Raw genomic sequence first — 56,738 nt, 5'->3', positions numbered from 1 at the left:
CCCCGGCGCGGGGGGTGACCGGCTCGGCCACGCCCTCGGGGACGCGGGTGTCCGGTGCCGGTGCGGAGCCGTCCGCGTCGGCGGTCGTGCCGCCGGCCGCGGCCGGCGCGGCGGACGCCGGCAGGGTGAGCGTCAGCGGCGCTCCCGCGGACGCCGTCCACCCGGACCGTTCGCCCGCGTACGCCTCGCCGAAGGCGGCGCCGGCCCGCGTGGTGCCGTCGGGCATCGTCGCCGGAACGGCCACGCCGTCCGGGCTCTCGACGGTCACGGTGTCGCCGACGCGGTAGGCGGTCACCCGGCCGTCCCGCACGGCGTCCCGCCACGCGGCGCGCCGCTGAAGCTCTCTCCCGATGTCCTTCATCCGCAGATTGACCACCGGGGTGTTCTCGGCGAACAGCGCGGCATAGCCGTCGAGCACACCGTCCAGGACCGGATAGGCGATACGGTCCTCGGCCAGGTTCGACTGGTGGATGAAGTGCGGCTTGGGGTCGTTGGCGAGGACGTGACCGAGCGCGATCTGCCGCTCCACGGGCACGATGTGCTCCTGGTAGCCGGTGGCCGGGTCGAGCGGGGCGGGCAGGCAGGTGGTGGTGGCCGGGTTGTCCTCGCAGATGCCGCTGCCGCCCTGCGCCCGGGCGGTGTAGATCCAGTTGTACTCGTCGACCTGGTCGGCTGCCCGTCCCGCGTTGTAGAAGACGTTCACCGGGTAGCGGGGCACCGACGTGGCGGGCCCGACCCGCCGCTGGTCGGGCTCGCGGGAGTTGTCGGACGCCAGCCAGGTGACGCCGTTGTCGGCCAGGGCGAGCGCCAGGTTGGGGTTGTCGGCGGTCTGCTGGGGCAGCACCCGCAGCCCGGAGTGCTCACCCGTGACCAACTCGCTGTCGTCCTGGGGGAGTCCGGCGCGCCGCCCCCACGCCCGGTTGGCGGCGATCTCGTCGGAGACGTCCTCCCGGCTGACCCACTTGGTGGTGCCGTCCGCGTTCGTGGCGCACCGCCACGGCACCACGGTGGTGTCCTGCTCGCAGCCGAGGAAGGCGTGTGTGTAGGTGTGGTTGATCCAGCGGAACTCGTCCCGTTCGGCGATCAGCCGGTCGGCCAGCGGGTCGGCGCCGTCGTTGTCCTGCCGGTGGTCGGCGCTGCCGGCGCCGTTGTAGGCGAAGTCGAGGGTGAAGTCCCGCTCGCGCTGCCAGGCGACGGCGTGGTCGACATCCCGCGGGGTCATGCGGATCGGGTCGGGGGTGGCGTTCGGGTCCGTGCAGTCCACGTCTCCGGGCGTGCAGTCGAGGGTGGAGTTCCAGCGGTCGTCCGCGGCGAAGACGTCATCGACGTGTACGGCGAAGTAGTTGCGGGAGGCGCCGAGCCGCACCCCGCCGGTCATCCACTCGACGATGCCGCGGGCCAGCAGCCGGAACTGCTGCTGGTGGCGGTTGTAGACGAAGGTGACGACGAGTTCGCGGCGCCCGTCGTGCCGGTACTCGCCCACCAGTGAGCCCCGCTTGGCCGTGCCCGGGATCGCCGCCTCGACGTACGGTGTGAAGTCGGCGCCTGCCGCGGGGGTCGACAGATACGCGTAACTCTCGCCCACGGTGGGGGAGTTGTCCTCGAACGGCACCGGCCCGTCGAGATAGCCGAACGGTCCCGAACGGCCGGCGTCGGTCACCCGGGCGCGCACCCCGTCGACGCTCCCGGAGTAGCCGCCGTGGATCGGATACTGGAGCCCGGCCTCGGGGCGGGCGTACGTGTAGGCATCGACCTGCGGGATGTCGTACGCCTTCTCGTAGGCCGCGAGGGCGGTCATCTCCGGGGAGTTCGCCGGGAACGGGTTGTCGTTGGGCAGGACGACGGCCTGGAACCGGGCCCGTTCCCGGCCGTCCACCGTGTCCGCGAGGTAGCCGGCGTCGATCACGGGGCGGTCGGAGCGCGTGAGGTCGATCTCGGTGTACGGCGTGCCGGCGGCGTCCAGTTCGGCCGCGATGGCGTCCGTGGCCGGGCCGCCGTCACTCACCACGAGCACCCGCAGATCGATCCGCGGCTCCGGGGCGTCGGCGTGCGCCGGCGTGGCCGGTACGCCGAGCGCGGCGATGAGCGCGCCCGTCGTGAGCAGGGTGGTGCGTAAGGTCCGCTTCATGCGGTGCTGTCCCCTCCCAGGGCAGGGGTGAGCACGGCTCCGCGGAGCGGACCCACCCCCTCGCGTGACGCCGGCTTCCCCCTCAGAGACCGGTCGTCGACGCATCCGTCGCGTCAAATAGTGAGGCGTGTGTGGAGCTTTTGTGCTCCCGCTGCGAAACCTGACGGAAAAACGCAGGTGCCCGGACGGCGGCCGTCCGGTGCGGGCCGCCGGTCCGGCGGCGCACCGTGGCCGCCGCCGGGCCGCCGTTCGCGGGCTGCCGTCCAGGTGGGAGCGGGAACGCGGGGCACCGGCGGGCCGCTGGGGCCCGCCGGCGAGGCGGTGGCCGGCGTGCGCCGTCCGCCGGGTGGCCGTGGACCGGTTTCAGGTCACCGGCCACCGGGGCGCCGGAGCCGTCAGGAGCACAGCACGCGCGTCTCGGGCGTGTAGACCGGTCCGCCGCTGGTGCTCGTGCCGTCGCTGAACTCGGCGTAGAAGTACGAGTAGAAGCCGATGTTGCCGTTGCAGCCGGAGTCGGGGGCGATCTGCAGCGTCAGCGTCACCGTCCGGGTCTGGCCGGGCGGGATGGGGGCGCCGTAGTTGGCGCCGAGGTCGGCGGGGCCGGTGCCGGAACAGGGGGTGCTGCCGGAGGCCGTGGCGAGGGCGCAGCCGGTGAAGGAGTACTTCAGGTCGGGGCGCTGGGTGGTCAGCCAGGTCGGGTCGATCGTCTGGTGGACGAACCAGATGTCGTACGTCTTGTTGTTCGTCAGCGTCATCGTCAGGTTCACCGTGCCGCCGGGCGTGGTGGTCGCGGCGTCGGTGGTGAACTTCAGCTCGGCGGGGCCCGGGTCGGCCGCGCTCGCCGACGGCGCCATGCCGAACACGGCGAGGAAGAGGGCGAGGGCGGCGGTGAGACCGAGGCGTCTCATCAAGGGTGATCGCATGGCCCGGGAGGCTAGGCGCGCGGCACACCCACCGTCTGCCCCTCACCGACGCCCCGGACCGACGTCGACCGAAAGTGTGCCTCCTGTGGGGGAGGTGTGGGCGAAGTGTGATGGCCGGTCGTGGGGTGCATACGCGCACGGTGCGGCCGGTGCGACGGCCGGCCCTCGGTGTGAGGCCGGTCCCGGCGGCTGGGCGCGCGGCGGTGGCCCTATTGGCGCGTACCGATCGAGTGCGGCGGTCGACCTGACTCCCGAGGCGGCGAGGAGCGAGACGGAGCGTACGATCGTACATTCTGGAGTGTACGATCGTACTCATGCCGACGGACTACTTCGCGGGCGACCCGCGCACGAACCTGGAGCGCATGCTCGCCGGGGACCTCTACATCGCCGACGATCCCGAGATCGCCCGCCGCCAGCAGCACGCGGCGCGCCTGGCCGCCCGCTACCAGGCCGCCTACGCCGAGGACGCCGACGCCGCCCGCCCGCTCCTCGCCGAACTGCTCGGCTCCCTGGGCGAGGAGGCGCACGTACGGCCGCCGCTCTACGTCGACTACGGCAGCAACATCACGATCGGCGCGCGCACCTTCGTCAACTACCACCTCACCGCGCTGGACGTCGCGACGATCACCATCGGCGAGGACTGCCAGATCGGCCCGAACGTCCAGCTGCTCACCCCCACCCACCCCCTGGAACCGCAGCCGCGCCGGGACAAGCTGGAGGCCGCCCGGCCGATCACCATCGGCGACAACGTCTGGCTCGGCGGGGGAGTGATCGTGTGCCCCGGCGTGACCATCGGCGACAACGCGGTCATCGGCGCCGGCGCCGTGGTCACGAAGGACGTGCCCGCGAACGTCCTCGCCCTCGGCAACCCCGCCCGCCCGGTCCGGGACCTGTGAGGGCGCCGCCATGGCCACCGGACACACCGACCCGCAGCGCCGCGCGCGGATCATCGCCGCCACCCTCGACCTCATCGCCGACGACGGCGTCGCCGGAGTCTCCCACCGCAAGATCGCCGCACGTGCCGGTGTGCCCCTGGGCTCGATGACCTACCACTTCAGCGGCATCGACGACCTGCTCCGCGAGGCGTTCCGGCACTTCACCGACCACATCGTGGCCCTGTTCGACGCGCACCTCGCCCCGCCGGCCGACCGCGACCAGGCCAGAGCGGCGGTGGCCGACCTCATCCACACGCTGTCCGAGGGAAGCCGACGCGACCTCGTCCTCACCCAGGAGCTGTACACCCTCGCCGCGCGCAGGCCGGCCTACCGGGAACTCACCCAGGAGTGGATGGCGCGCAGCCGGACCCACCTGGAGAAGCACTTCGACCCGGACACGGCCCGCCAACTCGACGCCCTCATCGAGGGCCTGACCCTGCACCGCGCCCTGTCCCCGGCACCCCACGACCGCGCCCTCACCCTGGAGGCGGTCACCCGCGTCACCACGACCGGCCGACGGGACGGATAGGCGGTCGTCCGTCTCCCCGCAACTCCCTTACGAGCAGGAGGGCTTGAGAGAGACCGAGGGGTGAGCGGGGCGACACGTCCGCCCGTGCCCCACCCGGTGTGCGGAGCGCACGCCCCCCTGAGCTAGGCTCTTGAGGCATGTCGCATCCTGACGATCTGCTTCTCGGCATCGCCGAGGAGGTCGAGTCGCAGCACAGCAGTCGGATGTCCCTGACCGTGGTGGTCCCCGGAGCCGTCATCACAGGACGACTGGCGCCCGAGGCCCTGTGGAAGCAGCGCGTGGCAGAGGTGCTGAGGGACTCGGCGGATCTGCACCACTTCGCCCGCCTGTTCGCCGTGCGCCCCGACAGCGACAGTGACGCCGCGCCGCCGCGCTCCGGCCGCCCCACGCACCTCCACTTCCACCTCGCCCGGATTCTCCAGGGGAGCGTCGGCATCCCGGACACGGGCGGCATGTACCGCGTCGCCCTGGAAGACGTCAGCGCCTGGACCATCGGGGACATCCGCTACTCCGATCAGTGAGGCGTGGCGCCGTGCGCCGTCTCCGTCGGACCTCGACAGGGACGGCGCACCGTCGCCTCTGGCTTCGAAAGTTTCGATCTGGGTGGCGAGTGTTGCGCGCAAAGTAGTCACCTAGGGTTCACTCGTCAACCGTTACGGCACTCCTGGCTGCCCTCAACCCTCTGAACTCCCCCTCGTGACGTCGAATTGTTTCGAGCGTCGGCCTGGATGATCACCTCCGAACTTTCGGTGGACTTTCGGAAACGAATGCATTGACCGCCGTTCCGAGACGGGCCCATACTCTCCAGCGATCGAGCCCTTCCCCCCACCGGTTCCACCGCGCCCACAGCGCGCGGTCCTTCCCTCACGCAGCCCTGGCCACGCCGTCCCCACCCGATCCCGCCGAGCCGCGCGGGACATGCGGACGTGGCCCGGCCTGCGCACGAGCCTCACCAGGAGGAAGCATGGACAACGCCCTCGACCGCTCGATGAGCCGCAGGGGCTTCATCGGCCGGGCCGGCGCCCTGACCGTGGCCGCCACCGCGTCCGGCCTGCTGCTGCCCGCCACCGCCCACGCGGACACGGTCATCACCACCAACCAGACCGGGACGCACAACGGGTACTTCTACTCGTTCTGGACCGACGGCGGCGGATCGGTCTCCATGACCCTGTCCTCCGGCGGCAGCTACCGCAGCAACTGGACCAACTGCGGCAACTGGGTCGGCGGCAAGGGCTGGAGCAACGGCGGCCGCAGGACCGTGCGCTACTCGGGCAGTTTCTACCCGTCCGGCAACGGCTACCTGACGCTCTACGGCTGGACCTCGAACCCGCTCGTCGAGTACTACATCGTCGACAACTGGGGCACCTACCGGCCCACGGGAACGTACAAGGGCACCGTCACCAGCGACGGCGGCACGTACGACATCTACCAGACCACCCGGTACAACGCCCCCTCCGTCGAAGGCACCAAGACCTTCAACCAGTACTGGAGCGTCCGGCAGCAGAAGCGGACCGGCGGGACCATCACCACCGGCAACCACTTCGACGCGTGGGCCCGCGCCGGAATGCGGCTCGGCAGCTTCAACTACTACATGATCCTCGCCACGGAGGGCTACCAGAGCAGCGGCAGCTCCAGCATCACGGTGAGCGGGTGAAGCGGGTGAAGAGGGTCGAGGTGGTGAAGCGGGTGAGCCGGAGGCGCGCCGCACCCCGGTCCCTGGCCCTGGGACTGGCCGTCGCCGCGACGGCCGCGGCGGGCACCGTCACCGTCGGCACCGGCGCCACCCCGGCGCACGCCGCCGCCTGCACCGGGTACGTCGCCCTCACCTTCGACGACGGCCCGTCCACCACCCACACCCCTGCCCTGCTGAACGCGCTCAGGCAGAACGGGCTGCGCGCCACGATGTTCAACCAGGGCCAGTACGCCGCCGCCTACCCGGCCCAGGTGCGGGCCCAGGTCGGCGCCGGCATGTGGGTGGGCAACCACAGCTACACCCACCCGCATCTGACCCAGCTCGGCCAGGCGCAGATCGACTCCGAGATCTCCCGGACCCAGCAGGCCATCGCGAACGCGGGCGGCGGTACACCGAACCTGTTCCGTCCGCCGTACGGGGAGACCAACACCACCGTACGGACCGTCGCCGCCAAGTACGGCCTGACCCAGGTCATCTGGGACGTCGACTCCCAGGACTGGAACGGCGCCAGTACCGACGCGATCGTGCAGGCGGCCGCCCGGCTGACCAACGGGCAGATCATGCTCATGCACGAATGGTCGGCGAACACCCTCGCCGCGATCCCGCGCATCGCGCAGACGCTGGCGAGCAAGGGCCTGTGCTCCGGCCGGATCTCCCCGCAGACCGGCCGCGCCGTGGCCCCCTGACGGGGCCGGCGGCCGGCCGGGCGGTACCGGGCGTCACCGGGGGACCCACGCGGCAACGGGTCCCCCGGTGACGCCTGCTCAGCGCCTCTCGGCCAGGTCGCGCTCGGCGGGCAGCGACACCGCGCTCCGTGCGGACGGCTCGGCGGAGCGGGCCGTCGGCGCGGCGGACGGCGTGGCCGCCGGCTTCTTCCCGCAGAACGCGGCCTCCAGGGTGCCGCCGAGCACCGTGTTGACCTCGCCGCGGTTGGAGGTGTTCGCCATCGCCGACAGGCTGCGGCTGCCGTCGCGGGTCGAGAAGGCGTACGTGTAGTACCCCTGCACCGTGCCGGTGTGGCCGTACACCTGCGTGCCGCACGACAGGTCGTACCGGCGCAGACCGAGGCCGTAGAAGCGGGTGTTGGTGGTGTCCGTCGGCGTCACCGTCGTCATGGCCTCCAGCGTGGCCGGGGACAGCAGCCGGCCGCGCATGAGCGCGCTGGTGAAGGTGTTCAGGTCGGCGGGGCTGGAGATGACCGCCCCGGCGGACTGCGCCCAGGACACGGTCTGCTCGGTGGAGTCCACGAGCGGCGCGCCCGCCTCGTCGGGGTGCAGGTAACCACGCGCGTGCGGACCCCGGATGCGGGTGTCGGGGTGCACGTACGAGGTGTGCCGCAGTCTCAGCGGCTCGATGATGCGGTCCCGGTAGGCGTCGGCGACCGGACGGCCCGTCAGCTTCTCGATGAGCATGCCGACGACGACGAAGTTGGTGTTCGAGTACTTGTACGCGACACCGGGCTCGGTGGTGCGGGGCTCCGCGAGGGACAGGCCGACGAGCTCCTGGTAGGTGAACACCCGGTTCCGGACGGCCTCGAAGCCGGGCACCGTCTGGTTGAACATGGCGTTCGTGTAGTCGGCCAGGCCGCTGCGGTGGGTGAGCAGGTGGCGGACCGTGATGCGGTCGTCGGGCAGCAGCCCGGGCAGGTACCGGTTGACCGGGCGGTCCAGTTCCAGCTTGCCCTCGTCCACCAGCTGAAGCAGCACGACGGAGGAGAACGTCTTGCTGACGCTGCCGATCCGGAACCGCGCGCCGATGTCCATGGGCGCCCCCGAGACCCGGTCGCGGACGCCGACCGTACGGCTCTGGGCCCCGTCCGGCCCGGCGAACCGCGCCATGGCGCCCGGCGCGCCCTTGGCCATCGCGGCGTTCAGCGCGGCGACCACCCCCTCCATGTCGGGCGCGGGAGCGGCGGGCGCGGCGGCCGGAGCGTTCGCGGGGACGGTGCGGGGCGCTGCGGGGGCGGCCGACGCGCTCGCGAGGGGTGCGAGTCCCCCGGTGAGTGCGGCGATCACGGTGACGCTCACAGTCATGCGTCGATGCGGCGACAGGGGCACGATGATTCCTCGATCTCTCGTCGACTGGTCCGGGCGCACGGCGGTGGTCGGCCACCGGCACCCAAGGAGCATGAGTGCCGGACACCGCCTTCGGTTCCAGACACGCGGGGCGAGTTGGGGCCGGTCCGGGGCACACGGGCGGTGGTGGCATGGATCTTGGCATGTGAAAAACCGCGCCGGGTGGGTCCCACGGGTGCCAGGGTGTGACGGCTCGCCGCGACCCGACCGAAGGGAACCCACGCATGGCCGTCATCCACCACACCGTGCTCAAGCCGACCAAGCTGGAACTGCTCACCTCCTGGCTGCCTTCCCGCGCCTGGTACCGCGGCGCCGCACCGCGGCCGGCCAAGGCCGGCGGATTCCGGCTGGACGACCCGCAGGGCGAGGTCGGGATCGAGTTCCTCGTCGTCACCGACACCGCGGACCCCGAGCCCGTGACCTACCTGGTGCCGCTCACCTATCGCGGTGCCCCGCTCGACGGGGCGGACCACGCCCTCGTCGGCACCATGGAGCACGGCGTGCTCGGCCGGCGCTGGGTCTACGACGGCTGCCACGACCCCGTCATGGTCGCCGAGTTGCTCGCCCTGATCGAGGGCCGGGCCCACGCCCAGGACCAGAACACCAGCGACCTCCCCGCCCGCGACGTCGTCGCCTCCTGCCACGGTGCGGGCCCCCTCTCCACCGACGTCACCGTCACCGACGACCGGGAAGGCACCGCACTGACCGCCCCGGACGGCACGACCCTGCGCCTGCACCGGGTCCTGCGGCCCGCCCCGGACGGCACGGTCTCCCTTCCGCAGGGCGCGATCGGCCATGTCTCCGCCTCCTGGCAGGCACCGGACGACACCCCCGTACGCGGAACGTTCGCCGTCCTGCACAGCGCCACCCCGGCGTAGCCACGCCACACGGCGCACGGCACGTCGTCGTGATCCGCCGCCGTCCTCGCCTGGCGGCCGGGCGGCGGCTCGCCCCGCCCCATCGTGTACGCCACCGGTTTCCTCGTCCTCGCCTCGGCGCAGGTCGTGCTCGGCATCGCGCACATGCCCTCGCTCCATGTCCCCCTCGGTGTCCTGGTGTTCGGCCTCAGCACCCTGGCCCTGGGGCAGATGGTCTCCGCGCGCCTGAGGGGCGGGTCCGGCCCCCGGTCGCCCCGACGGGATGTGAAAAGGCCGGGGTGAATGGCCGGAGTCCTCCCTGGGCGCGTGCGAGGGGGCTTCCTACGATGCGACCGCCCCGGCTTCTTCACGGTGGGTTCATCGCTTCTTCACGGAGTCACCGCCGTGGCGGCGGCCGGGCGCATCCACCCCCCACCGATCCGAACGAAGGGGAGAGACCATGGCAGGTGGGCTGCTCCTGGGCGGCGCTGTCGCCGCTCTCGTCACCACCGCGCTGCCCGCGCACAACCCGTCCACCGGGTTCGTCGACCCGCCCCCGGACAAGATCGTCATCGATGTCGCCACGGTCAACGGCTCCGGCTGCCCGGCGGGCACCGCCGCCGTCGCCGTCTCCGAGGACAACACCGCCTTCACGGTGACCTACAGCGCGTACCTCGCCCAGGCCGGCGGCAACTCCGACCCCACGGCGTTCCGCAAGAACTGCCAGCTCAACCTGATCGTCCACGTGCCGCAGGGCTTCACCTACGCCATCGCCAGCGCCGACTACCGGGGCTTCGCCTCGCTCCAGCCCGGCGCCACCGCCGTCCAGCGGGCCTCGTACTACTTCCAGGGCTCGTCGCAGACGGCGGCCAAGAACCACCCCCTGACGGGCGCCTACAACGACAACTGGCAGGCCACCGACGTCACCGACTGGGCACAGTTGGTGTGGGCACCCTGCGGCGTCCAGCGCAACTTCAACATCAACACCGAGATCCGCGTCGACGCGGGCACGGTCTCGCCCGGCAAGGTCAGCTTCATGACGATGGACTCGACCGACGGCGACATCAGCACCGTGTACCACATGGCCTGGAAGGAGTGCCCCCGCACCTGAGCGAAGGGACCGCCCGTCGCCGCCGCGCGGCGGCGGGCGCCAGGCACCCGGTGCTCAGTCGCGCCGCACGGTCACCGTCACCTCCGCGCCCGGCGCCGCCACGACCCACGCCCGGCCCGGCGCCGTGCGCGCCACGGCCGCGTCGGCGGTGAGGTGCCAGGTGCCCGGCGGCAGGGACAGCTCGGTGACCCGCGGACCGCGCTGCGCTGCCCGGTAGGCCAGCCGGTACACGCCCTCCGAAGGGTCGTACGACGCGGAACGGACCGTCCCCGCGACATGCGCCGCGTACGGCTCCACCGTCAGCTCCTTGTTGGTGCGGAAGGCGCCGGTGCCGTCGACCGCGCAGTACCCGCCGCCGTAGCACCACACATAACCCGCCCAGCCGGAGGTGTAACGGCCCAGGGAGGCCATGGCGTCACGGTGGAAACGGCCCATGTTCGGCAGGGAGTTGTTCAGCGGACCCCACTCGCCCACCACGACCGGCACCCGGTACCGGCGCGGATACTCCACGACGGCCCGCTCGTACGCCTCGATCCAGCCGGCGCCGGGGTCGTAGTCGGCGCCCGCCTCCATGGCGGTGTTGTAGAAGTGCGGCGCGTACACCACCTTCGGGTCGCGCACGCGCCCGAGGCCGGTCGGCACGCCCTCGCCCACGATGGGGGTGGGCTCGACGAAGAGCCAGGCGTCCCGGTCGACCGAGCGGACCGCGTCGGCGAGGCGGTTGTACATCGGGGTGAGCAGCTCGCGCTCGATCCGGCGGGCGGCCGTCGGCAGGTCCTCGCCCGCGCGGAGTTCGCCCATCGGCTCGTTGATCAGGTCGTAGCCGATGACGGCCGGGTGGTGGGCGAGGTGGCCGGCGAGGACCCGCCAGGCCCTGGCCTGCGCGCGTCGCAGGTCGGGGTCTTCGTAGAGGTGGGTGAAGGCGCGCTGGACGGCGGGTTCGAAGTACTCGGCGAACCAGTCGTCCGGGTGGGGCGTGAAGGGCAGTCCGTCGGTCCTGGTGGCCCAGGCGGGGATGCCGCGGTGGCCGAAGGCGGGGCCGAACACGTCCTGATGGGCGTCCACGACGACGTCGATGTCGTGGCGGCCGGCCCAGTCCAGGACACGGTCGATCTTCTTCAGATAGGCGGTGCTGTAGCGTCCCGGCTCCGGTTCCAGGTCGTCCCAGAACACCAGCAGCCGCGCGAAGTTGAAGCCGTTCGCGCGCAGGTCGCGGAAGTGCCGCTCGGTGATGGCGGACAGGGCCTTGTCGCCTCGGTTCGTCTTGTCCTCGACGTTCCAGCCGCGCAGCGTCAGCACGCGCCCGTGCCGGTCGGTGAGGCGGGGGACGGCATCCGTGCTCCGCTCCGCCCGAGGGAGCGCCCGGTCCTCCGTCACCCCCTGGGCCTGCGTGGCCGTCACGGGTGCGAGCAGCGCGCCGACCGCCACGCTCGCCGTCAGGGTCGTTCGCAGCACGGGCAGCCTCCTGGAGTCGGTCGGCACCTCGAGCGGAAGTTGACATTCGTTCAACTTTCCGCGTCCGAGATATTCCCATAGCGACTACCGGCCAGTAAATACCGGGGGTAACCCCATGTCTGGAGGTGCCATGAGACGCTCCGGGTACCGGCTCGGAATCATCACCACCGCCGTCACGGCCGTGCTCGCCACGGCCGTCACCGTCCCCGCCACCGCAGCGAGCGCCAGCCGCGACACGCGGACGGTCGCCGCCACCCCCCTCCCGCCCGAACTCGAGGAGATCAGAGCCCGCGAGGCCACCGCGCTCTACGGCGACCCCGCCGAACGCCCGCTCGCCGAGCGCAAGACGGCGCTGATCTCGCTCGGCGACAGTGAGATCTCCGGCGAGGGCGTCGGCACCTACGAACCCCCGACCAACGGCCCCACGAACTGGTGCCACCGCTCACCCGAAGCCGCCATCCACCGCACCGGCATCGCCGCCGACCTCACCTTCAACGTGTCCTGCTCCGGTGCCTCCACCGCCAACATCCGCGTCGGCGGCACCCGCCAGTACGCCGACGAACTGGTGCAGAGCGACAGCCTCGCCATCAAGGCGCGCAACACCCGGATCAAGATGGTGCTGCTCGTGGCGGGGGCCAACGACGACCTCCAGTTCGGCCCCGTCATGACCGACTGCGTGACGGGCTACCTGCTCTCCCAGGGACCCTGCGAACCCAAGTACGCCCCCGGCTGGCAGGCCAGAGTCGACGCCCTGGTGCCCAAGGTCGAGCAGACCGTGCGGGACCTGAAGTCCGTGATGCGCGGCGCCGGTTACGCCGACGGCGACTACAAGCTCGTCCTGATGAGCTACCCGAGCCCGATCGGCCCCGACTTCCGCGACAACCCCGACTTCAACGGCAAGCTCGCCTGCGGAGGCCTCGGCTACGACTCCGACACCGTCTGGGGCCGCAACACCGCCGTACCCGCCTTCGAACGCGGCATCCGCGAGGCCGCGGCAGCGACCGGAGCGTACTACCTGGACAACTCCCGGCTGTTCCACGGCCACGAGGTCTGCATGGACGACGCCTGGGCCCGCGGCCTGTACATCGACCTGTCCAAGCCCGGCCTCCCGGACGAGAACTCCGTCCGCCAGTCCTTCCACCCCAACGCCCGCGGCCACGCCGCCTTCGCCGCCTGCCTCACCCGCTTCCACGCCTCGTCCCTGCGCGAGGCCTCCTGCGCGGACGTCGACTCCACCGGCAGGCCGGCTCTGTTCCCGCACGCCTGGGACGACGTCTTCACCCCGCTGAGGAACCAGGCCACCGGCACCTGCGTCGACGTCGGCGCCTCGAAGACCGCCAACGGCACCGGCGTCCTCGGCTGGGACTGCGCCGGCACCCGCAACCAGGGGTGGTGGTACGACACGGCCCGGCAGACCTTCCACACCGAGCTGACCCAGGACCGCTGCCTGGACGTCCCCGGCGCCCAGTACCGCCCGGGCACCGCGCTGATCATCTGGAACTGCTCCGGCGCGGCCAACCAGAAGTTCCTCCGCGACGGCACCACGATCCGCCCGTCCGCCGCACCCGCCCTCTGCCTGACCCAGACGGCGGCCCGCGAGCCGCTGCGCCTGCAGAACTGCGACGGCTCGACCCGCCAGCAGTTCACGCGATAACCCCCGCGGTCACGGCCGCTCGATCCCGCCGCCTCCTCCTCGCCTCGGCCCCACGATCGGCGCCTGGTCGCCGGGGCCGGGGCGAGAGGGGGGAGGGGAGAGGGGATGGGCGCCGGACCGGGCGTCGCCGCCGGGCGCCGGCTGTTCCTGTTTGACCTTGACACCGTGACAAGGCCTTCACTGCTTGTCGAGGAGGTGGTCTCCATGACGACCACAAGACAGGACACACGCGCGACCCGAGCGCTCAGGGAGCTGGAGGACGGCCGGGCGTCCGTGCGGCTGCGGGCCGCTCTGGCGGCCGGAACGTCGCCTGACCCGCGCTTCGTCGACAAGCTCGTCGAACGATGCGCGACCGAGCCGGAGTTCTTCGTCCGCGACATGCTGACCTGGGCGCTCACCCGTCACCCGGTGTCCCTGACACTGCCCGCGCTGCTGCGCGAACTTCGCTCGGAGCGTGCGCAGGCACGGAGTCAGGCGCTGCACACGCTGTCCAAGATCGGGGACCGGCGGGCGTGGCCGGCGATCACCCGGCCGCTGCTGACCGACGCCGACGACGACGTGGCGCGCAGCGCGTGGCGGGCCGCGGTCGTGCTCGTACCGGAAGACGAGCGGTCCGCGCTGGCCGCGCTGCTGGTGACACAGCTCGGGCGCGGTGGGCGGGAGACGCAGCTCAGTCTCAGCCGGGCACTGGTCGCGCTGGGCGAGGCGATGGTGCCGGCGCTGCTCACCGCGACGACGGCCCCCGACCCGCGCGTCCGCGCCCACGCGCTCGCCACCCGACGGCTGCTGCGCGACCCGGACACCGGATTCGAGTTCGGGATCGAGGAGGCGAAGCGCGCCGTGGCCCTCGGCACGTCCGGCCGGGAGGGATGATGGAGCGTGTTGATCGGTGAGGTGGCGCGACGGTCCGGGGTCAGTGCCCGCATGCTCCGGCATTACGAATCGCTCGGTCTGGTGCGTCCTTCGGGCCGTACCGGCTCCAACTACCGGGAGTACTCCGCGGCGGACATCCAACGGATCTTCCATATCGAGAGCCTGCGGTCGCTCGGACTGTCGCTGCGCGAGATCGGACGCGCGCTGCACGATCCCGGCTTCGCGCCCTCCGCGCTCGTCGACGACCTCATCCGTCGGACGCGCGAGCGCATCGCGGCGGAGACCGAACTGCTGACGCGGCTGCGCCGGATCGATGCCGCGGACCCCGTCGGCTGGGAGGACGTCCTCCAGACCGTCGCCCTCCTGCAGGCTCTGGGATCGAAGAGCGCCCACGCACGCCAGCGCGCGGCCCTCTCCTCCGGCGACGAGGTTCCGGTGCCGGTGGAGGCCCTGGTCGAGGCCGCACTGAGCGAGACGGATCCGAACGTCGCCGGAGCCCTCCGATGGGCACTGGCGCGATCGGGCGACCGCGGCCCGGCGCTGCTGGCCGAGGGCCTCGCCTCCCCGGTGGCCGCCGTACGTGAACGTGCCGTGCGGGCGCTCGTCGAGATGCCCGGTGCCGAGGCCGCCGCGCACCTGCGCGATGCCCTCGCGCACCCCGACACCGTCGTCCGCGGGCACGCCGCGCTCGCGCTCGGGGCACGCGGTGTGGCAGAAGCGGTCCCCACGCTCATCGACATGATCGTGGCGGGACGGAACGACACCGACGCCGCCGACGCCCTGAGCGTGCTGGCCGGCGACACCGTGACGGCAGACCGGATCGCCACCGGGCTCGCCGACCGCCTCGCCCAGGACACCACCGAACCGCCCGCGCGCGGACGGCTGACCCAGGCGTTGGCGGGCATCCCGGGGGAGAAGGCGTCACGTGTCCTCGTCGAGCTGTCGCACGACACGGACCCCGCGGTCGCCCTGACCGCGGAGTACCTGACGCGGCTGCGCAACGCCGGCGCGCCCCACCCGAGATGAACCCGCCGTCACGCTTGCCGGCCCTGGCGCCCCGCTATGCGACGCTGCTCCCACCGGGTCACCGACGCGCGCCCCGGACCCGCCGCCCGCGGTCCGGCCACGGTCGCGCCTGCCGTCGCCGATGCCGCCGTCGAAGACCTGCCCGGCGGCCGGGTCCGCGTCCTCGCCCAGGAGACGCCGCCTCCGGCCGCATCGACCGCTGATCGCCGCCTTACGGCCGCACAAGCGGGTGTGGGACGTATGTTCGGCGTGCCCTGCCGCGAGCGCGGGCGGGCGCGGTTACCGTCGGGCGGTATGGACGGTGATCGTCAAGGCCGGCGCCAGTGCCTGTTCAGCGGGGCGGTGTTCGCCGTATGCATGGCCGGCACGACTCTGCCGACCCCCCTCTACAGCCTCTACCAGGAGAAGTTCGACTTCTCCGAACTCACGGTCACCGTCGTCTACGCGGTCTACGCCGTCGGGGTCATCGGAGTCCTGCTGCTCGCCGGGAACGCCTCGGACGCCGTGGGCAGGCGCCCGGTGCTGCTGTGGGGCCTGGGATTCGCCGCCGCGAGCGCCGTCTGCTTCCTGTGCGCCACCGCGCTGGGCTGGCTGTACGCGGGACGGTTGCTGTCGGGTCTGTCCGCCGGCCTGTTCACCGGGGCCGCCACGGCGTACGTGATGGAACTGGCCCCACGCGGCGGCGCCTCCCGGGCCACCTTCGTGGCCACCGCAGCCAACATGGGCGGACTGGGCTGCGGCCCGCTGCTCGCCGGGGTGCTCGCGCAGTACGCCCCCTGGCCGCTGTACCTGCCGTTCATCGTCCACCTCGCCCTGGTGGCCTGCTCGGTCGCCGTCCTGCTGCGGCTCACGGAGACCGTGCGGGACCGGCGGCCGTTCAGCACCGTACGCCCGCAACGGCCCGGCCTGCCCCCGCGGGTGCGGGCGGTGTTCGGACCGGCGGCGGCCGCGTCCTTCGTCGGCTTCGCCCTCTTCGGCGTGTTCACCTCCGTCAGCCCGTCCTTCCTCTCGCACTCCCTCGACGTGCACAACCGCGCGGTGAGCGGGCTGGTCGTCGCACTCGCCTTCTTCTCCTCGACCGCCGGGCAACTGGCCGTCGGCCGGGTCGGCACCACCCGCTCCCTGCCCCTGGGCTGCGCCGCCCTCCTGGGCGGACTCGCCCTCCTGGCGGGCGCCCTGCACTGGGACCTGCTGGCCCTGGTCGTCCTCAGCGCCGTCGTCGGCGGCATCGGCCAGGGCCTCTCCTTCCGCGGTGCCGTGTCCGCGGTGGCCCAGGCCTCCGACGCCGACCGGCGCGCGGCGGTCATCTCGGCCCTGTTCGTGGTGGCCTACACGGGTATCTCCGTGCCCGTCATCGGCGTCGGCCTGCTGGTCGGCCCGATCGGCCTCGAAGGCGCCGGGCTTGTCTTCATCGCCTGCATGGCCCTGGTGGTGTCCGCCGCGGGCGTCTACCTGCTGCGCCGCCCGGTCCGGGTCGCGGAGGCCGGCGGGGTGCGCTAGGAGGGCGCCGGATGCCGATCGGTGGCTCGTCCGGGGGAGGCGGAGCGCACCGGGGGACCGGCCGGTCCGGGTAACCAGGGTGCGCGCCGTTCACCCGCGCCCTTGCGCCGAACCTGCGCCACGAGCGGCCGGAATCAGCCTGGATGGCCCTGACATCGCCTGGGTATCGCGTCATCAGCGCCATGCGCGCTCGGCCCGACCACCACCTGATCGGAGGCTGATCATGGGGCCCAACCCTGGCGGCGACGTCCTCGACCAGTGGAAAGAGGACGTCAACCGGCACACCCGGTACAGCATCCGGCAGCGCCACCACCAAGGCGTCGACGGCATGGTCGCCCACGCGGGCGACCGTCGCCCGACCCCCGCCTCGGCGACCTTGGCCGAGAACCCCTCCCGCACCGGTGACATGAGACTGATTCCGGCCACCTACGGCACCCACGCGGACGGTGTGTGATGGCCTCCCCGCTCACCGCCGACCGGCTGCTCTCGGCGCTGAGGGCCGAAGGGTGCACCGTCCGCGAGGTCCGCTCCTGGCGCACCAACAACCGCAACCACGTGGGCGCCTGGGGCCCCGTCCACGGCGTCATGATCCACCACACGGCCACGCCCCCCGGTGCCGACGTCGTCGGCCTGATCTACGGCGGCCACTCCACCCTCCCCGGCCCGCTCTCGACCGGCTGTATCACCAAGGACGGCACCGTCCACCTCACCGGCAACGGCCGCGCCAACCACGCCGGCGGGGGAGACCCCGACGTCCTCACCGCCGTCAGGAACGAGTCGTACGGCACCTACCCGCCCCCCACGAACGAACACCAGGACAGCGCGGGATCCGTCGACGGCAACGCCCACTTCTACGGCTTCGAGTGCGAGAACAAGGGCGACGGCACCGACCCGTGGCCCCGCGTCCAGTACGTGGCCATGGTGAAGGCCGCCGCCGCGATCTGCCGCGCGCACGGCTGGAGCGCCAAGAGCGCCATCGGCCACCTGGAGTGGAGCGACTGGAAGCCCGACCCCCGCGGCTTCGACATGAAGGACTTCCGCAGCGACCTCGCCGCCTGCCTGGCACTCCCGGCCGGCCGGTGGGAAGGAGAGGACGACCCCATGCCCCAGTACGTCAACCTCGGCCTCGCCTCGCCCTACACCCTCAACCCCGGCGGCTGGAACTCCATCGAGTTCACCCGGGAGTGGACCGACGAGGCCGGCGACCACGCCACCGGCGGCAGCGTGTGGGCCCGCGGCGCCTGCCGCTTCTCCGGCTCCCTGAGCCTGCGCGTCTCCGGTCTGAGGCCGGGGCAGACCGTGCAGGTCCGCATGTCGGAGTACGCGGGCGACGAGCTGGTACAGGACCACCCCGTCCACGAGCTGGTCGGGACCAGCGGCGACACCTTCGGCGTACTGCCCCTGGTGAAACGCATCGGACGCGGGCGCGGCATGCGCGTACGGCTGCTGAACACCCAGGACGCCCCGGTCACCATCGCGACGGCCGTGCTGACCGCGCTCGTCTGGAAGGAGTGAGGGGGAGGGGCGGCTCGGTTGATCTCCCGCGCCCGGTGCCCGGCTCGGACCGGTGCCCGGCTCGGACCGGGGGCCGGGCGCGGACCCTTGGACGGCGCGGAAGCACGTTGAGAGAACGGCGCGTTGACAGACCATCACACCACTCCCATTATGGGAGCGCTCCCACGCGATGGTGTTCCTTCCATGCGCCCCCGCACGTACGCACGCCCCGCTCTCCGTGCTCCGGCTCCTGGCCCCCGCCCCCCAGGGAGACTCCCGTGCCCTTACCGCACAGACCCGCCCGGCCGCCCCGCACCGGCCGCCCCCGCCCGCTCGCGCGCGCCGCGACCGTCCTGGCCGCCGCGGCGGCCCTGCTGACCCCGCTGGCGACCACCGGCCCCGCGTCCGCCGAGCCGAAAGCGGCAACCACGGCGGACGCCACCGTCCGGGTCAACACCCAGGCGGCGCTGGGCCGGCTCTCCGACGTCGCCCGCGGCGTCAACGCCGCCATCTGGGACGCGCACATGAACGACCCCGAGGTCGCCACCCTGATGAAGGCGGCGGATGTCGGGGCGATGCGCTACCCGGGCGGCTCGTACGCGGACATCTACCACTGGGAGACGCACACGGCGCCCGGCGGGTACGTCGCCCCGGGCACCGGCTTCGACGCGTTCATGGGCACCGTCCGCGCCACGGGGGCACAGCCGATCCTGATCGCCAACTACGGCTCGGGCACGCCCGAGGAGGCGGCCGGCTGGGTCCGGTACGCGAACGTCACCAAGGACTACGACGCGAAGTACTGGGAGATAGGCAACGAGATCTACGGCAACGGCCACTACGGCAGCGGCTGGGAGCACGACGAGCACGAGGACAAGAGCCCCCGCGAGTACGCCCGCCAGGTCCGCGCGTACGCCAAGGCCATGAAGGCCGTCGACCCGACCATCAAGATCGGCGCGGTCCTCACCACCCCGGGCCACTGGCCGGACGGCGTCGTCGGCGAAGGTGACGCCGGCGACTGGAACCACACCGTGCTCTCCCAGGTCACCGATGTCATCGACTTCGTGAGTGTCCACTGGTACGCGGGCGGCGCCGACACCACCGCGGAGGCCGCCATGACGCGGCTGACCAGGCTGCCCGGCGAACTGCGCGAGGTCCGCAACCAGCTCGACCGGTACGCGGGCGCGGACTCGCCGCGCATCGGCATCGCCCTCACCGAGATCAACACCAACACGGGCGGCGCCCGCCTCACCGCCCGCCCCAACGCCCTGTTCGCCGCGGACGCGTTCATGACCGCGCTGGAGAACGGCGTCTTCACCGTCGACTGGTGGAACACCCACAACGGCCCCGGCCGGATCACCACCGTGGACGGCGAGACGGACTACGGCGACATGGGGATGCTGTCCAGCGGCTCCTGCACCGGGGACATCTGCCAGCCGCCGCCGAACACCCCGTTCCACCCGTACTACGGCATGAAGATGACCAGCCGACTGGGCGGCGCGGGCGACACCATGGTGGCCACCGCCTCCTCGGCGCAGGACGTCTCCGCGCACGCCGTGCACCGGCGCGACGGGCGCCTGAGCGTCCTGCTCATCAACAAGAACGCGGACGCGGCACGGACCGTGGACCTCGACTACGCGGGCTTCGTCCCGTCCGCCGCCGCTCCGCAGGTGACCCGCTACGCGCGCGGCGACACCGACATCACGCATGTGACCGACGACGGGACGTCGGCCTCCCAGGTCACCGTGCCGCCGTACGGGATGCTCACCGTCACCCTCACCCCGCGAGCCGGCACCGGCCCCGCGGCCTCGGACGCCACGACCCCGGGCACCCCGAAGCTCGAGGCGGTGACCGACACCACCGCACGCCTGTCCTGGGAGGGCGCGCAGGGCGCCGCGCGCTACCTGGTGCAGGAGCGCGAAGGCGCGCACACCCGCCTGGTGGGCGAAACCACCGGCACGTCCGTCACCCTGCGGAACCTGCCCGCGGGCAGCACCCACACGGTGAACGTCCTGGCCGCCGACGCCTCCGGCCGCCTCTCCGCCCCGTCCATGCCGCTGACCTTCACCACCGGCACCCCACCGGACGCCCCCTGCGCGGTGACCTACCACCGCGACACCAGCTGGGGCAACGGCTTCGTGGCCACCGTCACCGTCCGCAACCTCTCCGACAGCCCGATCACCGGCTGGACCGTGGACTGGGACTGGCCGACCGACCGTCAGTCGGTGTCCTCCGGCTGGAACGCCACCTTCCACCAGACCGGCCGCCACGTACGCGTCACCGCCCCCGAGAACGCCGGGCCCCTGGCCCCCGACGGCGGCTCGACCACCTCCTTCGGTTTCGTCGGCACCAACGACGGCCCCAACCCCGAACCGACGGTCTTCCGCCTCAACGGCACGATCTGCTCGGGCGGTTGATGCCCGACCCGGTTTCGGCCCGCCCGACCCGGTGCGCACGCCGCCCCGGTCCCGGGCGGGCCCCCACCGCAGACAACGAGTGAGTCCCGCACACCGATGACGAGGACGACGACGTTGTGCGCTCCGCCGCTCCCGCGGTCAAGACCCGACCCCGGTTTGCCGTGTGCCGTAGGAGAACCTGTACCCGGTGAAGTCGGCGACGCGGACATATCCGATGCGCTGGTAGAGGGCGTTGCTGGTGGGGTTGCGCGGGTCCGTGAACAGGACGACGTCCGTCGCTCCCGCGGCCAGCGCGGCCCTGCTCACTTCGACCGTCACGGCCCCCGCGTAGCCGCGGCCCCGGAGGTGGGCCGGGGTGTAGACGGGGTCCACCCGGACCATGCCGCCGACGACCGAGGTCGCGGCCGCCATCGAGACGGGGGTGCCGTCCGGGGTCTCCCAGAACGTGAAGTGCCTGTCGCCGAAACGCGAGTCGTCCCATGAGCCGGCGTCGATCAAGTCGATGGAGGACTGTTCTCCGACATCGACGCAGAACTCACGGCACCACCGCACGACTTGCTCACGGTCCTGGCCACCGGTGACGCGACCCCGGCCCGCTGGGCGGGGTTGCGGTGGGGTGAGCGTGCCGAGACGGTAAAGATGCGTCCGCCAGAAAGGTACCGACGCTGCGCCCGCGTGCCGCTGCCATGACTCGGCGAAGGCACTGGCGGTGTCGTGGTCCGCGATGACGTCGGAGGGACAGTGGCCGAGGCCGGCCAGGTGAGCGGCGAGGGTGTCGGCCTGATCGACTGACAGGGGCGTGAGGCCCAGGCGTCCGCGCGGAGTGAGATAGAAGATCGCGCGGACCTCGCCTCCCGACTCCAGTCGGCCGAAGACCCTGGTCTCGGCGTCCTGTTCGGCCGCTCCGCGTGTCCGCAGTTTCTCGATGTCCGTCAGCGGCGTGTTGTGCAGGGCGGGGCGTGAACACAGGAAGTCCCCGGCTCGGGCGAGGAAGTCGTCGACGTCTTGGGTGAGGTGCCAGTCATCCGGGAGCATGCTTCATGGTCCCGGATGACCTCGGCGGGGGAGCCATCGCTGCCGAGTACCCTCGCCATGCTGTTCGGATACTCCGCCGGGGCCGTCAGAGCAACGCCGCCCCCGTCGGCGCCGGGTACGGGTCGCGGAACGTGAACGCCTGGGGACTGGGGCCGTGTTCGCGGAGGAGTGCGACTCGTTCCATCGCCTCGGCGACGGTCGGGCGGTGGCCGGCCGGGATCCACCACAGGGCCTGGTGTGCCTCGGCCATGCGGAGGAACCACTCCCGGCGGCGGCTCAGTACGCGCAGGTGGTCGCTGTGGTACGTGAAGTTCCGCAGGGCTTCGACCGACTCCCAGACCGAGCAGTTGATCAGGAGGAGGGCGTCGTTCCCGTCGGGGCGGATACCGGTCGCGTCCGCGCCGCCGTCGTCGACCAGGCGCCAGACGAATCCCGGGCTGCGGTCGGCGAGCGCGTTGATTTCGGGCTGCTGGGCGACGAAGTCGGCCAACTCGGGGCTGTCCAGGGGGGCGACGATGCGGCCGATGTTGACCTGCGCAAGGTGAGACTCAGTCATGCGGCACAGCATGGCCCGGCCTCACCTCTATCGTCAATGATTTTTGTTTTTAGAGAGGGCCACGCAACAGCCGCCCGGGCGGGGGTCCATCGCCGGTGACCACTGCTCGGGCGCGAGGCCCTCGATCAGCGCCAGGTTCATCCCGCAGGTCAGCGCGGGAAACTCCGTCGCCAGCGCGTGGAAGGGGCAGTTGCGCAGCCGTAGCGTCTCCCCGTCCCAGAAGGGCTCGTAGCCGCGATCCCGCAGCACCGCCTCCACGTCGTCGGCCCCCGCGTCCTGCTGCGCGGCGCCCGCCTTCTTCGCCGCCGCCTGCAACTCCCGGTCCAGCCCGGCGTTCTCCAGCACCTCGGCCAGCAGCCGGGCCGCGTCGTCGTACGACCGTGGCGGCACCGAGACGGTGTGCTCGCCCTCGGCGCGCCGGTACAGCTTCGCCGGCCGCCCCGCCCCGGGCCCGGTACGCCCCGACAGCCGCCGGAAGGACACCTCCAGCAGCCCCGCCTCGACCAGCTTGTCGAGATGGAAGGCGGCCAGCGACCGGGACACCCCGGCCGCTTCCGCGGCGGCGTCGCGGCTCACCTCCTCCGGGGCGGCGGCGACCTGTCGGTAGAGCCTGCGGCGCACCGGGTCGCTCAGCAGGGCGAGTGCGTCGAACGTGGAGTCTTCGTCAGTCACACGCCGACTCTATGACCCGTGACAGGGCAGGATGGGTGACCATGGTTGACATCGGTGCACTGCGCGAGGAGGACCGCGCCGCCTGGGAAGTTCTGGCGCGCGCCGACGTGTCACGGGAGCGGGGCGCCTCGCGTCTGTACTGGACCACCCAGGACAGCGACACCGCCGCCCGCGCTCTGTACGACAAGGTGGCGAGCTTCAACGGATTCGTGCGCTACGACTGCCCATTGGTCTGAGCCTCCCCGGGCTCCTGACCGCAGAGGGCGAGGTACTGAGCCTGTCCGTGTTGGCCGATGTAGCCCTCACCGATGGTCACGACGTGGTCAGGCGCCACGGAGTGGCACAGGCCCTCGGCTCCGTCCTGGTAGACCACCTTCACGGTCATCGTGACACCACAGCCGTTCCCGGCCTGGGTGTACCGCCAGCTCTGGTACAGCGTGACGCAAGAGGGAGCGGGCTCCGCGGTCGTGGAGGAGGAGGTGGCGGCGGAGGCCGCACCCGTCGCCAGGGGTGACAGCAGGAACGCCGCGGCCAGCCCCACGCAGGCACGCTTCCGAAGTCGTCCGAGGGTCAGCATGGCTGGTCTCCCGTTCTGTTTGAGCAACGTGTTCATTCGTGAACGCGGTTGGCTTCATTCCCGTTCGGTTGCGTTCACAAGCTGAAAGAATTGGCCGTGGCGTGCGTAGACGCAAACACGGTGACCGGGCTTCCGGTCAGGCAGGTCGTGTCATACGTCCCTGCCGTCGCCACCTTGCGGAAATAGGGGAACAGGGAAGCGTCAGACTGGGATGAGGGTTGAACCGTTGCAGGTCCGGCCGAGGCGCGAGCGAGGGCACGGGCAGGTGACAGCCCCGGCCGCTCAGCTCATCGCGTCAGGACTTGAAAGGACTGCGGCTCGGCATCGGGCCGAATAACGCCGTCCGCCACCGTGGCTTCCGGACGCGTGGACGCGTCGGCGAAGATGAGGCCGTACGAGCAGTGAACGGCGAGCAGTGAGCAGCAGCGAGCAGCGAGGAGCGTCCCCGCAGATGGCCACTTCCGGTTCCGGACCCCGGCCGCCCACGATCGCCGACGTGGCCCGGGCCGCGTCGGTCTCGCGGACGACGGTGTCGCACGCCCTGAACGGGATCGGCAAGGTCGACCCCCGGACCCGGGAGCGCATCAAGAAGGTCGCCGCCGAGCTCGGCTACCGCCCCAACCTGCGGGCCCAGCGGCTGCGGCGCGGGGAGGCGAAGGCGATCGCGCTGGCGTCGTCGATGCCGTTCGCGGTGGCGGGCGGGCCGTCGCGGCTGGGGTTCTACATGGAGGTCGCCGCCGCGGCGGCCGAGCGGGCGCTGCTGCACGGCTACGCCCTCGTGCTCGTACCGCCCGTGCAGTCCGGATCGGCGCTGTACTCGGTGGACATCGACGGCGCCATCGTGGTCGAGCCCGACCGGGACGACGTGGCCGTGGCGCAGCTGCGTGAGCGCGGTCTGCCGTACGTGGCGCTCGGGCGCCCGATGGCGGAAGGGGACGACGCGCCCTACGTCGACCTGCGCGGCGGCCTGGTCGTCGACCTGCTGCTCGCCCATCTGCGCGAGCAGGGCGCCCGGCGCCCGGCGCTGCTGATCGGCGCGGGCTCCCGGCACTCCGCCGTCGACGCCCGCGCCGCGTACGAGCGCGCCGCCACCGAGCACGGCTGGCCGCCGGTGGTCGCGACGGCCCCCGAGGAGGGCGGTGAGCAGGCCGGTTACGACGCCTGCGCCGCCCTCCTCGCCGACCATCCGGACATCGACGCCGTCTGCGCGCTGGTGGACGCGTTCGCCGTCGGCGCCGTCCGGGCGATCCGGGACAGTGGTCGCCGTATCCCGGACGACGTCCTGGTGGTCACCCGGTACGACGGGCTGCGTGCCCGGACCTGCGAGCCGCCGCTCACCGCGGTCGACCTGCACCTGGACCGGGCCGCCGCCGACGCCGTCGAGCTGCTGCTCGGCCGGCTGCGCGGCGAGCCGACCGCGCCCGCGGCCACCGCACCCGATCCGAGTGTCGTGGTTCGGGCGTCGTCGCTGCGGGCGCGTGGGTCGCGGGAGTGAGCCGGCCGTAGGTCACCCCCAGAACCGCGGGATGTGGCCGCGCGTCGGACCGGACCTGGGGTCACAGGCCCAGCATGAGCCCCGCCCCCGAGACGAGCGCGAAGACCAGCACGAACAGCCGCATCCGGCGGGCGTCCAGCCGCTGGTGCGCCAGCCGGCTCAGCCACGCCCCGCCCGCCAGGGCGGGCAGCAGGGCCGCCGCCCACCCCAGCTGGTCCGTGCTGCCCCGGCCCGTGGCGAACAGCAGGGCGAGCGAGGCCACTTCGCCGACGAGGAAGCACACGGCGACCGTGGCGCGCAGCTCCGCCGGTGGCCGGTGCTGGTACACCAGGGCCAGCGGCGGTCCGCCCACGCCCGTCGCCGTCTCCGTCAGCCCCGTGACCACACCGGCGCTGACATACGCGGCCCGTCCCGGGGTGAACGCGGGCGCCGCCAGGCTGACCAGCGCTGCCAGCACGGTCGCCACCCCCACGAACAGACCGAGCCGCCGGTCGGGGATCACCCACAGCAGCATCAGCCCGCCGGGCGTGGCCGCCAGCCGCGCCACCGTGATCCAGCCCGCGCCCCGCAGGTCCAGCGCGGCACGCTCGCGCCACGCGACGTACAGGTTGAGCGGGATCATCGACGCCAGCACGAACACCGGGACCAGGCCAGGGTCCAGCAGCCCCGCCACCGGCGCGACGATCAGGGCGAAGCCCAGACCGCTCGCACCCTGGACGAACGCCGCGACGGCGACCGTGACGGTCAGGACGAGGATGGTCTCCGTACTCACGTGCACGCCGCCCAGGCGTCGCCGGACGTGACGTGGACGCGGGTCACCGGCGCCCTCAGCACGACCTCGTGGGCCAGCTCGGCCGCCCGCCGCACCAGCGCCGGTCCGTCCCACTCGGGCGGCCACCCGCGCCACAGCCGCAGCCGGCCCGCCACGAACACGGCACTGATCTGGTCGCGGTTGCCACGCCGCACCAGCTCCCAGGGAAGGTCCCAGGACAGCGCCGTCTCGGGCGCCGACACATCCACGAGCAGGAAGTCCGCGGCGGCGCCCACGGCGACACGGCCGGTCCGGGCGCCGAGCCCGACCGCGTCCGCGCCGCCCCGCGCGGCCCGGTCCAGCCACGTCCAGCCGGCGCCGCACGACGAGTCGCCGGTCGTCAGCCCGAACGCCAGGCGCTGCGCGAACTCGGCGGCGTCGGCCAGCCGGAACCCGTCGCCCCGCGTGCCGTCCGTGCCGAGACCGAACCGGATCCCGCGCTCGGCCATCGCCGTCGCGGGCGCCACGGCGTTGCCCTTCCAGGCGCTGGCCACCGGGTTGTAGCTGACGGCCGCCCCGCTGTCGGCGAGCAGGGTGATCTCCCGGGGCGTGACCAGCGTGGCGTGCGCGGCCAGCAACTGCGGCCCCAGGGCGCCGACCTGGTGCAGGTACTCCAGGGGGCGCAGCCCGTGCCGGACGAGCGAGCGTTCCACCCCGGCCAGGTGCTCGTTGACGTGGATCTGGACGACCGCGCCCGCCTCGGCGGCCAGGCGGGCGGTGTGGCGCAGGGTACGGGCGGTCGCGGCCTCCGGGACGGAGACGGCGAGCGACGGGTGGATCAGCTCCTCGGCGCCGTACCGGGCGAGGTGCTTCTCGGCGCGCGCGAGCGTCGTGCCGGTGTCCGGGGCGGCCATGGCGGCGGTGTCGGTGCCGCCGTCGACGTCGTTGCAGACCAGGCCGAGGACACAGCGGATGCCGGCGTCCCGCGCGGCGGCGGCCACGGCCTCCACGTCCACCGGCGCGCGGGTGCCCGCCTCCGCGACCGTGGTGAACCCGCCGCGCAGCGACTCGAGCGCGGCCAGCTTCGCCGCCACGTACACCGCCTCCTCGTCCAGGGCCCCTTCGAGGGGCACCCACACGCGGCGGAAGATCTCCGACGGCTCCCCGAAGGCCAGCGCGGCCCCGAAGCTCTGCGTGAGGTGGTGGTGGGCGTCGACGAAGCCGGGCATCAGGACGTGCCCCGGCAGCCGGACCGGCGTCAGGTGCGGATGCTCCCGCTCCAGCCGCTCGGCCGGGCCGACCGCGCGGAAGGCGCCGTCCGCGACGACGACCGCGTGGTGGTCCCGCAGCCCGTCGGGCGTGAGCACCGCGTCGGGGGCGAGGAGGAGGGCGCCGTCGCCGTCGTCGCTGCGAAGGCGGTCGGGGGTCAACTGGCTCATCGGTCGCTTTCGGTACGGGCGCGGAGGCGGGGGAGAAAGAAGGGGAGGCGGACGTGGTGGAACAGGACGTTCAGCACGGCGGCCGTGACGGCGCCGACGGCGACCCCGCTCTCGAGCAGGATCCGGGCGTTGGGCGGGAAGGCGCCGTACACACCGGGGACGAGGATCGGCAGCAGACCCAAGGCGAGGGCGACCGCGCAGATGAAGGTGTTGGTGTGCCGGTCCAGCTCCCCGGCCCGCCCGAGCATCTGCACGCCGAGCACCGTGATCACGGCGAAGACCACCATGGCCGTACCGCCCACGACGGCCGACGGGACGACGCTGATCGCGCGCGTGACGGGGGCCAGGAAGCCGATGAGGATCAGGACGACTCCGGCGGCGGCGGTCACGAACCTGCTGCGTACGCCGGTGACGCGGACGATGCCGACGTTCTCGCCGCTGGTCACCATCAGCGGCAGGCCGAAGAAGCCGCCGGCGAGCGAGGTGAGTGCGTCGCCCCGGATGGTCTTCGGTACGTCCGCGCGCTGGTCGATGTCCTTGCCGACCGCCTCCGCGTTGATCACGGTCTGCCCGGTGGCCTCCGCCATGGAGGCCAGGCTGTAGAGCATCAGCGGCAGGGCCGCGAGCAGATGGAACTCGGGGGAGCCGAACGGCAGCACCTGCGGCAGGTTCACCAGGCCGCCCTCGGTCGCCGTACCGAAGTCCACGCCGCCGAGGAGGACGCCGAGGACCGTACCGGCGATCAGGCCCAGCATGACGGCGAGTTGGCGCAGCACCCCGGTGAACAGCCGGTAGAACGCGACCGTGAAGCCGATCGTCGCCATGCCGAGGAGCAGGTTGGTGGGCTCGGCGAACCCGGGCTGCCCCGGCCGTCCGGTGACGAGGACGGCCCCCACCTTCACCAGGTTCACGCCGACGATCACGATCATCGTCCCGATGACGAGGGCGGGGAAGAACCTCAGCAGCCGGGAGAAGACGGGCAGTACGACGAAGTAGAACGCCGCCGTGATGATCACCGCGCCGGTCGCGGTGGGCAGACCGTGCTGCTCGGCGATCGCCAGGAACAGGATGAGCGGCGCGCCTCCGGGCAGCATCACGAACGGCAGCTTCGGCCCGAACTTCCAGGGCCCGAGCGACTGGATCAGCGAGCCGATCCCGGACAGCACGAACGCGGCCGAGAGCAGGTCCACGGTCAGGCCCGGGTCGAGCCGCAGCGTGGCGCTCATCAGGAAGATCGCCGAGATGGGCGTCGCCGCCATGACGAGCACGTGCTGGATCCCGAAGAGCAGGATGCGCCCGAGCGGACGGGACTCGTCGACGGGGTGAGGAGGCTGGGCGGGGGAGTGGGCGGGTGCGGACGAGGGTGAGGCTGCGAGGTCCTGCGCGGATCCGGACGCCGGGGGTGCGGATGCCGGGTCGGTGGCGGGCCCCGGTGGGGAGGGGACGCGGGGAGTGGGCTGGGGACTGGACACGTTCGAGCTCCGTTCGGCTCGCTCCGGTTTTGGCCGCGATGTGCCCGAGACGGGGGCGGAATCGTGGGGGCCAAATCGATTTGGCCGCCAGTATGTGAGGGCCGGGAGGACGCGTCAAGGGATCCCGTTGACGTCCGCCGGCCCGGCCTCGGTGAGCCGAGCGGTCACCGACCGCCGATCGGTGACCGCGTCAGGGCGGCTCCCACCCGGGCTCGGGCCGCTACGAAGTGACGGCCGTCCCGGAGGGGGACTCGTCCGGCTCCGGCTCCGACTCCTGCAACTGCTCGCGTACGTAGTTCCAGACCACCGCGATCAGCGCGGCCACCGGGACCGCCAGCAGGCTGCCGACGATGCCGGCCAGGCTGCCGCCCAGGGTGACCGCGAGAAGGACCACCGCCGCGTGCAGGCCGAGCCCACGGCTCTGGATCATGGGCTGGAAGACGTTGCCCTCGAGCTGCTGCACCACCACGATGATGGCCAGCACGATCAGCGCGTCCGTGACGCCGTTCGAGACCAGGGCGATCAGGACCGCGACCAGACCGGCGAAGAGGGCGCCCACGATCGGCACGAACGCGGACACGAAGGTCAGCACCGCGAGCGGCAGCACCAGCGGAACCTTGAGAATCCACAGGCCGATGCCGATGAGCACGGCATCGAGCAGACCGACGAACGCCTGCGAGCGTACGAACGCGCCGAGGGTCTCCCAGCTGCGCGCGGCGACGACCGGGACGTCCGTGGCCAGCCGGCCGGGGAGCTGACGGGTCAGCCAGGGCAGGAACCTGGGCCCGTCCTTGAGGAAGAAGAACATCAGGAAGAGCGCCAGGACGGCGGTCACGACGCCGTTGACCACCGTGCTCACGCCCGAGACCACGGCGGTGAGCAGGCTGCCGACGCTGTCCTGGATACGGGAGACGGCCTTGTCGAAGCCGTCGGTGATCTGGTCGTCGCCGATGTTGAAGGGCGGCCCGGCGACCCACTCGCGGATTCTCTGGATGCCGGAGGCCGCGCCGTCGGCCAGCTGGCCGGACTGGGAAGCGACCGGAACCGCGATCAGCGTCACGATGCCCACGACCATGACCAGGAACGCCACGGTCACCGCCGACGCGGCCAGGGCCGGAGGCCATCCCTTCGCGCGGAGGAAACGAGCCATGGGCCAGGTCAGCGTGGTGAGGAACAGGCCCACTACGAGAGGCCAGACAACCGACCACATCTGTCCGAGCAGCCAGAGGACGACCGAGGTCGCCAGCACGACCAGCAGCAGGTCGAGGGAGACACGTGCCGATGTGCGCAACGCGGCGGCGGTTCTCGTGGAACTCAACGAAGTAGGCATGACGGTAACCCTAGGGGGACCACCGTCGCGCTCCGGCATCGCCGCCGGTCAGGCAACGTCCGGGTGCCACCGGCCACTTACGGTGACCAGCCCGTCGGTCAGCCGGGATCGTCGAACATGGACAGCAGGGCCTCCTCGTCCGGCTCCGCCGCGGGCTGATCCGGCTGTGGAATCTGCTCGGCCCACACCGTCTTGCCCTGCGGCATGTAGCGGGCACCCCAGCTCTTGGTGAACTGCGCCACGAGGAACAGTCCGCGCCCGCCCTCCTCGGTCGTGGCCGCCCGCCGGATCCGCGGGGAGGTGTTGCTGCGGTCGGAGACCTCGCAGATCAGCGAGTCGTCGCGCAGCAACCGCAGGCCCACGGGGCCCTGGCCGCCGTACCGTACGGCGTTGGTGACCAGCTCGCTGACCACCAGCCCGGTGTTGAACTCCAGCTCCGACATCCCCCAGGCGGCGAGCTGAGCCCGGGTCAGCTCCCTGGCCCGCGCCACGGCCGACGGCTCGGACGGAAACTCCCAGGACGCCACCCGGTCCTCGGGCAGGGCGTGCACGCGGGCCAGCAGCAGGGCCACGTCGTCGTACGGGCCGTCCGGCGGGAGCGTGCCGGCGATCCCGTCGCAGACGTCCTCCAGCGCCGGACCGGCGCGGTTCAGCGACGCCAGCAGGCGTTCGGTGCGCGCCTCCGTGTCCCCGTAGCCGCGGCTCTCCTTGAGCAGGCCGTCGGTGTACATCGTCAGCAGGCTGCCCGAGGGCAGCTCGACGGTGGCCGACTCGTACGGCTGGAGCCCGCCGAGCCCGAGCGGCGGACCGGCCGGAAGGCCGATCAGCTCCGCCTCACCGTCCGGCGTCAGCACCGCGGGTGGGGGATGACCGGCCCGGGCGGCCGTGCAGCGGCAGGACACCGGGTCATAGATCGCGTACAGGCAGGTCGCCCCGGTCGCCGGGTCCTGGTCGTCCGCCGAGTCCTCGGGGGCACGGCTGACCAGGTCGTCCAGATGCGCCAGCACCTCCTCCGGCAGCAGGTCCAGCCCGGCCAGCGTCCGCACCGCCGTACGCAGCCGGCCCATGGTGGCCGCCGCCTGCAGACCGTTCCCGGGCACGTCCCCGACGACCAGCGCCACCCGCATCCCCGACAGCGGGATCGCGTCGAACCAGTCCCCGCCCATACCCGCCCTGGCGTCCGCGGGCAGATAGCGGGAGGCGAGATCGACAGCGGTCAGCCGGGGCAGGGCGCGCGGCAGCAGACTGCGTTGCAGGGTGAGGGCCGCCTGATGCTCCCGGTGGAAGCGGCGGGCGTTGTCGAGGCTGATCGCGGCACGGGCCGCCAGCTCGCCCGCCAGCGTCAGGTCGTCCTGCTCGAACGGCCTGGTCCGGCCGCGGCGGTAGAACCCCGCCAGGCCGAGGACGGATCCCCGCGCGGACAGCGGAGCGCCCAGGTAGGAGTGCTCGCCCTCGCCGAGCAGGTCGACGGGGTGCACCCGGTCGGCCGGATGCCCGGCCAGGGCGGCGGTCACCACCGAGTCCGTGACCGGCTGCCCGGTCTCCAGACACCGGGCCTGGGGGGTGCCGGCGGGGTAGCGGGCCGGCTCGTCCACGCCGCCGTTGGTCGTGCCGTGCGCGTCGCCGATCGTGGTGCCGTGCAGGCCGCCGATCGTGGTGCCGTGCAGGCCGCTGATCGTGGCGTCGCGCAGGCCGCCGCTCGTCGTGTCGTGGGAGGCCTCGTCCGTCCGGGCGGCCACCCGGCGCAGCGCCACGTCGGGACCGAGCCCTCCGGGCGGTGGCTCCTCGCCCGCCAGGACGCCTTCCACCAGGTCGACGACGACCAGGTCGGCGAAGCGCGGCACGGCGATCGCCGCCAGTTCCTCGGCGGTGTGCCGCATGTCCAGGGTGGTGCCGAGCCGGACGCCTGCCTCGTTGAGCAGGGACAGCCGCCCGCGCGCCTCCGCGGCGAGCCGGCCGACGGCGGGCTCGCCCACGAGCAGGAGCCACGCGTCGGTCGGTCCGGAGGTGGACGGCTCGCTGGTCGGCGGTTCGGCGGCGGGGGGTTCGGCAGAGTGCCGTTCCGCGGCGTGCGGTTCCGCGGTCGCGCCGGGGGCATGCGCCCCCGCCGCCTCGCCGGGACGTTCGAGGAGCGGCACATGACGTCCGTCGGGGGCGGTCGCGGTGGCCCGGCCCGGTCGACGAGGCTCGTGGGCCGGGGAAGCCGTATCGCGGCCCGGGAGCCCCGCACCCCGCGCGTCCTCGAAGCTGACCTCGACCGCCGCGCCCTCCGCGTCGCCGTGGTGCAGCTCCCGGCGGCGCAGTACGGCCGTACGGCTGCCCGCGAGGGGCACCTCGGCGAACGTCTCACCGGTGGAGGAGATCAGCTCGACGGCACGCTCCAGCAGGATCAGCCGCTCCTGAGGGGTGAGGTGGGGTGCCGGTCCGCCGCGCCGGGACAGCTCACCCGAGCCCAGCTCCAGCTCGGCATGCCCGCCGCGCTCCCGGGCCCGGCGGAAGGAGTCCATGAGCTGGAGTTCGCGGGCCGTGCTCAGCTCCAGCAGCCGCTGCTCGATGCGTTCGGTGGCCTCTTGGAGGACCAGCGCCATACCGGGATTCGCCAGCGACCGGGGTACGGAGAGGTTGACCGCGCCCCGCACGGTGCCGCCCACCGGGTCGCGCACCGGCGCGGCCATGCACGTCAGTTCCTTGAGGTCGTGCAGGAAGTGCTCGTGGCCGACGACCACGAACGGCGCCCTGGTGCTCAGGACCATGCTGACGCTGCTGGTGCCCATGAACCGCTCGTCGACGTTGGCGCCCTGGACCAGCGAGGCGGCGTCCATCAGCTTCAGCCCCGCCGGGTCGCCCCACCGGTCCACGATGTTCGCCCGTGAGTCGGCCAGCGCGACGGTCACCGGAATGCCGGCGAACCGTTCGTACAGGCGGTCCAGTACCGGTGTGGCGGCTCTGACCAGCCGGGAGTCGGGATCCAGGTCACTCTCGATCGGCAGGGCCGCCCCCTCACGGTCGATACCGAGGGACTGCGATCGCTGCCAGGAGGCGAGAATCTCCGGGCGCACTCCGGTGACCGGCAGCGCCCGGCCGCCGTGACCGCTGCCCGAAGGAGTGGGATACGGCTCCACGGAACCAGGATAATCAGGCAAACCGGTCATGTGCTCCAGGGAGCCGTCCTGGTCGCGGCCGGCTTCGCCCGAGGGCACACGGGCGCGCGCGGGCCGCGCCGGTTGTCGCCGGGCAGGCACGGGGCGACAACCGGGCGGAGCGGGCCATGGTGCGGGTGGGCGGCTCCTTGCCGAACCGTCCGCCCCGGCGGAACGCGACGCACGCGTTCCGGCCCGCTTGCACGTGACGGTTCACCGATACCGGCGGCCCGCCGAACGTGACGGTCGTCCGGCGACCGGATCACCAACGGTGACGGTGCCCGACCACCGCACACCGATGGTGACGAGTCCGGCGACCGGCTCGCCGATGGTGACGAGTCCGGCGACCGGCTCGCCGATGGTGACGGGTCCGGCGACCGGCTCGCCGATGGTGACGGGTCCGGCGGCCCGCTCACCGATGGTGACGGGTCCGGCGACGGCTCACCGCGATGGTGACGAGTCCGGCGACCGGCTCACCAATAGTGGCGGCGTCCGCCGACGGCGTGGCCCATGCCGCCGACGATCCACAGGATCGCGCCGATGACCACCAGGACGATTCCGATGGTCCACAGGATCGATATGCCGGTGAGGAAGCCGACGACGAGCAGGATGACGCCCAAGATGATCATGATTTCTCCCTCTGCGGGCTGTGCTTCCCCCCACTGACTGCGGTTTTCGACGAGGCACGTGGTGCCGGGTGCGCGCCCTGGCGGATCACTTCACACGACCCTCGTCCGGTTCGGTCTCCTCCTCGTCGGGAAGGTGGACGTCGCCGACGGCGATGTTCACCTCGACGACCTCCAGGCCCGTCATCCGCTCCACCGCACCGATCACGCTGGAACGGACATCACCGGCCACGTCGACGATGGAGACCCCGTACTCGACGACCAGGTCCACGTCCACGGCGGCCTGCCGCTCCCCGACCTCGACCTTCACGCCTCGGGTGACACCGCCGCCGCCACCGGGGGCCCGGTCGCGCATGGCTCCCAGAGCACGGGTCATGCCCGCGCCGAGGCTGTGGACGCCCGGTACCTCGCGGACCGCCATGCCCGCGATCTTGGCGACCACGCCGTCCGCGATGGTGGTCTTTCCCCGGGTCTCCGCCGGAGCGCCGGCCCCGGTACGTCCCTGGAGCGCGCTCACGCCGGTGCCGGGCCCGTCGCCCTGGCCGATGCCGGTGCTGTTCTCCGTCATGGCGATCACCTCGATCGGTCGGTCGGACACCAGGGCTCCACGCCCGTGGAAAACCCGTCCCGGCGCGGCGCCCCCGAAGAGACGGCCGACGAGAAGGCGGCCGACGAGGAGGCGGCCGGGCGGGAGGTGGCCGGGCGAGAGACGGCCCGGCGGGAGACGGCCGGCCAAGAGGCGGGCAAGGAAGAGGGGGAGGGTCTCGGCCGGGTCGGGCCGGGCGGGTCGATGGGCTCCGTCATGTCGCGTCCCCTGTCCCCGGGCCGCCGTACGGGGTCCGGTTCCGTGGTGCGCCGGGAACGACGTCGACGTGGGAGGCGGCGTACGGAAAACTCCCGGTTACTTCAACGGTAACTCCGCCGACCCGTCCTGGCCCCTTTCCTCCTCCTGCTGCTCCATCAGCCGGATGCCCTCGTGGGTCAGGGAGACGGTGGCGGGGGTCCGGTGCGAGGTCCAGTCCACGCTGATCAGACCCTCGTCGGCCAGGTAGGCACAGGCGGCTGACAGGTCCTCGTCGGGCAGGCCCAGCTCGGCTTGGAGGGCCGCTCCGTTGACCTGGGGGCGATTGCGTTCGACGGCCCCGTAGAGAACCCGTAGGACCGCCTCCCGGTTGTGCTTGCGTTCGCGGAGTTTCGTCATGGTGGTCGTTCTCCGACGGGGTTGGCGGCATCGGCGTCACGGACTCCGGTCACACCTCACCGCCGTGGCCGCGCGGCTGCTCTGCGGAGGTGCTGGCCGCGAGCCAGGACTGTGCGGGTTCCGCGGTGCGCGCGGTGTCGAGGGTGAGATGGAGGCGGGTCCCTCCTTCGCCGCCTGCCGGGTAGCTGCGCTGCTCGGTCGAGGCGAAGCAGCGGCGGAGGACTTCGGCGACGCGACGGGCGGCCTCCGGTGTCGCGGCGACGATACGGACCTCGGCGTGCCCCTCGGAGGGCAAGGGCTCATGCTCCACATGGATCTCCTGGCCTGGGCGGTCGACGACGGTGTCGATCAGGATCTGCCGGGCCTGTTTCGGGTTGCCGGCCTGGACCGCTTCGGCCATCGCGGCCCGCGCCGCCTCCACGGGTGTCTCCGGCGGTACCACGAGCAGGGCGAACAAGTCCTGGTCGCCGCGGGTCACGAGCGCGGTGCCGTCGCCCACGGCGAAGGAGTCGATGTGTACCGTCCGGTCGTCGACGGTGATCCGCGTCGGCAGCCGGTCCCAGGCCGCGCTGTCCAGGCCGATCCGGGTGATGGGTCCGAGGCGCTCGGTCAGCGCCGTGATCAGGCCGGGCAGTTCGGCGGCGACGTCTCTGGAACGAGGCCACCACGCGCCGTCGAGGATGCCCTGGCGCTCATGCGTGGTGGTGAGCCGGACCAGCGCGGTGCCGGGGCGGACGGATTCGTGCACGCCGTCCGGCAGGAGTCCTGCCCCGGGCGGGGAATGGGGGTCGGGCATCGCGCTCACCTGTCTGTTCGGACGGCGGCAGGCGCTGGTCGCGGCCGGTGCCGGTGGGGTGGAGCGGCTGCCGGGGAGGACAGCGTGCTTCCGCGTTCTCCTCGTCCCCACGCTACTCCTGCCGAGGTGACCACCGCGCCGCGCCGTGAGGCCCCACCATCGCGAGGCGATGCGTGCGGGGACGGAGCCGAACGAACAGATGCCACCTCCCCGGCCGCCCCGGCGCCTTCGGCCCGCACCGGCCCGGCACGGGGCGATGGCGCCCGCCCGACGGCACGCCGCCGGGAGTACGGTGGAGGGACCGAGAGCGCCTCGCGCACCGGCTCGCAGGCCCGTGCCGTTCTCGGCGAGCGACGAGGCCGGACCGGACCGGACCGATCCGGGCCAGGGCAGGGGTTGGCTCATGAACATGACCGTGCCGGCTCCGCCGACGACCACAGACCTCCTCCGGCAGCACGTCGGCCCGGACCGGCACGCGACGCGGAGAACGGGAACGGAGCGAGGCGCCTCGCCCCGCGAGGGAGAACGCCTTCGCCCGCTGAGCCGACTCCAGCTCGAGGATCGTCTCCAGGAACTCGGCGATTTCTACGCGGAGGCCTCCGGCGGCGGCCCATGGGCGTGGAACCAGGCACGCGACGCCTTCCTGCGCCGGCTGGCCGCCGACGTACGACGGCCGGGATTCGAGTTGCTCGTCGCGGAGACCACCGAGCTGACCGGATGTGCCTACGGATTCCCCGCACGCGCTGACGGCCCCGCATGGGAGGGCCCCGACGCGCACCTGCCCGGGAAGCTGCTGCGCCTCGCCGCCTCCGGACGGCTCTTCGTGGTCCGCGGGATCCTCGTGCCGCCACGGGTGCGCAGACAGAACCAGGGCCGTGCCTGGAACCTCGCCCGGCGCATGCAGCGACGGCTACTCACCGACCACGGAGCCGTCACCGGCGTCACGCTGGTGCGCCGCTCCGACCGCGCGACCGTCGAGGCGCTGCGGTCCTGGGGCTGGCGGTACGTCCGAGGCGACAGCCCTCAGGAGTCGCGGGCGCTGCTGCGCAGCCCGTTCCGTGTTCTCGTGCTCGGCACCTGAGCTTCTCGGCACCTGAGCTTCTCGGCACCGGAGCCGTGGAAACCCCGGTGCCTGGTCACCTGTGGTGGGTGCTGCGGTGTCACCTGTGGTGAGTCGTGCGGTCGCGACGGCGGCGCGGCCGGTAGCGGCCACGGCCTCCGTCGCGCTGGTCATGCCGTTCCGTGGCGTCCGGCGAGACGGACGGGCGTGGCCCCGAGGGAGTCCGCATCGCGCCGGTGTCGTGGCGAGGACCGCCGGACCGGGCGTGATCGTAGCCGTGCATGGCGATTCGCTCCGCGTGCGCGGCGTTGAGCCGGTGGATCAGGAATGCCCCCAGCGTGATGAGAGCCAGCAGACCGACGACGGTCAGGAAGACGTTCATGGCGGCCACCTCACATGCCGACCTGCACGGCGGTCACGGCGGACGCGGCGTGCAGGGTCTTGTCCGCCGCGATCAGCGCGCTCGCGGTCAGCGGCGGGCCGTCCTGGCCGGACGCGGCGGCCATCAGGCGGGCCGCCGACGCCGCCCCGGTCTCGGGCGGGATGATCAGGAGGTCCCAGCGGCCCTTGCCGTAGGACAGCAACAGCAGCTTGTGCGGGTCGAGTTCGGGCGTGAACCAGCCGACCTTGACGGTGTGACCGTGCACGGGGACCTGGTGCGGTACGACCGGCCAGTGCGCCGGGTTGACGGCGACGCGGGTGATGCGGCCCCACAACGGGTCCAGCACATCGGTCAGTGCGGGCAGCTCGCTCAGCAGATCCCGGGAGCGGGGCCACCAGGCACCGTCCACGAGGCCCCTGGAGCCGCCGTCGGCCTTCAGCGCGAGACGCGCGGCCGGTGCCGGGACGGGCTCGGGCTGAGACTGGGAGGGGAACAAGGTCGTCGACATGACGCGAACCCGTCTCGGGCCGCCTGCGCGGCGGCCCGGGTTTCATCTCTCACCGAGGACGACCCGGCATGGAGACCGGTGTACGAGATGCCCTCGGTACTGTCCACACTACTCCGCGCGCCCGGATCACGGCTGGGTGAACGGGATGATCGAGGGGCACGGAGGCTCGGTGCCGCCCGAGTAGAGCGCGGAGACGTGCGGGCACGCACCGTCGCCGCACTCCCCGCAGAGCTCGGCCTCCGGCAGGGGAAACGCACCGGCGCCCAGGGCCCGGATACGGTCCTCAACTCCGGCCCTCTCTGACGAATCGTTCCGCATCGCGCATCAGTCCTTCCATCAGAAGTTTCCTGCTGTTGCGGCAGAAAGAGGTCTCCGTCGCGTCCAGCCGACCGGTCTCGAAGTACTTGTTGACGGCCTGCCCGCCACGGCAGTACGCGAACAGATCGCATACGGCGCGGCACGCGTCGATCCCGTCGAGGGCCTCGGCCACCCAGGGCGTCCGCTCGGCGCGGGCCAGGCAGCCGGCCAGACCCAGCTCCCGCACATCCCCGACGGTGAACGGACCGTGCCGTGCGGAGGAGAAACCCGCGAGGTCCGGACTGAGGACGACCACCTGCCCGTCCCACGTGACCATGGGCAGCGGATCGAGCGGCTGGTCGGCCCGCCGCCCGGCCACTCCGGCCAGCTCCGCCCTGACGTACCGCCAGGCGTACTCCAGGTCACGCAGGGCCATGCGCCGGTCGGCACGCCCGCGGGCGGCCAGCGCCGCCCAGAAGTCCGCGACGTCTTCTTCTCCGGGCTCGGCTGCCGCGTTCTCGGCGTCGTTCCCGTAGTCGTGGACGCTCCGGGTGTTCACGCCCTTGTGTTCCACCAGGTTCACCCCCAGGACGCGACAGCCGAGCGCGGCGAACCACTCATGCAGCTCTGCCGCCTTGCGCGCGGACGGGTCGGCCACGACGGCGATGGCGCCGAACGCGATGCCGTGCTCCTTGAGCCGCCCGATACCGCGCAGCGCCCGGTCGGTGGCGTCCCGGCCGCCGCGGTCCCGCCGGGCGGAACCGGGGCCCGGACCGTCGACACTGACGGAGACCTTGATCCGCCGTTCCGTGAACAGCCGGCACCACTCGTCGTCGATGAGCGAGGCATTGGTCTGCACGGCGTGCCCCACGGGGTACGCGCGGCCCTCGGGAAACCGGTCCAGCAGCCCCCGCAGCCCGGGCACCCCCACGGTGAGCGGCTCCCCGCCGTGCCACAGCACCGTGACCGGATGCTGCTCCGACCAGGCGTCCACGGTGTCCGCGACGGCGTCGGCGACCTCGTGGGACATGACACGGGCGAGCCCTCGCGAGGGCAGGTAGCAGTAACCGCAGTCGAGGTTGCACAGCGGGGTCGGCTGCACCAGCACGACGGAACTCGTCCTCGCCAGTCGCGCCCGGAGCGGCGCCCGCCTCATCGCTTCCCCTCTTCCCCCAGGGGCCCGCTCGGCTCTGCGGCGAGCCGTCCGCCTGCCTCCGCGGAGAGCTGTCCGCCTGGCTCCACGGCGGCGAGGTGTCCGAGCGTCTCGCCCTCACCGTGGGCGTCGGCGAGGTCCCGGAAGAGGCGCAGGGCCTGGAGATGCGCGTCGCGAGCCTCGTCCCGCCGGCCCGCGCGCCGGAGCGTGACCCCGAGGTCGTTGCCCGCGACCGCCTGCCGATGCCGGTCGCCCAGGTCCTGGTACTCCCGCAGGGCGAGCAGATGCGCGTCCACGGCCTCGTCGAACCGGCCGAGCGCGGACAGGGCGGCACCGAAGTCGTTCCATGCCGTGGCCAGACGCTCGCGGGCGCCCAGCTCCTCGAAGACCGCCCGGGCGGTGGTGTGCGCCGCCAGGGCCTCGTCCAGGCGCCCGGTCTCCCGGAAGGCACGCCCCAGATTGTTCGTCGCGGTGGCCGCGCGGAACCGGTCGCCGACCGAACGGAACATGTCGCGGGCCCGGGTGAGCGCGACGACCGACTCATCGAACCGGCCCAGCTTGAACAGGGTGCGCCCGAGGTTGTTCCAGGTGGACGCCTCGGCCTGGCGCTCTCCGCACGCGTGCACCAGCTCGCGGGCGCGTTCATGGGCGGCGATCGCCTCTTCGTAGGCGCGCGCCTCGGTCAGGGACAGCCCCAGCATGTCCCAGGACATGCCCTCCTCGAGCCGGTCGCCGCGCTCCCGGTGGATCGCGCACGCCCGGGTGTGGGCCGCGACGGCCTCCTCGATTCTGCGGTTGTTGCGCAGGGCCAGTCCGAGGCAGTTCCAGGCCGTGCCGGCGCTGAAGCCGTCGTGCAGCGCGTCCGCGGTCCGCGCGGCGCACCGGAAGACGGTCACGGCGTCGTCGAAGTACCGCCGCCAGCCGAGATACCCGTGCAGGTGGAGCGCCAGTCGCAGTCCGTCCCGGGCGTGGGCCGGGTCGGCCGCCCACAGCGCGGCGGAGACGAGACCGGTGCGCTCGCGGTCGAGCCAGCTCAGCGCGTCCTGATGGCCGCCGAAGCCGGCCGTCGGGGGTCGGCCGGCACGGGCCTGCAGATACCAGTCGGCCTCCTCGGCCCGCCGCTGGTAGTGGGCGAGGAGCCGGGCCCGTGCCCGCGTGCCCTCCTGCCGCAGCTCCTCCTGCCGGGACACCTGATCCAGGGCGTACGCCCGGACCAGGTCGTGCAGGGTCCAGCAGCCCCGCACGCTGCCGGGGGCGACCAGATGGGCGCGGATCAGTACGCTGAGCTCCCGCCGCGGCAGAACGTCGGCCCCGGAGAGCACGGTGATCGCCTCGTCGCTGGTCTCCGACCCCGGCGCCAGCGCCAGGAGCAGGAACAGCCGCGCGGGCTGCGGACCGAGGCGGCGGTACGACAGGTCGAAGGCGGCCCGCACGCCTCGCTCCCCGTCGTCGAGGTGATCGAGGAGCGTGGCGGAGTCGGCCAGCTCCGACACGAGTTCCGCCACCGGCTTTCCCGGGTCGGAGATCAGCAGAGCGGCCGCGATCTGCAACGCCAGGGGCAGTCCTCCGCACAACTCGCACAGCCGCCAGGTCGCCCCCGGGTCGTCCACGACGCGCCGGTCGCCGGGGGCGGCCGTACGCAGCGCCCGGTCCAGCACGTCCCGCGCGGCCTCCGGTCGGAGGACGTCCAGACGGACCAGGTGGGCACCGAGCTGGGGCATGGTGTCACGGGAGGTGACGAGCACGCGGTGCGCGGCGTGGCCGGGCAGCAGGGGTCTGACCTGCCCGGGATGCGAGGCGTTGTCCACCACGATCAGCACCCGGCCGCTCGTGCGGGCCCGCTCCGCCAGCACCGAGCGGTAGAGCCCGGCCCGCTCGTCCAGCGTGCCCGGCACATGCGCGGCCGCCACGCCCAGGGCGCGCAGCAGGGCCTCCAGCAGCTGTTCGGGCCCGGCGGGTGTCTCGTCGTACCCGTGACAGTCGACGAACAGCGCCCCGCCCGGGAACCAGCCGCGTTCTCGCGCCACATGAGCGGCCCGCACGGCCAGGGCGGTCTTGCCCACACCCCCCAGCCCGGTCACCGCGGCGACCGGCACCGCGGCGCGCCCGGCGCCGCCGGGAGCCAAGGCCGCCAGCAGCGCCCCGAGTTCGTCGTCACGCCCGCCGAACCCGGCCGCGGTCGGCGGCAGCGCGTCCTCTACGTGCGGCATGGGCCCGTAGTGGTGGTGATGCTCCACCTTTTTCCCGATCGCCTCACCCCGGAATATCCCATTCCTGAAGTCGATCCGGTCTCCACCGTATGTGTCCCCGCTCACCCGGCCATCCTGCCCTGAAAGTTGAGCCCCCGACAGGTGACATCCCCCGGCCTCCCGCACGCGCCGCCGGCCCCGACGGTCTCGGCCCGCGTGGCGGTGCTTCTTCCGCACCCCGGTATCGCCGCCCCATGATGTCCCCCAGCGCCGTGCAGGACCGTCGTACCGCCGCACGGGCGACGGAGGGGAGCACGGGGGAAGAACGGGAACGACGGGGGAGGGGGGACGGGGTGGCGGTACGAAGGCTGCTGTCCTTCTCGGACGCGCTGGCACTGCTGGGATGCGACCCGCCCGCCGTGGCCGCCCTGGACCGGGCGCTGGGCGGGGCACTGAACCTCGCGACCGGCGGGGTGTCCGACGGGCTGCTGCGGATCGCCGACGCCCGTGGCAGCGTGCTGACGCTGGGCCGGGGCGCCGTACGCGGCATCGGACGGCGCCTGGCGCAGGCGGAGGGCCGTGCGCGGCGCACCGAACTGCTGCACGCCGCCCACACGGTGATCGTCGTGGTCGCCTGGTTCCAGGCACTGGAAGAGCGCCGACCGCCCATCCCGCTGGGCGACTTGGAGCTGACACGCCGCGAACAGCTCACCCTCGCCGGCGCGCCCTCGGTGGCGGAGCGCCAGGACGCGTTCGCCCGTTCACTCGCCGCCACCGACGCGCCGAGCCCCGCACCCCATCGGCCGGTCGAGGCGGTCATGGCCGAGCTGTGCCGCTGGTACGAGGGCCTGTCCGCGAGGTTTCTCGACTTCGCCGAAGGGCTGCGGGCCTGGACCGCGCAGGACGACACGGCCCAGGAGGAGGCCCGGCGGGTGATCCGCACGGAACTGCCCCGCGACGCCGTAGAGCAGTACGCGTCCCTCTACTCCCAACTCGCGCAGGAAGCGCCCGAGTTCGGGCTGTGGACCACACAGATCGAGCATCAGGCGACCCGCGCCGAGGTGCGCCGGTCCCTCGCCGGGATGACCGAGGTGCTGGCCGGTCTCGCCCGGACCGTGCGTCCGCCCGTGGACGTCGCCGCCGCTCTGGTCCGCTCGGCCGAGGCCGTCCTCACCCGTTCCGTCCTCGACGCCTCCTCCGGGCCGGAGGGCATCCGCGTCCCGACCCTGCGGGAGATGTACCTCGACCCCGACTTCCGGGTGCGTGAGGTGGCCGGCCCCAGCGGACCGGCCACCGAGTCCTGGTGGGAGGAGGTCCCGGTCCGCCGGGACATCACCGACTGCCTCTCCGGAGCCCTCACCTCCGCGGAATCGGCCGGAGCACCCCTCCTCGTTCTCGGACAGCCGGGCGCGGGGAAATCCGTCCTGACGCGCGTCCTCGCCGCCCGGCTGCCCGCCGCCGGCTTCCTGCCCGTCCGCGTGCCCCTGCGGGACGTGCACGCGGAGGACGACCTCCAGAGCCAGATCGAGCAGGCGGTGCGCACCGCGACCGGAGAACGTGCGTCCTGGCCCGACCTGGTGCGCTCGGCCGGAGACGCCGTACCCGTCCTGCTGCTCGACGGCTTCGACGAACTGTTGCAGACCACCGGCACCCACCACAGCGACTTCCTCACCCGCGTCGCGCGCTTCCAGCAACGCGAGGCGGACCAGGGCCGTCCCCTCCGGGCCCTGGTCACCAGCCGCATCGCCGTCGCGGACCGGGCCCGCTACCCCGAGGGCCTGGTCGCGCTGCGCCTCGAACCGTTCCGCGAGGACCAGATCCGCCACTGGCTCGCCCTGTGGAACGAGGCGAACGCCGACGGTTTCGCCGCACGCGGGCTGTGGCCCCTGGACTGGGAGGCCGTCGCACGCCACCGGACGCTCGCCGCGCAACCGCTGCTGCTGACGATGCTGGCGATGTACGACGCCTCCGACAACGCCCTGCGCCGCGACAGCGACAGCCCCCTCGACGAGGCCGAGCAGCGCGTTAATCGCTGGTGCGCGGCCCGCCGGCCCTTGTAAGTTGGCGACGCGACCGCGTCTTCCGATGCGCTCGGCTGCGGCTACTTCCTTCGACAACCAAGTGACGCCGCCGCCCCTTTGGATCTCGGAAGGCGCGGGCGTCTCGCCCCGGCGGACCTTTTCGGCCGGGGCCGTCCCGTCCTTCGAATCCGGGGGGATTCGCTGCCTCGTCACACCCCGCGCGTCTCCAAGATGTGGTCCGAGATGCTCGTGGCCCCGCACATCGCGGCCACCGCCCGCTCCCCGCGGCCACCCCAGCCCCACGCCACGCCCGCCCGGCCGGCGTTGCGCACGTACGAGAGCGGCCCGGCCTTCGTCCGCGAGCCGCGCGAGGAACTGTTCCTCCTCGCGGTCGCCAACTTCGTCACCCAGCGCACCTTTTACGAGAACGGCGAGGAGAGAGACGACCGGTACACCCGTCTCGTCGGCGAACTCGCCGTCCAGGATCCCGTGTGGACGGCCGGCCTGCTGCGCTGGCTGCGCGGCGAGGGCAACATGCGCACGGCGTCTCTCGTCGGCGCCGCCGCGTACGTACGGGCCCGCCTCGAAGCCGGGGCGACCGAAGGCCCCTCCAACCGGTCCGTCATCGACTCGGTGCTCCAGCGCGCCGACGAGCCCGGCGAGCTGCTCGCCTACTGGATGTCGGCCCACGGGCGGAACGTGCCGCAGCCGGTGAAACGGGGCATCGCCGACGGCGTACGCCGGCTGTACACGTCCCGGTCCCTGCTCAAGTACGACACCGCCTCCAAGGGCCTGCGCTTCGGCGACGTGCTCAACCTGGTGCACGCCTCGCCCGACCCGGCCAAGCCCTGGCAGGGCGCGCTCTTCCGGTACGCCCTGGACCGCCGCCACCACCCCGAGCGGGCGGTTCCCCCGGCCTCCGACCACCTGCTGACCGCCCACCGGGCACTGATGGAGACGGCCGTGGACGAGCGGCGGGCCTTGGTGACCGGGCCGGGCGGCGCCGAGCGGCTGGCCGCGGCCGGCATGACATGGGAGGCCCTGGCGGGCTGGCTGCACGGACCGATGGACGCCGCCGTCTGGGAAGCCGTGATCCCCACGATGGGACCGATGGCGCTGCTCCGGAACCTGCGGAACTTCGACGAGGCGGGGATCTCCGACGACGTGGCCGCCCAGGTCGCCGCACGGCTCTCCGACGCCTCCGAGGTCGCCCGGTCCCGGCAGTTCCCCTTCCGCTACCTCGCCGCCCACCAGCACGCGCCGTCGCAGCGCTGGGCGGCGGCGCTGGAACGGGCCCTGGGCCACTCCCTGGCCAACGTCCCCGCCCTGCCCGGCCGGACCCTGATCCTGGTGGACCGGTCCGACTCGATGTTCTGGGACACCGTCTCCGAGCGGTCCAAGCTGACCCGGGCGGACGCGGCTGCCGTGTTCGGCACGGCGCTGGCCATGCGCGCCGAGCAGGCGGACCTGGTGGAGTTCGGCTGGCGCAGCGCAGCGGTGCCGTTCGCCCCGGGCGAGCCCGTGCTCGAGGTGCTGAAGCGGTTCCACAGCCTCGGAGGCACCCACACCGCGAAGGCGGTGCGGACCCATTACCGGCAGCACGACCGGGTCCTGATCGTCACCGACGAGCAGGCCGCCCCCCACGGCCCCGGCGGACCGGCCGAACCGGTCCCGGCCGACATCCCCGTCTACACATGGAACCTGGCGGGGTACCGCCCCGCCCACGGCCCCACGGGCCCCCACCGGCACACCTTCGGCGGCCTCACGGACGCCGCGTTCCGGATGGTCGGCCTCATCGAGGCGGGCCGCGAGTCGACTTGGCCCTGGACGACGCCGGACCTCCACACCGGCTGAGAAGATCACTTATCCGTTTGCCGCCGGACGGCCCGGTCGGATAGGAAGCTTGGATGCTGAGGGGCGACAAGGTCGGGCTCAGGGCCCGGCACGACGAGGACATACCGATCCTGCGGACCGAGCTCTACGACGACGTGGCCAACGCCGTGCGGGCCGAAGGCGGACCGTGGCGGCCGATCACACCCGGCTCGAAGGATCCACGACTCGTCGTGGACGACAAGAACGAAGCGCTCGTCCAGTTCTCCGTGGTGGAGCTGGAGAGCGGCTCGCTCGTCGGCACGGCGGCGCTCTGGGGCATCGACAACCACAACCGGTCCGCGCACCTCGGGCTGGGCCTTCTGCCGTCCTGCCGCGGCAAGGGCTACGGCACCGACGTGGTCGCGGTGCTCTGTCACTACGGTTTCGTCGTGCGCGGCCTGCACCGGCTGCAGATCGAGACGCTGTCGGACAACACCGCGATGCTGCGCTCCGCCGAGCGCAACGGCTTCGTCCGCGAGGGCGTGCTGCGTTCCTCGGCCTGGGTGATGGGCGAGTTCATGGACGACGTGATCCTCGGACTCCTCGCCGAGGACTGGAAGCCGGCCCCCGAGCGCCCGGACTCGAAGGCCCCGGACGCGAACGACTCGGACGCGAAGGCTTAGGCCACCGCACCGACCGGGACGACCTCCCGTTCGGCGGTGAACGATCGGATCGCGGGCACACGCCGTGAGTGGTTCGTTCCGACGCCAAGGGAGGATTGAGGTCGGTGGCCGTGCCCGAGCGCCCCAGGCGCATCCCTTATCGCGAGCGCCCTTTCGACCTGCGGGCGACCGCCGTCTTCTTCGGCCTGGCCGCGCTGCTCCTGGTCATCGTGGGGCTGTCGGCTCGTACGGTCGTGGAGGTGGCCGAACGGCGACCTGCCTGGGTGGTGGTCCTTTCCCTGTTCGCTGTCGCCTTGTTCCTGGCCTGGCGGCGCAACCGCAGCCGCCGCATACCGATATCACGCCTGGCGCGCCGCACCACCGAGGCACTGGAGGAAGCCACGGCGACCACGCTGGAAGCCGTGGAGGAGGACCAGGCCGACGCGGTCCGCGGTGACGAGACGACCGCCGTCCTCGACTACGCGGCCCTGAGCGCCGACGCCTTCGAGCAGGCCATAGCGGACTTGTGCGTGCGCGACGGCTGCTCACAGGTGAGCGTGGTGGGCGGGGCGGGGGACCTGGGCGCCGACGTGGTGGCGTCGGCACCCGACGGCCGGCGTGTCGTCATCCAGTGCAAGCGCTACGGAGACGACAACAAGGTCGGCTCGCAGGACCTGCAACGTTTCGGCGGTACCTGCTACACCGTTCACGAGGCGGACGTGGCCGTGTTCGTCACGACCAGCGACTTCACCGCACCGGCCGAGGAGTACGCCGCCCAGTGCGGAATCGTGTGTGTGAACCACGAGGTCCTGCGGGCCTGGAGCGAAGGCCTGGCGGCACCGCCATGGGCGGCGCTCGGACCGGGCGACAGCCCTCGCTGAAGCCATCGACGACGGCGACGGCGTCCGTTCCCGGTTCCGTGACATCCATCACACGGCCACGGGCCAATGACCCCGCTGGATAGTAGATGGCGCCGAGGGTGACATAAGGGACTTGTCCGTCTTGATGCCGACGTAGTTGGCCCCCGGTCGGACGGACATGCAGCACACCTTCCACCTCCGCCCGCCATCCGACAGGCAAGGGTTTCTGACGGGGTGTCTCGGACGCGGCAAGGCGCCGTAAGCCGAACCAGCACACCGCTCCGCCCCAGGCAAGGGGCACCGACCCTACGGCCCGAGGTAGTAGGACAGCCCGTTGCCCCGTCGACGCGGCCCTTCTAAGAATGACGACCCGCAGTACGTCTCCGCAGCTCAGGAGCGGAGTCTGCGCGGAGCAAACCGCACCAGGGGCGCTCCGCGCGTACCGAGTGAGGTCTCGCATGGGCAAGCATCGCAAGAAGAGGCACAACCGACGAATAGTGATCGGCGTCGTCGCCATGAGCGCTGTGGCGGTTCCGTCGGTTGCCGTGGCGTGCGGCGACTGGCAGAACGGCGAGGAAAGCCGGTTCCGCAGCGCCGCGAAGAGCGCGGCCGACGAGTGGAACGACAGGGACGACACCTGGCGGAAGGGCGAAGACCGGGACAGCCACTGGAAGGGTCACCGGCACGACAGCGAGCCCACCTCGACGCCGTCGCCGACGGCGACCCCCTCGACGAGCACCCCGAAGCCGACGGTGCCGACGCCCAAGGCGACCACCGCTCCGAGCACTCCGAAGCCGACGGTGCCGACGCCCAAGGCGACCACCGCTCCGAGCACCCCGAAGACCACCCCGACCCCCACCCCTCCGAAGGCCACCGCCTCGGCGACCCCCTCCGCCGCCGGCACCCCGCAGGCCACCCCCACGGCGTCCGGGGCCGTCGCCCGCATCGTGGAACTCGTCAACGCCGAGCGCGGCAAGGCCGGTTGCTCGCCGGTGAAGCCGAACGCGACCCTGACCAAGGCCGCGCAGGCGCACAGCGAGGACATGGCGGCCCACCGGAACATGTCGCACACCGGTTCCGACGGGTCCTCCCCGGGCGAGCGGATCACGCGCGCGGGCTACAACTGGAGCACCTACGGCGAGAACGTCGCCTACGGCTACTCCACTCCCGAGCAGGTCATGGCGGGCTGGATGTCCAGCCCCGGCCACAAGGCCAACATCCTCAACTGCGGGTTCAAGGAGATCGGCGTCGGGCTCGCCCAGCCCGGCAACTACTGGACCCAGGACTTCGGAACGGCCCGGTGAGCCGCACCGGATAGCGCCGGGCTGCGATGGAACGGTGGGTGGTGGGCGGCAGACGTCGTTCACCACCCCGCCGGACTCGTCAGCGACGGGCGGGACGGTCAGACCCCAGCCCGCCCCTGGCTCCGATCACGAACCGGGTGTCTCCGGCTCCTCGTGCTGAACCTTCTGCCGCACCTTCTCCTCCACCTCGTACTGCGGCACCCGCGTCGCCGCCGCGTACTCGGAGACCGCGGCCCGGGCGTCGCGGGCCAGGTCCCGCCAGGCGCGCCACGCGGTCTCGTACGTCTCGGTCTGCGGCCCGCTCCAGCCGCCGTCCGCCGTCGGCGACCCGTACTGGTCCCGCAGCTCCTCGACCCGGTTCTGGGCCTGCTCCGCCGCGCGCTGCAGCGCGACCAGCTCGTCGAAGGTGCGTCCCACTCTCCGATCGTAAGAAGCGATGCCCGCCGGCGCGCGTCGGACCGCCGTGATCTTCCCTGGTCCGGGGCGGAGACATGGGGCTTCCCGGCGAGCCTGCCGAGCCGTCGCGCGGTGTCCGCGCGCTTCGGATAGCGTCAACGCATGTCGCAGCTCTCCCAACGTCTCGCCGAGGCCGTCGACGCGCTGCCCCTGGAACCGCACCTGCGCGTCCTGGAGATCGGGTGCGGGCCCGGTGCCGCGGCCCGGGCAGTGGCGGCGCGACTGGACACCGGGCACATCGTGGCGATCGACAGATCCGCCGCGGCGGTGGCCCTGGCGCGGGAGGCCTGCGCCGAGGAGATCGCGTCCGGTCGGCTCACCGTGCGCCGGTGCGCCGCCGAGGACTTCGTCCCGCTGCCCGGTGAGGGGCCGTTCGATCTCGTCTTCGCCTTCCGGGTCGGCGCGCTCGACGGCCGCCACCCGGAGGCCGGCCATCGGGCCATGTCCCGCATCGCCGCCGCGCTCGCACCCGCGGGGCGGGTGTTCATCGACGGGGGAGACCCCTTGCGCGAATTGTCCGTGCCCGGCGAGTAACCGGACCGACACGGACGGTCATCAGCGGCCGAAAGCTCCCTCGACCGACCCGACTGGCGCGAGCGAGCCGTCGATCACCGTCCGACAGGCTCGTATACGGCGATGATCACTCCTGTTCCTGTCGTCGTGCTCTCGGTCAGCCGGAAGGCGTTCAGCTGCGAACCGGAGTCGGGGAACAGCCGCCGGCCCGAGCCCAGGGTCAGCGGGTGGACGAGGAGGACGAGCTTGTCGACGAGGCCGTGAGGCAGCAGCGACCGGACCAGCACCCCGCTCCCGAACACGACCAGATTCTCCTCCACCTCGTCCTTCAGCCTCGCCACGGCAGCCACGGCGTCGCCTGGGAGCAGGACGGAGTTCTGCCAGGTCAGAGGCTCGGCCAGGGTCGTCGACGCCACGTACTTGCGGGCGCGGTCGAGCGCCTCGGTGTACGGATTCGGATCCTGCCGGGGCCAGTAGTCCGCGAAACGCTCGTAGGTCGTCCGCCCGGCCAGCAACGACCAGGAATGCGTCATGTGCGCGCCCATCACCTCCTGCATCGCGGGATCCTGCGCCTTGGCCGCCCAGCCGCCGTGCGCGAAGCCGTCCCGGCGGTCTTCGTCGGGATGCCCGGGCGCCTGCATCACTCCGTCGAGCGTCAGATGCTCGATCACCACGACCTTGCCCACTGCTACGCCCTCCTCGGGGACCGTGGCCCGGGTGCTCCCGGCCCACTCCACTCCATTCCAGAGACGACAGACCCTTGGAAAGGGCGCAACTCATCGCTCGCCGACGAGCGGCGACACCTATCCCTGAACGTCTCCGAGCGTCGAGGCCGCCACCGGCCGGCCGTGGGCGAGGTCGCCGGGTGGGATGCCCGGATGGTGGCCGGCCGGCGGCTCGGTGGGGACGGTGTCCGCGGCGAGCTTCAGACGGGAGACGATGCGGTAGCGGTCACCTCGATAGAGCGAGTGGACGTATTCGACGGGGCGCCCGGTGGAGTCGCTCGTCAGGCGCTCGAAGAGGAGGGCGGGGAAGAGTTCGGGTACGTCCAGTACCTCCGCCTCGGCACGCGTCACCACCGTGGGTTCGATCGACTGCGTCGCCTCGCTCACGTGCACGCCGTGGTGGGTGCGCAGATGCTGGTACAGATCGCCGTGCTCCAGTTCGCGAGCGGTGAGGCCGGGGACCAGGGCGGCGGGGATGTGCAGGTGCTCGATGGCCATGGGGGAGCCGTCGACCAGCCGCAGCCGGGCGACGTAGAAGATGTCGGCGGCGGGGGAGAGGCGCAGTTTGCGGCCCACCCGGGCGCCCGCCGGCATGGTGGTGAACTCCAGGAGCCGGCTGGTCCAGGTGCCCGCCGCCTGCGGCACGCTGAGCGAGTACCTGTCCTGCACGAGTTCCTGGGTGATCTTCTCGGGGGCGACGAACACACCCCGCCCGTGCTCGCGGACGAGGATGCCGGCGGTGACCAGTTCGTCGACGGCCGCCCGCAAGGTGGGCCGCGAGACGCCGAGTTGGACGCACAGCGTCCGCTCCGAGGGGATGGCGTCCCCCGGACCGCGCTCCTCGACCATGGTCAGCACCGCGTCGCGGACCCGCTCACGCTTGAGGACACCACCGGGGCGGATCCCGCCCGGCCCGCCCGCCCGGGGCGCCGCGACCCCCGTGGGCGTCCCGGGCGCTCCCGCCATCGCACCGCCGGCCGTCCCAGCCGTTCCCGGCTCCGGCTCCCTCTCGCCCATCCGCGCCGCCCCCTCTCCCGCGCCGGTACCGCGTGCACGCATCTGACCAGCTTCGGCCATCCGACCGCAAGGGGTCACTGGTAAGGACCAGTCGACGACCGTCGATCGACGGCCGCTCGACTGCCGATGGTCGGCCGGCGCCGCCAAAGTCCGTTCACGGGCGGGGGGTTGACGACCTGATTGGTCTATGCCAGCTTCTTCCCACACCACCAGGTCGCTTGTCCAGTGAGGCAACTGGTCAGGTGTCCGGGATGCTGCTCCGCCTGCCCCACGTACCACCGCCCCCCACCCCACGGAGAGGACATCACCGTGACCAGCCACGACAACCGACCGGCGCGGCCACGCCGCACCAGGCTGCGTGCCGTCCTCGCGACGGCGGCCGTCACCGCCCTCGGTGCCACCACCCTCGCCGCCCTGCCCGCCACCGCCTCCACCACCGAAGGCACCGACGGCGCCGGCGGGCTGACGGTGCAGTACCGCACCAGCGCCTCAGGCCCCACCGCCGACCAGAGCGAGCCCTGGTTCAAGGTGAGGAACACCTCCACCACCGCCCTCCCGCTGAGCGAGGTCAAGCTCCGCTACTACTTCAAGGCGGACTCGCCCGGCGCCACCTACCGCTTCGCCTGCTCCTGGGCGGCCAAGGGCTGCGCCCACATCACCGGGACCTTCGGCACCCTCGCCCACCCCACCGACACCGCCGACCGCTACCTGGAGATCGGCTTCACCACCGGCGCCGGAACCCTGGCCCCCGGCGCGGACACCGGCGACATGCAACTCCGCTTCCACCAGTCCACCTGGCAACCGCTGCGGCAGAGCGACGACTACTCCTTCGGCGCGAGCCAGACCGCCTACGGCGACTGGGCCAAGGTCACCGCCACCCGCGCCGGCAGCCTCGTCTGGGGCTCCGCCCCGGCCGGCAACAGCCCCACCGACCCGCCGACCACCCCGCCGCCCACCACACCCCCGCCCGGCGGCTCGGGGACCCTCTGGGACGACTTCAGCTACAGCTCCCACACCGACCCGAAGATCTCCGCCAACGGCTGGTCCGTACGCGCCAACTCCGGCGGTCCCGGCGTCCCCGGCGCCACCTGGGACCCCTCCAACGTCACCTTCTCCACCGCCAACGGCAACACCGTCATGACGCTGGAGACCTCGACCGCGGGCACCGCCGCCACCACCGAGCACACCGAAGTCCTCACCAAGGCGACCAAGTTCAAGAACGGCACCTACGCCGCCCGCGTCAAGTTCAGCGACGCCCCCCGGTCCGGGCCCGACGGCGACCGCGTCGTCCAGACCTTCTTCACCATCAACGACCTCAAGGCCCCGATGGCCGACGACTACGCCGAGTACGACTTCGAGTACCTCCCCAACGGCGGGTGGGGCGAGCCGTCCAACATCCTCTACACGACCTCCTGGGAGACCTACAACCCCGACCCCTGGCAGGCGGTCAACCAGCACACCGAGAGCCGCCAGAGCTACGCAGGCTGGCACGACCTCGTCGTCACCATCGACGCCACCTCCATCAAGTACTACGTCGACGGCCGCCTCTTCGGCACCCACGACGCCGCCTACCTGCCCGAACGCCCCATGTCCATCAACTTCAACCAGTGGCTGATCGACCTCCAAGGCCAGACGTCCACGACGCCGCGCGCCTACGAGCAGCAGGTCGACTACGTCCTCCACGTCAAGGACCAGGTCCTGACCCCGGCCCAGGTCGACGCCAAGGTCGCGGCGTACCGGGCGGCCGGGACCGCGTTCGAGGACACGGTGCCCACGAGCTGACCGACGCCGGGTTGTCAGTGGCCTACTGCATGATGCGGAGACTGATCGACATCGTCACAGCTGGGTAGGCGCTTGGGGTCGTCCAGCTGGAGGAGGCCACGTGATGCTGCCCGTCCCCGGTCCGTCCCCGTCACCCGACACGCGACACCGGCGGACCGCACCGGCGCGGATCCTGTCGCACCGGAGCCGGTCCGCCGCCCCCCTCAGCGCGGGCGGCGCCGAACTGCTGCGGATCATCGCCGACCCCGCGACGCCGGTATTCCTCACGGTGCACGCGGGTGGCCGCCGCAGATACTGCTACTGGCAGCCGCTCGACGACCGCAGCGGCCGGGGCAGTTGCTATGTGGCCCTGCCCACCGACGAGTGCGACGCCCTCCACCGGGCCGGCCGGATCGCCCTCGGCGACCCCGTCGTGGACCCCGCCCGGACCATCTACCGCGTCCGGGCGGTGGACACGAGAGCAGGCGCGGCACGGGCGGCCCGGCGGGAGGCGCGTACGGCGTGAGCGCCCGCACCGGTCGACGGCGCCGGCCGGACGCGGGCACGCCGCGGCCGATCGCGCCTCGACGCGGTCGCCCACGCCCGGGCGGTCAACGGTCCGCGCGACGCCCGCCACCAGGTGGTCCACGTGGAGTGCCTGGACCCGGCGGACGTACCGCGCTTCGCCGAGCTGGGGGTGGTGGCCTGCATGCAGCCACGCCACTGCGCGCCGGAGATCGCCGGCCCCGGACGGGACTGGGCGGAGAACATCGGCGCGGACCGCTGGCACAAGGCGTGGCCGATGCGCAGCCTGCACGAGGCCGGCGCGGTCCTCGCCTTTTCCAGCGACTGGAACGTGGCCGAGATGGACCCCATGGTGGGCCTGTACACGGCGGTCACCCGCCGCCCGCTCGACGGGGGAGGGGACGGTGAGCCGTGGCGCCCGGAGGAGACGGTGGACATCGAGACCGCCGTACACGGCTACACGATGGGTTCCGCGTACGCCAACTTCCTGGAGAACGACCTCGGTTCGCTGACCGTGGGCAAGCTCGCCGACTTCGTGGTGCTCTCCCGCGACATCCTGCGCCGCGATCCCCGGGACATACCCGGGACAGTGGCCGAGACGGTCGTGGTCGGCGGCGCGGTGGTCCACATGGTCCATACGGCCGCCTAGCGGCCCGCACCGCCTGAACATCGCCGAGGCGTCGGCGGAACTTGGCGGGATTCCCTCTTGCGCCCGGGCGGAGGCCGCTCCCTTCCTTGATTGATTAGGTTAGGCTAACCTTGCGGCGTGCGAGTTGGTGATGAGTCCTCCGCGGACATACGGCCCCAGGGCCACGAACTGTCGGCCACGGGCGTGACGGTGGCGTACGACGGCGTCGACGTCGTTCACGACGCCTCCATGACGCTGCGGCCCGGCGAGGTGACGGTTCTGGTGGGGCCGAACGGCAGCGGCAAATCGACGCTGCTGCGCACGCTCGCACGCCTGCAACGGCCCAGGGCCGCACAGCTCGTCATCGACGACGGCCTCGACGCGCTCGCCCTGAGCCACCGTGAGTTCTCCCGGCGCGTCGCGCTGCTGACCCAGGGCCGCCCCACGCCCAGCGGTCTGACGGTACGGGACGTCGTCGAGTTCGGCCGCTACCCGTACCGGGGGCGCTGGGGCAAGAGCGACCCGGACGGCCCGGCCGCCGTGGACCGCGCCCTCGCCCTCACGGGCGTCGCCGACCTCGCCGACCGAGGCGCCGAGCACCTGTCCGGGGGACAGCTCCAGCGGGTCTGGCTCGCCGGCTGCCTCGCCCAGGAGACCGGCGTCCTCCTCCTCGACGAACCCACCACCTACCTCGACCTGCGCTACCAGGTCGAACTCCTCGACCTCATCCGCGACCTGGCGGACGACCACGGCATCGCGATCGGAGCCGTCCTGCACGACCTCGACCAGGCGGCGGCCGTCGCCGACCGGATCGTCCTGCTCCACGCGGGCCGGGTCGTCGCCGACGGCCTCCCCGAGGACGTCCTGACGGCGCGGCGGCTGACCGACGCGTACGGCATCCGCATCGAAGTCGACACCGACCCGCTGACCGGCCGGCTGCGCACCCGCGCGATCGGCCGGCACCACACCCGAAGCGAAAGGCTCACCACCACCCCATGAGACGCCTCCTCCTCACCGCGACGGCCGCCACCGTCGCGGCCCTCACCCTGTCCGCCTGCGGGACCACCGAGCCCGCCGCGGACGACACGGCGAAGAAGCCCGCCGAGCGCATCACCCTGACCGACGCCTCGGGGAAGAAGGTCGAACTCGACGGACCGGCCGAGAAGGTCGTCGGCACCGAGTGGCACGAGGTCGAGCTGCTGGTGTCGCTGGGCGTGGACCCGGTCGGCGTCGCCGACGTCAAGGGCTACAAGACCTGGAACACCGCCGTCCCGCTCGAGAACGAACCCAAGGACATCGGCACCCGCGGCGAGCCCAGCGTGGAGACCATCGCCGCCCTGAAGCCGGACCTCGTCGTCGCGAGCACCGACCTGCCGCCGGCCGCCGTCAAGCAGCTGCGCAAGGTCGCCCCGGTGCTGGAGGTGCGTTCCGCCGACGCGTCCGACCCGATCGGGCAGATGAAGCGGAACCTGGACCTGCTCGCGAAGGCCACCGGCACCACCGAGCGCGCCGGGAAGATCAAGGAAGAGTTCGACGCGAAGGTCGCCGAGGGTGAGAAGGCGCTCGCCGACGCCGGCCTCGCGGGCGCGAAGTACGCCTTCGCCGACGGCTACGACATCTCCAACCAGGTCTCGATCAGGCCCTTCACCAGCGGCTCGCTCATCGGCGCGGTCAACGAGAAGCTGGGCCTGAAGAACGACTGGGCGGTCAAGGGCGACGAGAGCTACGGACTCGCCTCCACCGACGTCGAGGGCCTGACCAAGCTGAGCGACGACGTCCACTTCGCCTACATCGGCAACGACGGCGACAAGAACAGCACCCCGTTCACCGGCAAGCTCGCCGACGACAAGGTGTGGACCTCGCTGCCGTTCGTGAAGAAGGGCAACGTCCACCGGCTGCCCGACGGCATCTGGATGTTCGGCGGTCCCGGATCGATGACCCAGTACGTCGACTCCGTCGTCGCCGCCCTGACGAAGAAGTAGGACCATGGCCGTCACCGCGACCCCGCCCGCCACCCGTCCACCCGCGGCCCCGTCCCGGACGGGCGCGGCCGCGGTGACGACCGCGCTGATCCTCCTGGTCACCGTCCTCGCCCTGGTGGACATCACCCAGGGCACGGCCGCCGTGGGCCCCCGGGAGGTCTGGAAGGCCCTGACCGGGCAGGCCGATCCGGCGGACGCCTCCGTCGTCATCGCCTCCCGGCTGCCGAGGATGGCCGCGGGCCTGCTCGTCGGCATCGTGCTCGGCATGGCGGGCGCCGCCCTCCAGGCGGTCAGCCGCAACGTCCTCGCCTCACCCGACACCCTCGCCGTCAACGCCGGCTCCTACCTGGCCCTCGGGCTGGTCGCCGTCACCGGCGTCTCCCTGCCGCTGCTCGCCTCCTCCGGCGTCGCCTTCGTGGGCGGTCTCGCGGCGGCGGCCGTCGTACTCGGCCTGTCCGGCCTCGGCACCGGCACCGTCCGGCTCGTCCTCGCCGGCAGCGCCCTCACCCTCGGCCTCACCGCCGTCACCGAAGGACTGCTGCTGCTGTTCCCCCGGCAGACGGAGGGCCTGTACGCCTGGAACCAGGGCAGCATCTCCCAGAACGGCTTCGACGGCGTACTGCAGATGGCTCCCGTCGGCGTCATCGGCCTCGCCGGGCTGCTCCTCCTCGCCCGCCGGATCGACGCGCTCTCCCTCGGCGACGACGCCGCACGCGGCCTCGGCGTGCCGGTCCGCACCACCCGCGTCACCACGGTCGTCATCGCGGCCCTGCTGTCCACGGCCGCCGTGACCCTGGCCGGGCCGATCGGCTTCGTCGGTCTGTGCGCCCCCGCCCTGGTCCGCCCCCTGGCCCGCCGCCACCGTACGTTCACCCGGACCCGCGCCGGCATTCCGGCCGCCGGTCTCGTCGGTGCCGCACTCGTGCTCGGCTCGGACGTGCTGCTGCGCGCCGTCATACCCGCCGACACCGCCGTCGCCGTACCCACCGGCGTCGTCACCAGCCTCGTGGGCGCGGTCTTCCTGGCCGTCATGGCCACCCGGGTCCGCGACACCGCAGGCGCCCCCGCGACGGACCGGCTGCGCATCCGCAGCCGCGCCCTGTTCCTCACCACCACCGCCGTCCTG

51 protein-coding genes and 4 pseudogenes (2 of these 55 cut by a window edge) are annotated in these 56,738 nt (G+C 72.4%); 30 read left to right on the top strand and 25 right to left on the bottom strand.

Features of this window, described 5'->3' with window-relative positions:
* Positions 1-2,128: the 5' portion of a hypothetical protein gene (locus tag ACIG0D_RS22900; protein WP_399803789.1), read on the bottom strand. It extends 5 nt beyond the left edge of the window; only the first 2,128 of its 2,133 coding nucleotides appear in the window; its start codon is at positions 2,126-2,128; the stop codon falls past the left edge of the window.
* 395 nt (positions 2,129-2,523) lie between these two features.
* Complete coding sequence (locus ACIG0D_RS22895) at positions 2,524-3,036, bottom strand: hypothetical protein (RefSeq protein WP_399803786.1); 513 nt, start codon at positions 3,034-3,036, stop codon at positions 2,524-2,526.
* 329 nt (positions 3,037-3,365) lie between these two features.
* On the opposite strand from ACIG0D_RS22895, the gene ACIG0D_RS22890 reads away from it, so the two are divergent.
* From ACIG0D_RS22890 to ACIG0D_RS22870, 5 genes and pseudogenes are all read left to right on the top strand, one after another.
* Positions 3,366-3,947 carry a sugar O-acetyltransferase gene (locus ACIG0D_RS22890; RefSeq protein WP_399803783.1) on the top strand — a complete coding sequence of 194 codons (582 nt, stop codon included), beginning with the start codon at positions 3,366-3,368 and terminating at the stop codon, positions 3,945-3,947.
* A gap of 10 nt (positions 3,948-3,957) precedes the next feature.
* Positions 3,958-4,515, top strand: a complete 558-nt coding sequence (locus ACIG0D_RS22885; RefSeq protein WP_399803781.1) for a TetR/AcrR family transcriptional regulator — start codon at positions 3,958-3,960, stop codon at positions 4,513-4,515.
* A gap of 137 nt (positions 4,516-4,652) precedes the next feature.
* Complete coding sequence (locus ACIG0D_RS22880) at positions 4,653-5,036, top strand: hypothetical protein (protein ID WP_399803778.1); 384 nt, start codon at positions 4,653-4,655, stop codon at positions 5,034-5,036.
* Between the two features lie 443 nt (positions 5,037-5,479).
* On the top strand, positions 5,480-6,169 hold the full coding sequence (locus ACIG0D_RS22875) for a glycoside hydrolase family 11 protein (RefSeq protein ID WP_399803775.1): 690 nt from the start codon (positions 5,480-5,482) through the stop codon (positions 6,167-6,169).
* A 32-nt stretch (positions 6,170-6,201) separates the two neighbouring features.
* Positions 6,202-6,925, top strand: a pseudogene (locus tag ACIG0D_RS22870) (polysaccharide deacetylase family protein); the annotation flags it as partial.
* A gap of 47 nt (positions 6,926-6,972) precedes the next feature.
* Here ACIG0D_RS22870 and ACIG0D_RS22865 read toward each other — a convergent pair.
* The gene (locus ACIG0D_RS22865; RefSeq protein ID WP_399803772.1) at positions 6,973-8,241 is read right to left on the bottom strand and encodes a serine hydrolase domain-containing protein; all 1,269 of its coding nucleotides are present in this window, start codon (positions 8,239-8,241) and stop codon (positions 6,973-6,975) included.
* Between the two features lie 266 nt (positions 8,242-8,507).
* Between ACIG0D_RS22865 and ACIG0D_RS22860 the strand changes: the two genes are divergently transcribed.
* The 3 genes and pseudogenes from ACIG0D_RS22860 (at position 8,508) to ACIG0D_RS22850 (ending at position 10,251) form a co-directional block, all read left to right on the top strand.
* Positions 8,508-9,161, top strand: a complete 654-nt coding sequence (locus ACIG0D_RS22860) for a 1,4-alpha-glucan branching protein (RefSeq protein WP_399803769.1) — start codon at positions 8,508-8,510, stop codon at positions 9,159-9,161.
* Between the two features lie 36 nt (positions 9,162-9,197).
* A pseudogene (locus tag ACIG0D_RS22855) lies at positions 9,198-9,443 on the top strand (hypothetical protein); the annotation flags it as partial.
* A gap of 157 nt (positions 9,444-9,600) precedes the next feature.
* Positions 9,601-10,251 carry a DUF4360 domain-containing protein gene (locus tag ACIG0D_RS22850; protein WP_399803767.1) on the top strand — a complete coding sequence of 217 codons (651 nt, stop codon included), beginning with the start codon at positions 9,601-9,603 and terminating at the stop codon, positions 10,249-10,251.
* A 54-nt stretch (positions 10,252-10,305) separates the two neighbouring features.
* Here ACIG0D_RS22850 and ACIG0D_RS22845 read toward each other — a convergent pair whose 3' ends face one another.
* Positions 10,306-11,706 (bottom strand): cellulase family glycosylhydrolase, encoded by a 1,401-nt coding sequence (locus ACIG0D_RS22845; RefSeq protein ID WP_399803765.1) that lies wholly within the window; start codon positions 11,704-11,706, stop codon positions 10,306-10,308.
* Between the two features lie 130 nt (positions 11,707-11,836).
* Between ACIG0D_RS22845 and ACIG0D_RS22840 the strand changes: the two genes are divergently transcribed.
* From ACIG0D_RS22840 to ACIG0D_RS22810, 7 genes are all read left to right on the top strand, one after another.
* On the top strand, positions 11,837-13,360 hold the full coding sequence (locus ACIG0D_RS22840; RefSeq protein WP_399803762.1) for a ricin-type beta-trefoil lectin domain protein: 1,524 nt from the start codon (positions 11,837-11,839) through the stop codon (positions 13,358-13,360).
* 204 nt (positions 13,361-13,564) lie between these two features.
* Positions 13,565-14,233 carry a HEAT repeat domain-containing protein gene (locus ACIG0D_RS22835; protein ID WP_399803759.1) on the top strand — a complete coding sequence of 223 codons (669 nt, stop codon included), beginning with the start codon at positions 13,565-13,567 and terminating at the stop codon, positions 14,231-14,233.
* Positions 14,234-14,239: 6 nt separating this feature from the next.
* Complete coding sequence (locus ACIG0D_RS22830) at positions 14,240-15,259, top strand: MerR family transcriptional regulator (protein WP_399803757.1); 1,020 nt, start codon at positions 14,240-14,242, stop codon at positions 15,257-15,259.
* 294 nt (positions 15,260-15,553) lie between these two features.
* Positions 15,554-16,759 carry an MFS transporter gene (locus tag ACIG0D_RS22825; RefSeq protein WP_399803753.1) on the top strand — a complete coding sequence of 402 codons (1,206 nt, stop codon included), beginning with the start codon at positions 15,554-15,556 and terminating at the stop codon, positions 16,757-16,759.
* A 223-nt stretch (positions 16,760-16,982) separates the two neighbouring features.
* Entirely contained in the window at positions 16,983-17,213 is a 231-nt protein-coding gene (locus ACIG0D_RS22820) for a hypothetical protein (protein ID WP_399803750.1), read from the top strand.
* Positions 17,213-18,274 (top strand): N-acetylmuramoyl-L-alanine amidase, encoded by a 1,062-nt coding sequence (locus ACIG0D_RS22815; protein ID WP_399803747.1) that lies wholly within the window; start codon positions 17,213-17,215, stop codon positions 18,272-18,274. Before ACIG0D_RS22820 ends, ACIG0D_RS22815 begins: the two co-directional genes overlap by 1 nt.
* A gap of 257 nt (positions 18,275-18,531) precedes the next feature.
* Complete coding sequence (locus tag ACIG0D_RS22810) at positions 18,532-20,667, top strand: cellulose binding domain-containing protein (protein WP_399803745.1); 2,136 nt, start codon at positions 18,532-18,534, stop codon at positions 20,665-20,667.
* A 138-nt stretch (positions 20,668-20,805) separates the two neighbouring features.
* Here ACIG0D_RS22810 and ACIG0D_RS22805 read toward each other — a convergent pair whose 3' ends face one another.
* The 3 genes from ACIG0D_RS22805 to ACIG0D_RS22795 all read right to left on the bottom strand — a co-directional run bounded on the left by ACIG0D_RS22805 (position 20,806) and on the right by ACIG0D_RS22795 (position 22,930).
* The gene (locus tag ACIG0D_RS22805) at positions 20,806-21,702 is read right to left on the bottom strand and encodes a GNAT family N-acetyltransferase (protein WP_399803742.1); all 897 of its coding nucleotides are present in this window, start codon (positions 21,700-21,702) and stop codon (positions 20,806-20,808) included.
* 85 nt (positions 21,703-21,787) lie between these two features.
* Complete coding sequence (locus ACIG0D_RS22800) at positions 21,788-22,258, bottom strand: DUF3291 domain-containing protein (RefSeq protein ID WP_399803739.1); 471 nt, start codon at positions 22,256-22,258, stop codon at positions 21,788-21,790.
* A gap of 33 nt (positions 22,259-22,291) precedes the next feature.
* Positions 22,292-22,930 (bottom strand): helix-turn-helix transcriptional regulator, encoded by a 639-nt coding sequence (locus tag ACIG0D_RS22795; protein WP_399803737.1) that lies wholly within the window; start codon positions 22,928-22,930, stop codon positions 22,292-22,294.
* Between the two features lie 41 nt (positions 22,931-22,971).
* On the opposite strand from ACIG0D_RS22795, the gene ACIG0D_RS22790 reads away from it, so the two are divergent.
* Positions 22,972-23,166 carry a hypothetical protein gene (locus ACIG0D_RS22790; RefSeq protein ID WP_399803734.1) on the top strand — a complete coding sequence of 65 codons (195 nt, stop codon included), beginning with the start codon at positions 22,972-22,974 and terminating at the stop codon, positions 23,164-23,166.
* On the opposite strand, the gene ACIG0D_RS22785 is transcribed toward ACIG0D_RS22790, so the two are convergent.
* Positions 23,145-23,507, bottom strand: a complete 363-nt coding sequence (locus ACIG0D_RS22785) for a hypothetical protein (protein WP_399803731.1) — start codon at positions 23,505-23,507, stop codon at positions 23,145-23,147. The genes ACIG0D_RS22790 and ACIG0D_RS22785 overlap by 22 nt on opposite strands.
* Positions 23,508-23,958: 451 nt before the next feature.
* Between ACIG0D_RS22785 and ACIG0D_RS22780 the strand changes: the two genes are divergently transcribed.
* Positions 23,959-25,002 (top strand): LacI family DNA-binding transcriptional regulator, encoded by a 1,044-nt coding sequence (locus ACIG0D_RS22780; protein WP_399803728.1) that lies wholly within the window; start codon positions 23,959-23,961, stop codon positions 25,000-25,002.
* A 61-nt stretch (positions 25,003-25,063) separates the two neighbouring features.
* Here ACIG0D_RS22780 and ACIG0D_RS22775 read toward each other — a convergent pair whose 3' ends face one another.
* The 10 genes and pseudogenes from ACIG0D_RS22775 to ACIG0D_RS22730 form a co-directional block, all read right to left on the bottom strand.
* On the bottom strand, positions 25,064-25,774 hold the full coding sequence (locus ACIG0D_RS22775; RefSeq protein ID WP_399803725.1) for a sulfite exporter TauE/SafE family protein: 711 nt from the start codon (positions 25,772-25,774) through the stop codon (positions 25,064-25,066).
* Positions 25,771-27,192, bottom strand: coding sequence for an amidohydrolase family protein (locus ACIG0D_RS22770; protein ID WP_399803722.1), 1,422 nt, complete (start codon positions 27,190-27,192; stop codon positions 25,771-25,773). Before ACIG0D_RS22770 ends, ACIG0D_RS22775 begins: the two co-directional genes overlap by 4 nt.
* Complete coding sequence (locus ACIG0D_RS22765) at positions 27,189-28,484, bottom strand: uracil-xanthine permease family protein (protein ID WP_399804144.1); 1,296 nt, start codon at positions 28,482-28,484, stop codon at positions 27,189-27,191. Before ACIG0D_RS22765 ends, ACIG0D_RS22770 begins: the two co-directional genes overlap by 4 nt.
* Positions 28,485-28,884: 400 nt before the next feature.
* Entirely contained in the window at positions 28,885-29,994 is a 1,110-nt protein-coding gene (locus ACIG0D_RS22760; protein ID WP_399803719.1) for an AI-2E family transporter, read from the bottom strand.
* A gap of 98 nt (positions 29,995-30,092) precedes the next feature.
* Positions 30,093-33,116: a SpoIIE family protein phosphatase gene (locus ACIG0D_RS22755; RefSeq protein WP_399803716.1), complete on the bottom strand. Its 3,024-nt coding sequence runs from the start codon at positions 33,114-33,116 to the stop codon at positions 30,093-30,095.
* Positions 33,117-33,607: 491 nt separating this feature from the next.
* A complete protein-coding gene (locus ACIG0D_RS22750) occupies positions 33,608-33,763 on the bottom strand; it encodes a DUF6131 family protein (RefSeq protein WP_399803713.1) in 156 nt (51 codons plus the stop codon).
* An 85-nt stretch (positions 33,764-33,848) separates the two neighbouring features.
* A complete protein-coding gene (locus ACIG0D_RS22745; protein WP_365768498.1) occupies positions 33,849-34,328 on the bottom strand; it encodes an Asp23/Gls24 family envelope stress response protein in 480 nt (159 codons plus the stop codon).
* 333 nt (positions 34,329-34,661) lie between these two features.
* Entirely contained in the window at positions 34,662-34,961 is a 300-nt protein-coding gene (locus ACIG0D_RS22740; RefSeq protein ID WP_399803710.1) for a hypothetical protein, read from the bottom strand.
* Between the two features lie 49 nt (positions 34,962-35,010).
* On the bottom strand, positions 35,011-35,271 hold the full coding sequence (locus ACIG0D_RS22735) for a hypothetical protein (RefSeq protein ID WP_399804141.1): 261 nt from the start codon (positions 35,269-35,271) through the stop codon (positions 35,011-35,013).
* A gap of 18 nt (positions 35,272-35,289) precedes the next feature.
* A pseudogene (locus ACIG0D_RS22730) lies at positions 35,290-35,757 on the bottom strand (DUF5994 family protein); the annotation flags it as partial.
* Positions 35,758-36,160: 403 nt separating this feature from the next.
* On the opposite strand from ACIG0D_RS22730, the gene ACIG0D_RS22725 reads away from it, so the two are divergent.
* Positions 36,161-36,838 carry a hypothetical protein gene (locus ACIG0D_RS22725; RefSeq protein WP_399803707.1) on the top strand — a complete coding sequence of 226 codons (678 nt, stop codon included), beginning with the start codon at positions 36,161-36,163 and terminating at the stop codon, positions 36,836-36,838.
* A 79-nt stretch (positions 36,839-36,917) separates the two neighbouring features.
* On the opposite strand, the gene ACIG0D_RS22720 is transcribed toward ACIG0D_RS22725, so the two are convergent.
* From ACIG0D_RS22720 to ACIG0D_RS22705, 4 genes are all read right to left on the bottom strand, one after another.
* Positions 36,918-37,199 carry a hypothetical protein gene (locus tag ACIG0D_RS22720; protein ID WP_399803704.1) on the bottom strand — a complete coding sequence of 94 codons (282 nt, stop codon included), beginning with the start codon at positions 37,197-37,199 and terminating at the stop codon, positions 36,918-36,920.
* Positions 37,200-37,209: 10 nt separating this feature from the next.
* Complete coding sequence (locus ACIG0D_RS22715) at positions 37,210-37,707, bottom strand: DUF5994 family protein (RefSeq protein WP_399803701.1); 498 nt, start codon at positions 37,705-37,707, stop codon at positions 37,210-37,212.
* A gap of 283 nt (positions 37,708-37,990) precedes the next feature.
* Entirely contained in the window at positions 37,991-39,112 is a 1,122-nt protein-coding gene (amcB, locus tag ACIG0D_RS22710) for a cyclophane-forming radical SAM peptide maturase AmcB (protein WP_399803698.1), read from the bottom strand.
* A gap of 44 nt (positions 39,113-39,156) precedes the next feature.
* Positions 39,157-41,367, bottom strand: a complete 2,211-nt coding sequence (locus ACIG0D_RS22705) for an ATP-binding protein (protein ID WP_399803696.1) — start codon at positions 41,365-41,367, stop codon at positions 39,157-39,159.
* 332 nt (positions 41,368-41,699) lie between these two features.
* On the opposite strand from ACIG0D_RS22705, the gene ACIG0D_RS22700 reads away from it, so the two are divergent.
* From ACIG0D_RS22700 to ACIG0D_RS22680, 5 genes are all read left to right on the top strand, one after another.
* On the top strand, positions 41,700-43,406 hold the full coding sequence (locus tag ACIG0D_RS22700; RefSeq protein ID WP_399803694.1) for an NACHT domain-containing protein: 1,707 nt from the start codon (positions 41,700-41,702) through the stop codon (positions 43,404-43,406).
* A 204-nt stretch (positions 43,407-43,610) separates the two neighbouring features.
* Complete coding sequence (locus tag ACIG0D_RS22695) at positions 43,611-45,221, top strand: TROVE domain-containing protein (protein WP_399803691.1); 1,611 nt, start codon at positions 43,611-43,613, stop codon at positions 45,219-45,221.
* A 53-nt stretch (positions 45,222-45,274) separates the two neighbouring features.
* On the top strand, positions 45,275-45,862 hold the full coding sequence (locus ACIG0D_RS22690; protein WP_399803688.1) for a GNAT family N-acetyltransferase: 588 nt from the start codon (positions 45,275-45,277) through the stop codon (positions 45,860-45,862).
* Between the two features lie 104 nt (positions 45,863-45,966).
* A complete protein-coding gene (locus ACIG0D_RS22685) occupies positions 45,967-46,722 on the top strand; it encodes a restriction endonuclease (protein ID WP_399803685.1) in 756 nt (251 codons plus the stop codon).
* A gap of 437 nt (positions 46,723-47,159) precedes the next feature.
* The gene (locus tag ACIG0D_RS22680) at positions 47,160-48,005 is read left to right on the top strand and encodes a CAP domain-containing protein (RefSeq protein WP_399803682.1); all 846 of its coding nucleotides are present in this window, start codon (positions 47,160-47,162) and stop codon (positions 48,003-48,005) included.
* A gap of 126 nt (positions 48,006-48,131) precedes the next feature.
* On the opposite strand, the gene ACIG0D_RS22675 is transcribed toward ACIG0D_RS22680, so the two are convergent.
* Complete coding sequence (locus ACIG0D_RS22675) at positions 48,132-48,422, bottom strand: hypothetical protein (RefSeq protein WP_399803679.1); 291 nt, start codon at positions 48,420-48,422, stop codon at positions 48,132-48,134.
* 141 nt (positions 48,423-48,563) lie between these two features.
* On the opposite strand from ACIG0D_RS22675, the gene ACIG0D_RS22670 reads away from it, so the two are divergent.
* On the top strand, positions 48,564-48,995 hold the full coding sequence (locus ACIG0D_RS22670; protein ID WP_399803676.1) for an SAM-dependent methyltransferase: 432 nt from the start codon (positions 48,564-48,566) through the stop codon (positions 48,993-48,995).
* Between the two features lie 74 nt (positions 48,996-49,069).
* Here ACIG0D_RS22670 and ACIG0D_RS22665 read toward each other — a convergent pair whose 3' ends face one another.
* Positions 49,070-49,660: a dihydrofolate reductase family protein gene (locus ACIG0D_RS22665; protein ID WP_399803674.1), complete on the bottom strand. Its 591-nt coding sequence runs from the start codon at positions 49,658-49,660 to the stop codon at positions 49,070-49,072.
* Between the two features lie 117 nt (positions 49,661-49,777).
* Complete coding sequence (locus ACIG0D_RS22660) at positions 49,778-50,665, bottom strand: GntR family transcriptional regulator (protein WP_399804138.1); 888 nt, start codon at positions 50,663-50,665, stop codon at positions 49,778-49,780.
* A 360-nt stretch (positions 50,666-51,025) separates the two neighbouring features.
* Between ACIG0D_RS22660 and ACIG0D_RS22655 the strand changes: the two genes are divergently transcribed.
* The 6 genes and pseudogenes from ACIG0D_RS22655 to ACIG0D_RS22630 all read left to right on the top strand — a co-directional run.
* Entirely contained in the window at positions 51,026-52,498 is a 1,473-nt protein-coding gene (locus ACIG0D_RS22655) for a cellulose binding domain-containing protein (RefSeq protein ID WP_399803671.1), read from the top strand.
* Between the two features lie 103 nt (positions 52,499-52,601).
* Positions 52,602-53,003 carry a hypothetical protein gene (locus ACIG0D_RS22650; protein ID WP_399803668.1) on the top strand — a complete coding sequence of 134 codons (402 nt, stop codon included), beginning with the start codon at positions 52,602-52,604 and terminating at the stop codon, positions 53,001-53,003.
* Between the two features lie 63 nt (positions 53,004-53,066).
* Positions 53,067-53,651 (top strand): annotated as a pseudogene (locus ACIG0D_RS22645) (amidohydrolase family protein); the annotation flags it as partial.
* 117 nt (positions 53,652-53,768) lie between these two features.
* The gene (locus tag ACIG0D_RS22640; RefSeq protein ID WP_399803665.1) at positions 53,769-54,629 is read left to right on the top strand and encodes an ABC transporter ATP-binding protein; all 861 of its coding nucleotides are present in this window, start codon (positions 53,769-53,771) and stop codon (positions 54,627-54,629) included.
* Positions 54,626-55,612, top strand: a complete 987-nt coding sequence (locus ACIG0D_RS22635; RefSeq protein ID WP_399803662.1) for an ABC transporter substrate-binding protein — start codon at positions 54,626-54,628, stop codon at positions 55,610-55,612. Before ACIG0D_RS22640 ends, ACIG0D_RS22635 begins: the two co-directional genes overlap by 4 nt.
* A 4-nt stretch (positions 55,613-55,616) precedes the next feature.
* On the top strand, positions 55,617-56,738 hold the 5' portion of the coding sequence (locus ACIG0D_RS22630) for an iron ABC transporter permease (protein WP_399803659.1). The gene runs 945 nt beyond the window's last position; the window shows 1,122 of its 2,067 coding nt (coding positions 1-1,122); its start codon is at positions 55,617-55,619; its stop codon lies off the right edge, out of view.

The organism is Streptomyces sp. NPDC052773 (genome assembly GCF_044547145.1).
Lineage (GTDB): Bacteria > Actinomycetota > Actinomycetes > Streptomycetales > Streptomycetaceae > Streptomyces.
The sequence above is the reverse complement of the archived record's forward strand: the minus strand, read 5'-3'. Positions and strand labels throughout refer to the sequence as shown.

Coding starts and splice junctions, on each gene's coding strand:
- ACIG0D_RS22895 (WP_399803786.1), bottom strand. CDS start 3,036: ATGAGACGCCTCGGTCTCACCGCCGCCCTCGCCCTCTTCCTCGCCGTG.
- ACIG0D_RS22890 (WP_399803783.1), top strand. CDS start 3,366: ATGCCGACGGACTACTTCGCGGGCGACCCGCGCACGAACCTGGAGCGC.
- ACIG0D_RS22885 (WP_399803781.1), top strand. CDS start 3,958: ATGGCCACCGGACACACCGACCCGCAGCGCCGCGCGCGGATCATCGCC.
- ACIG0D_RS22880 (WP_399803778.1), top strand. CDS start 4,653: ATGTCGCATCCTGACGATCTGCTTCTCGGCATCGCCGAGGAGGTCGAG.
- ACIG0D_RS22875 (WP_399803775.1), top strand. CDS start 5,480: ATGGACAACGCCCTCGACCGCTCGATGAGCCGCAGGGGCTTCATCGGC.
- ACIG0D_RS22865 (WP_399803772.1), bottom strand. CDS start 8,241: ATGACTGTGAGCGTCACCGTGATCGCCGCACTCACCGGGGGACTCGCA.
- ACIG0D_RS22860 (WP_399803769.1), top strand. CDS start 8,508: ATGGCCGTCATCCACCACACCGTGCTCAAGCCGACCAAGCTGGAACTG.
- ACIG0D_RS22850 (WP_399803767.1), top strand. CDS start 9,601: ATGGCAGGTGGGCTGCTCCTGGGCGGCGCTGTCGCCGCTCTCGTCACC.
- ACIG0D_RS22840 (WP_399803762.1), top strand. CDS start 11,837: ATGAGACGCTCCGGGTACCGGCTCGGAATCATCACCACCGCCGTCACG.
- ACIG0D_RS22835 (WP_399803759.1), top strand. CDS start 13,565: ATGACGACCACAAGACAGGACACACGCGCGACCCGAGCGCTCAGGGAG.
- ACIG0D_RS22825 (WP_399803753.1), top strand. CDS start 15,554: ATGGACGGTGATCGTCAAGGCCGGCGCCAGTGCCTGTTCAGCGGGGCG.
- ACIG0D_RS22820 (WP_399803750.1), top strand. CDS start 16,983: ATGGGGCCCAACCCTGGCGGCGACGTCCTCGACCAGTGGAAAGAGGAC.
- ACIG0D_RS22815 (WP_399803747.1), top strand. CDS start 17,213: ATGGCCTCCCCGCTCACCGCCGACCGGCTGCTCTCGGCGCTGAGGGCC.
- ACIG0D_RS22805 (WP_399803742.1), bottom strand. CDS start 21,702: ATGCTCCCGGATGACTGGCACCTCACCCAAGACGTCGACGACTTCCTC.
- ACIG0D_RS22800 (WP_399803739.1), bottom strand. CDS start 22,258: ATGACTGAGTCTCACCTTGCGCAGGTCAACATCGGCCGCATCGTCGCC.
- ACIG0D_RS22790 (WP_399803734.1), top strand. CDS start 22,972: ATGGTTGACATCGGTGCACTGCGCGAGGAGGACCGCGCCGCCTGGGAA.
- ACIG0D_RS22785 (WP_399803731.1), bottom strand. CDS start 23,507: ATGCTGACCCTCGGACGACTTCGGAAGCGTGCCTGCGTGGGGCTGGCC.
- ACIG0D_RS22780 (WP_399803728.1), top strand. CDS start 23,959: ATGGCCACTTCCGGTTCCGGACCCCGGCCGCCCACGATCGCCGACGTG.
- ACIG0D_RS22770 (WP_399803722.1), bottom strand. CDS start 27,192: ATGAGCCAGTTGACCCCCGACCGCCTTCGCAGCGACGACGGCGACGGC.
- ACIG0D_RS22760 (WP_399803719.1), bottom strand. CDS start 29,994: ATGCCTACTTCGTTGAGTTCCACGAGAACCGCCGCCGCGTTGCGCACA.
- ACIG0D_RS22750 (WP_399803713.1), bottom strand. CDS start 33,763: ATGATCATCTTGGGCGTCATCCTGCTCGTCGTCGGCTTCCTCACCGGC.
- ACIG0D_RS22745 (WP_365768498.1), bottom strand. CDS start 34,328: ATGACGGAGAACAGCACCGGCATCGGCCAGGGCGACGGGCCCGGCACC.
- ACIG0D_RS22740 (WP_399803710.1), bottom strand. CDS start 34,961: ATGACGAAACTCCGCGAACGCAAGCACAACCGGGAGGCGGTCCTACGG.
- ACIG0D_RS22725 (WP_399803707.1), top strand. CDS start 36,161: ATGAACATGACCGTGCCGGCTCCGCCGACGACCACAGACCTCCTCCGG.
- ACIG0D_RS22720 (WP_399803704.1), bottom strand. CDS start 37,199: ATGAACGTCTTCCTGACCGTCGTCGGTCTGCTGGCTCTCATCACGCTG.
- ACIG0D_RS22715 (WP_399803701.1), bottom strand. CDS start 37,707: ATGTCGACGACCTTGTTCCCCTCCCAGTCTCAGCCCGAGCCCGTCCCG.
- ACIG0D_RS22705 (WP_399803696.1), bottom strand. CDS start 41,367: ATGCCGCACGTAGAGGACGCGCTGCCGCCGACCGCGGCCGGGTTCGGC.
- ACIG0D_RS22695 (WP_399803691.1), top strand. CDS start 43,611: ATGCTCGTGGCCCCGCACATCGCGGCCACCGCCCGCTCCCCGCGGCCA.
- ACIG0D_RS22690 (WP_399803688.1), top strand. CDS start 45,275: ATGCTGAGGGGCGACAAGGTCGGGCTCAGGGCCCGGCACGACGAGGAC.
- ACIG0D_RS22680 (WP_399803682.1), top strand. CDS start 47,160: ATGGGCAAGCATCGCAAGAAGAGGCACAACCGACGAATAGTGATCGGC.
- ACIG0D_RS22670 (WP_399803676.1), top strand. CDS start 48,564: ATGTCGCAGCTCTCCCAACGTCTCGCCGAGGCCGTCGACGCGCTGCCC.
- ACIG0D_RS22660 (WP_399804138.1), bottom strand. CDS start 50,665: ATGGCGGGAGCGCCCGGGACGCCCACGGGGGTCGCGGCGCCCCGGGCG.
- ACIG0D_RS22650 (WP_399803668.1), top strand. CDS start 52,602: ATGCTGCCCGTCCCCGGTCCGTCCCCGTCACCCGACACGCGACACCGG.
- ACIG0D_RS22635 (WP_399803662.1), top strand. CDS start 54,626: ATGAGACGCCTCCTCCTCACCGCGACGGCCGCCACCGTCGCGGCCCTC.